Below are 56,338 nucleotides of genomic sequence, written 5' to 3'. Positions count from 1 at the left end.
CCTCGAGACCCACCGCGACACAACGCAGGAGAACATGCGCCTGCGAAGCCAAGCGTGCCCGCCCGATGCGGCCGGACGGTCGCGCGTCCTGCGTTGCGCCCGCGGCGCGAAGGTGCGATCCCGCGCTCGGTAGGCTGTCCGCGTGAGAATCCTGGTCCTCGGTTCGGGCGCGCGCGAGCACGCCATCATCCTCGCGCTGCGCTCCGAAGAGGAGTCGCACGCGATCTTCGCCGCCCCCGGCAACGCCGGAATCGCCCGCGAAGCGCACCTCGTCGACGTCGACCCGATGGACCCCACCGCCGTCCTGACCTTCGCGAAGAACGAGGCGATCGACCTCGTCGTCGTCGGCCCCGAAGCGCCCCTCGTCGCGGGCGTCGCCGACCCGCTGCGCGCGCACGGCATCCCCGTGTTCGGCCCGGGCAAGGCCGCGGCCCAGCTCGAGGGGTCGAAGACCTACGCGAAGCGGATCATGGATGCCGCGGGCGTCCCCACCGGCGGATCGGTCCGCGCGCACGACACCGCCGCCGTCGAGGCCGCCCTCGACCGGTTCGGCGCCCCGTACGTGGTCAAGGCCGATGGTCTGGCCGCGGGTAAGGGCGTCATCGTGACCTCCGACCGCGCGGCGGCCCTGGCTCACGCCGAGAGCTACCTGCCGAGCGGCGCCGTGCTGATCGAGGAGTTCCTCTCGGGCCCCGAGGTCTCGCTCTTCTTCCTGAGCGACGGCGACCACGTCGCCCCCCTCAGCCCCGCCCAGGACTTCAAGCGCCTGCGCGACGGCGACGAGGGCCCCAACACCGGCGGCATGGGGGCGTACTCGCCCCTCCCCTGGCTGACGGAGCGCTTCGGCGGCGAGGACGAGTTCGTGGCGCAGGTCACGCGCGACATCGCCGAGCCCGTGATCCGCCAGATGGATGCCGAGGGCACCCCGTTCATCGGACTCCTCTACGCGGGGCTCATCCTGACCGAGCAGGGCGTGAAGGTCATCGAGTTCAACGCCCGTTTCGGCGACCCCGAGACGCAGGTCGTCCTGCCGCGTCTGATCGACCCCCTGTCCCGCCTCCTGCTGGCGGCGGCTTCGGGCACGCTCGAGGATCAGCCGCGTCCCGCTTTCGCCGAGGCGACCGCGGTCACGGTCGTGCTCGCGAGCGAGGGGTACCCCGAGGCGCCCCTCACCGGTCGCGTGCTGACCGGGATCGACGAAGCCGAAGAGGTCGACGGCGTCCACGTCGCCCACGCCGCGACGGCGCTGCGCGACGGCGACCTCGTCGCGACGGGTGGGCGTGTGCTCAGCGTCGTCGCCACCGGCACGACCTTCGGCGAAGCGCGCGAGGCGGCCTACGCCGGGCTCGAGCGCATCGGGCTCGAGGGCGGGCAGTACCGCACCGACATCGCCGCGCGCGTGGCCCAGGGCTGACGGGCCCGACCCGTTCCGCCGACCCGCGGTCGCCCCCTCGGCGAACCGCTTCGTGCTCGAGCCGGGCCGCGCGCGCCGCTAGCGTGTGGGCCATGGTCGACAGGGATGCCACGGCACGGGGCCGTGAGATCTTCGACCCGATCGCCGAACGCCAGTGCGACCTGCCGGGCGTCGACATCGGGCGGATCTTCGGCACCGAGGGGCTGCGCATCCGCGAGAAGGTCTTCGCGTTCGTCGTCCACAGCGGCTCGCTCGTCGTGAAACTGCCCGAGGAGCGGGTCGGCGAGATCGTCGACGAGGGGATGGCCGGCCCCATGATCATGCGGGGGCGCCCGCTGCGCGAGTGGGCTGAGGTCCCGGTCGACGCGGGAGCTGCGCGCTGGAACCAGCTCATCGACGAAGCGCGAGCCTTCGTCGACGCGATCACGCCGTAGCCTCGACCGATGACTTCGACCGCGTACGACGCCCGGGCCGACGAGTACATCGACGCCCTCGGGACGATGGATGCCGTCCACCCGGTCGACCGGAGCATCGTCGAGGCCTGGGCCACCGCCGTCACCGGCCCCGCGCTCGACGCCGGCTGCGGCCCCGGTCACTGGACGGGGCACCTGGCCGGAGTCGGGCTCGACGTGCGGGGCGTCGATCTCGCGCCGCGGTTCGTCTCGCACGCGCGGGCGGCTCATTCCGGCATCCGGTTCGATCTCGGCTCGATCGACGAGCTCGAGGTGGAGGACGGTGGGCTCGGCGGCATCCTGTCGTGGTTCTCGACGATCCACCACGAGCCCGCTCGCATCGACGTCCCGCTGCGGGAGTTCGCCCGAACGCTCTGCCCGGGCGGGCGACTGCTGCTCGGCTTCTTCGTCGGAGAGAGCATCGAGGCGTTCGATCACGCTGTGACCCGCGCCTATCGCTGGCCCGCCGCTGAGCTGGGGCGGAGAGCGGATGCCGCGGGCTTCGACATCATCGAGACCCACACGCGCGCGACCCTCGGCGCCCGGCCGGTGGGGGCACTGCTCTGCGAGCGGCGGGCGTGATGCGGGCGCGGAGTGTTGTCGCGCTCGGGCTGAGCGCCGTGGTCCTGGGGCTCGCGGGGTGCTCCTCGGAGAGGGGGCGCCAGGACGTCGACGGGGTGCTCTGGCGGCAGGCGATGGCGCACGAGAAGGTGGGGGCGCTCCTCGATGTCTCGCAGCGCGAGACCGAGACCGTGCTCACGGGGCTCCGGGATGCCGCGTGGGATCGCACGGAACAGACACCACCCGATGTCCGCGAAGGCGCGATGGTCGTCTACGACCTGCACATCGCCGAGCCCACCGCTACCTTCTCCGTCTTCCTTTCGTCGGGTCCCCGGCCGGACCTCCCCCGCGATGGCGGCGGGCTCTCCAACGGTCCGAGTGAGGTCTACACCTGCTGGGACGTGACCGCGACGTTCGGCCGGACGCCCGCGACGACGACCCGCGAACTGCGCGCAGAATGCCCGCCGGCTCTCGTCGAGCAGTTGTCCGACGACGCCGCCTTCGTCGGTCGTGACGCGTTCGACGGCTGAGCGACTTCTGCCGCGCCGGCCACGGGTCGGCACCTCCCCGCTGACGAAGGGCGCCGACCGTGGCGGCAAATTCAAGGGGCCGCGAGAGGGCGCCGAACAACGCGGTGCTGAAGAATTCTCCGCTCGCGCCGTGACGAACCGCCCTGTCGACCCGTCTCCTCAGTGATCCGCCCTGCGGATCCTCAGACCGCCCGGCCGGCGCGCCCCCCAAATCCGCGTCGGCCGGGTGTCGTGGCGTTCGGCAGGACGGCGACGACCTGCGTGTCTCTGACCCACGGACGGCGGGTGTGCACGGCGATGCCCGGGCGACGACGCCCCGGCCGGCCGCGACCACGCCGATCCCCGGCATCCGTCCCACCACCTCCCCGCGCCTGAATTCCGCACATGACGGACACCGCGGCGCATACGGGTCGCTCAGTCCGGCGAAGGTCGCCAGGCCCGCACCTGATCGATCGCGGCGCGCCACCCCCAGACATTGAGGCGGGCACCGACGACGCCGCTGTCGGTGAAGTTGTTCGGCAGCGATGTCGGAACGACGGGAGTGTTCGCCACGATCTCGAGCAGACCGTCGGTGAACAGCTCCTTCCCCAGGAGGGCCTGAGCGACGACGGGAAGCCCCTCCACGTCGCTCCCCCGCGGCGGAGCCTCCCCGCGCCACGGCAGCACACCGGCGACGAACGCCGACCGACTCACCGGACCCGAGCGCCGGAGCGACACGACGTGCAGCGCGCCCCACGCGGAGTCGTCGAGCGGAACCGCGATGACATCGCCCTCGTGCATCGTCACGGTCGTGCGCGGACGGTGAGGAAGAACGCGCTGCCGGGCCATCCCCCCATCCTGCCGCGGAGACGACATTGAGGGTGCCCACGGTAGATGTCGCCCTCCTCCGCGTCGGCCCGGTGTCGCGGCGTAGGGTTCTCAGGGCGGCGCCCATGCACCGCGAACGTAGGAGGGACGATCGGATGCGGCGCCAGAACGCGCGTGAACGTCTCGCCGCGGCTCTCCTGCCCGGAGAGGTACCCCTCGTCACGGTCGACGCCGACACGTCGTCTGCCGCCCCCGGAGGACTGCTCGCGGTCACTCCCACCCGCGTCGTCTACACCGCGAAGAACGACAGCTGGGCGATGGAACTGCACCGGGTGACGAACGTCTTCTTCGAGCAGGAGTATTCGCGCGGTCTCATCCGCATCGAGTCGGCCGAGACGCGACTCTTCACCGCTGACGCGTCCGACGCGCAGCGGGTCGTCGCCGCGCTGCGCGCCGGGCGTCCATAGGGGCGCACCCTCACATCACGGGCAGAGGCTCCTCCCGGGCGCGGGACCGAGTCCGCGGCATCCCCGAAGCATCCCCCGATGAAACGCCGAACGCCGCCGCCCCGCAGAGGGACGACGGCGTTCGATCGCGCGGGTTACTCCCCCGCCGCGGCGGGAGCCGCCTGTGCCGCCTGGGCCGGAGCCGCGTCGCGCGGAGCGCCGTGCGGCCGGATCATCGACGGCCGACGCATGAACAGCACCGCGACGAGGCCCAGGGCGATCACGATGATCGGCAGGGTGAGCGACTCGCCCATGGCCTGCGAGAAGCCGGTGACGACCTGCGGGGGCAGTTCCCCGCCACCGAAGCTCGCGGATGCGTCCGCGGCCCCCGGCAGGTTCGCCTCGAGGCGCGCCTGCATGAAAGCGGCGATGGATGCCGAGCCGATGACCGATCCGACCGTGCGGGTCGTGTTGTAGATGCCGGCGCCCGCGCCCGCCTGACGCGGCGGCAGGTTGCGCGTCGCAGTGGTGGCGAGCGGCCCCCACATGCCGGCGTTTCCGATACCCATGAAGACGGAGGGGATTAGGAACATCCAGATCGGGGCGTCGTTCAGGATGAGCGCCACGTACAGCCCCAGCGAGCCGCCGACCAGCAGGAGTCCCGGCACGAGCAGGAAGCGCGGGTCGGTCCGGTCGAGCAGCTTGCCCGCGAAGGGGGCGAGCACGCCCGACAGGATCGCGAGCGGCACGAGCAGCAGAGCCGACTCGGTCGGGGTGAGACCGCGGGCGAGCTGCAGGTAGAACATCTGCGGCAGCGCCATGCTCGTCACGGTGAAGCCGACCGCGGCGATCGCGAGGTTGGCGATCGAGAAGTTGCGGTCGCGGAACAGCGCGAGCGGAACGAGCGGCTCGCCCTTGCTGCGCGCCTGCGTCCAGATGAACAGCGCCATGACGGCGACACCCGCGGCGACCATCGCCCAGATCCACGCGGCCCACGAGTAGTGCTCGCCCTCCTGCAGACCGAACACGATGAGGAAGAGTCCGACGGCGCTGAGGACGACGCCGAGGATGTCGAACTTGTGCGCGGTACGCGGCAACTGCGGCACGAGGATGACGGCGGCGATGAAGCCGATGATGCCGACGGGGATGTTGATGAAGAAGATCCACTCCCACCCGAGGCCGTCCACGAGCAGGCCGCCCGCCAGAGGGCCGACGAGGGTCGCGACACCGGCGGTGGCGCCCCACAGGCCCATGGCTGCTCCACGGTTCTGCGGCGGGAAGGTGCGGGTGATGACGGCCATGGTCTGCGGCGTCATCAGCGCGGCACCGAGACCCTGCACGGCGCGGGCGACGATCAGCACCTCGAGGGAGGGCGCCAGACCGCACGCGAGCGAGGCGAGGGTGAAGAGCGCGAGGCCCGTGAGGTAGATGTTCTTCGGGCCGAAGCGGTCGCCGAGACGGCCGGTGATCAGCAGCGGGACCGCGTACGTCAGCAGGTAGGCGCTGGTGACCCACACGACGTTGTCGAGGTTGTTGGTATCGGGGTCGAGGGCGGCCTTGATGGCGGGGTTCGCGACCGAGACGATCGTGGTGTCGACCAGGATCATGAAGAACCCGATGACCAGGGCCCAGAGGGCCGGCCAGGGGCTGCGTTCGTGGGTCTTGTGAGACCCGGTGGTGGATGCCGCGGAGGCGGCGCGGGAGTCGGTCATGGGGTGGTCTCCTTTGAGACGCGGTGCTTCTTCTTGATGTGTTCGGGGATTTCGGCGATGCCCCAGGCGAGGGAGCGATCGGCGAGGCGCGCACGCAGGGAGTCCTGCCACGCGAGTTCGGCGTGGAGCAGAGCGGATTGGCGCCGCAGCTCGATGAGGAATTGTTCGGGGGTTTCGCGCTCGGCCGCGGCGGTCAGTCCGTCGTGATGGTCCTCGACCGAGGCGACGAGCTGGGCGCGACGCTGGTCGAGCAGGTCGATGACTTCGGCGCGCTCGAGATTGTGGGCTTCGGAGAGGGCGACGCGGAACTCGCTCGGCCTGTCGATGCGGGGCAGTTCGGAGCGCACCCATTCTTCGAGGGCCCGATGGCCGGCATCCAGGATCGTAAAGGTGGTGCGTTCCGGTCGATTGCCGTCGCGATCGACGCCGGCTTCGGCGAGGAGTCCGTCGCGTTCGAGGCGGGCGACCGTGTGGTAGATCGTGCCCTTCTGTAGCGGGATGAGCCGGTCGTCGCGGCGTTCCTTCAGCAAGCGCACGAGCTCGTACGTGTGCATGTCGGCTTCGCGGAGCGTGGCCAGAATCATGACGGCGACGGGGGTGAGGCGGCCGGTCTGCAGCATCCATCCTCCTCATGGTCCGTGTCGACTAGTCCACGTGGACTATACGCGGTCTCGCCACGCCTCGCGAACCCGCACGGATGAACATCGGGTGTCCGACGCACCTCCGCCTCGCCGCGCGGGGTCGGTCACCCCACGGACGCCCGACGGCGGGGAGGGCGTGCGCCCGACGCAGAGCACGCCGCACCCGGTCAGGGCGCGGCGTGCTCGGGACAGGTTCCGGATGCCGGGACTCAGGCCGACGAGGAATCGTTCGCGACCTCAGCAGGCTCGTCCGCTTCGGTCCGGCTCTCTGCCGGCGCCGTCACCGCTCGACGCTGACGCCAGCGCACTGGGATGCCGAAGATTCCACGCTGGTTCGGCTCTTCGACCTCGAGACCGTAGTGCTCGCCGATCGAGTCGCGCAGCTGCGCCCGCTCGGCCTTGTCGTACGCCTTCATCTCGCGGCGGAACGCCACGACCGTGGCCCAGCAGATCGCGAGCAGCACGATGCTGAAGGGCAGGGCGATGCTGATCGCCGCGGTCTGCAGGGCGTTCAGACCACCCGCGATGAGAAGCGCGAACGCGATCACTGCGGTGGCGAGGGCGAAGAACACGCGCACCCAGTTCTTGGGCTCCTCTTCGCCGCCGGTGGCGATCATGCTCATCACCAGGGCACCGGAGTCGGCGGACGTCACGAAGAACACCGCGATGAGGATGAGGAAGCCGACGATCAAGATCCCGGATGCCGGGACGTTCTCGAGCATCTGGAAGAGGGCCGTCGACACATCGACCGACCCGTCGGGCCCGGTGTAGGTCGCTGTGCCCGTGAGCTCGCCGTAGATCGCGGTGCCACCGAGCACCGTGAACCACAGGATGCCGACGAGCGTCGGGACCAGGATCACTCCGACCACGAACTCGCGCACGGTACGACCCCGCGAGATGCGCGCGATGAAGATGCCGACGAAGGGCGCCCACGAGATCCACCAGCCCCAGTAGAACGCCGTCCACGCGCCCTGCCAGGCGACGCCGTCATCGCCCGCGTAGGCGCTGACGGTGAACGAGAGACCGACGAAGCTCTGGATGTAGTTGCCGATCGACTGCACCACGTCGCGCAGCAGGAACTCCGTCGGACCGGTGAACAGCAGGAACAGCATGAGGAGACCCGCGAGCACGAGGTTGATGTTCGAGAGCCACTTCATGCCCTTGCCGACGCCGGACAGGAGTGAGAAGAGGACGAACCCCGTGATGATGCCGATGATGATCGCCTGGCTGATGATGCTGGGCGGGACGACACCGAGGAAGTCGAGGCCCGCGCTGATCTGGATGACGCCCAGGCCGAGCGAGGTGGCGACACCGAACAGCGTGCCGACGAGGGCGGCGACATCGATCGCGTTGCCCCACCCGCCCTGGACCAGACGCGCACCCAGGATCGGCTCGAGGGCCCAGCGGATCGTGCGCGGCCGACGACGGCGGTGGAAGGCGTAGGCGAGCGCGAGACCGAGCACGACGTAGATCGACCACGCGTGCACGCCCCAGTGCAGGAAGGTCTGCGACATCGCCTGTTGTGCGAGCTCGGCGGGAGTGCCCTCGACACCGGGGCGGGGCGAGACGAAGTGGCTCAGCGGCTCGCTCACGCCGTAGAAGACGAGGCCGATGCCCATGCCGGCGGCGAACAAGAGAGAGAACCACGAGATCGTCGAGAACTCCGGCTCGTCGTCGTCCTGCCCGAGCTTGATGTTGCCGAAGCGGCTGAAGCCCATCGCGAGCGCGAAGGCGACGAAGAACGCCGCGATCAGCACGTAGTACCAATTGAAGGTCGACACGATGAAGGTCTGCACCGAGGCGAAGGTGGCTTCGGCGGCCGCGGGGAAGAACAACGCGAAGGCGATGAACGCGAGGGCGATGCCCGCGGCAGGCCAGAAGACCCAGCCGCGAATCGTCTTGTGACTGCTGCCCGCGTGGGGGTCGATGGCGACCGCGGGTCCGGAGATGTCATCGGTCATTCCTCCCAGGGTAGTCAGGCGGGTCGTCGCGGCCGGGGGGCAGGCGCTCGCGCGAGCTGTGTGACACAATCCGCGCCGATGCGGGGCGCGCGCACCCGCAATAATGAGCGGGTGACCTCCGCTCCCCCGCTCGAGCTCCCCCGCTGGCGCCACGTCTACTCCGGCAAGGTGCGCGACCTCTACGTCCCCGCCGACACCGCCGAAGACGCCGCGCCCGCGCACCTCCTCGTCGTCGCGAGCGATCGCGTCAGCGCCTTCGACCACGTGCTCTCCCCCGGCATCCCGGATAAGGGCGAACTGCTGACCACCCTCAGCCTGTGGTGGTTCGACCAGCTCGCCGGAGCCGACGGCGGCCGCTCCATCCCCCACCACCTGGCGGCCGACCACGCGCTGCGGGGCGACGATCCGGTGTCGTTGATCCCGGATGCCGTGCAGGGGCGCTCGATGCTCGTCCGGTCCCTCGACATGCAGCCGATCGAGTGCGTCGTGCGCGGCTACCTCACCGGCTCGGGCTGGGCCGAGTATCAGGCGGAGGGCACGGTCTGCGGCATCCCTCTGCCCGAAGGCCTGAACGACGGCGACCGCCTGCCGGAACCGCTCTACACCCCCGCCTTCAAGGCGCCGATGGGCGAGCACGACGAGAACATCACCTTCGAGCGCTCGGTCGAGCTCGTCGGGGCCGAGACGGCCACGGCCCTGCGCGACCTGTCGCTCGAGATCTACCGTCGTGCGTCCGCGACGGCGGAGGCCCGCGGGCTGATCCTCGCCGACACGAAGTTCGAGTTCGGCTACGACTCCGACGGCGTGCTGACGCTCGCCGACGAGGTGCTCACGTCGGACTCCTCGCGGTACTGGGATGCCGCGGCCTGGCGTACCGGCTCCACCCCCGCCGAGCGCATGGCGAGCTTCGACAAGCAGATCGTGCGCAACTGGCTCGCCGCGAACTGGGACAAGCAGGGCGAGCCGCCCGTCCTCCCCGACGAGATCGTCGAGCGCACGCGCGAGCGCTACGCGACGCTGCTGCGTCTGCTGACCGGCGTCTGACCCGCCCTCTCTCGAGACCGCACCCGTTCACCGAAACCGCACCGCATCCTCGACGAAACGGTGCGTTCTCGCCGAGCGCGTACGGTCTCGGCCATACCCCCACCTGAGGAGACACATGTTTCGCTGGAAGCTGCACGGCAACGGCCGCACGGTCGAGCCCGGGGCCGTCGTCGCCCCCGGCGAGCGCTTGAACTGGGGCGCGACGATCGCGATCGGCCTCCAGCACGTCATCGCGATGTTCGGCGCGACGTTCCTCGTGCCGGTGCTCACCGGCTTCCCGGTGTCGACGACGCTGCTGTTCTCGGGTGTGGGCACCCTGCTGTTCCTGCTCATCACGAAGAACCGCCTCCCCAGCTACCTCGGCTCGTCGTTCGCGTTCATCGCGCCGATCACCGCCGCCACGGCGACGGCCGGGACGGGCTCGGCCCTGGCGGGCATCGTCGCCGTCGGCGTGCTGCTGGCCGTCATCGGCTTCATCGTGCAGTTCGTCGGTCTCGGCTGGGTCGACAAGGTCATGCCACCGGTGGTCGCGGGGGCGATCGTCGCCCTCATCGGCTTCAACCTCGCCCCCGTCGCGTGGTCGAACTTCCAGCTGCAGCCCCTGCCGGGCACGATCACGCTCGTCGCGGTGATCCTGTTCAGCGTGCTGTTCCGCGGCTTCCTCGGCCGCATCTCGATCTTCCTCGGCGTGATCGTGGGCTACGTCGCGACCGTGATCATCCAGGCGGTCTCGGGCGAGACGCTCATCGACTTCGACGCCGTGGCGCAGGCCCCGTGGGTGGGCCTGCCGACCTTCGAAATCGCCGACTTCACGACGCCGGCGACCTGGTCGGTCATCGCGATGTTCCTCCCCGTCGTGCTGGTGCTCGTGGCCGAGAACGTCGGTCACGTGCGAGGTGTGGCGGCGATGACGGATGCCACGGCCAACCGCTCCACCGGTCGCGCCCTCATCGCCGACGGTGTCGCCACGACCCTCGCGGGAACTTTCGGCGGCTCGGGAACCACGACCTACGGCGAGAACATCGGCGTCATGGCCGCGACCCGCGTCTACTCGACCGCGGTGTACTGGGTCGCCGGCATCACCGCGATCGTGCTGAGCCTCTCCCCCAAGGTGGGCGCGGTGTTCAACACCATCCCCGCGGGTGTCCTCGGCGGCGTCACGACGGCGCTCTACGGCCTGATCGGCATCATCGGCATCAAGATCTGGGTCGACAACCGCGTCGACTTCTCGCGCCCGGTCAACCAGTACACCGGCGCGGTCGCGCTGGTGCTCGCGATCGCCGGGTTCACCATGCAGTGGGGCGACTTCCAGCTCGGTGCCATCGTGCTCGGCTCGGTCGCGGCCCTGCTGATCTACCACCTCGGCAACGCGATCGCCCGCGCCCGCAAGACCGGCGCCGACGACGGCGGCCCCATCCCCGCGGTGGGCCCCCTGGGCGGCGACCCGAGCTGAACCGCCGGGGTGCCGGCATCCCCTCCCCTCGTCGCCCGCCGCGGCGCCGAGCTCACACAGGTGCCGCGAGGCGACCCGCCATTGCGGGTGATCTCGACGATCGCCGGTGATCTCGGCGCGCGGCAAGCGACAGCGGCGGCACGGTAAACTGGATCTCGGTGCGTCGGGAAGTCTGGTCGACATTTCGTCGATCGACCCCTCAGGAGGCCTCATGAGCCACGACACCACCCGCGCGCCGAGCTGGCCCGGCTACGCCGAAGTCCACCGCGTCACGACGCTGCTCCGCCGCGAATCCGTCGGCGGCATGCTGCTCGTGGTCGCCGCGATCGTCGCGATCGTCTGGGCGAACTCGCCCGCCTCCGACGCCTACTTCGCGCTACGCGACTTCCGCTTCGGGTACGAGCCGTGGCACCTCGACCTGAGCCTCGGAACGTGGGCGGCCGACGGCCTGCTCGCGGTCTTCTTCTTCATGGTCGGCCTCGAGCTCAAGCGCGAGATCGTCAGCGGCAGCCTGCGTCGCTTCGGCACGGCGATCGTTCCGGTCACGGCGGCGTTCGCGGGCGTCGCCGTTCCGGCCCTGATCTACGTCGCCATCGTGCACACGCAGCCGAGCCTGCTGGCCGGATGGGCGATCCCCACCGCGACCGACATCGCGTTCGCCGTCGCCGTGCTCGCCCTCGTCGGCTCGCACCTGCCCGGGCCCCTGCGCATCTTCCTGCTGACCCTCGCGGTGGTCGACGACCTCATCGCCATCGCGATCATCGCGATCTTCTACACCATCGACATCTCGCTACTCCCCCTGGCCGTGTTCGCGGTGCTCGTGGCGATCTACGGCGTCATCGCGCACCGGGCGCGGGCGTGGTTCTCGCGCCACGCGTGGGGCGCGTGGGTCGTGCTGCTGCCGATCGGCTTCGCCGCGTGGGCCTTCCTGCACGCCTCGGGCGTGCACGCCACGATCGCCGGTGTCGCCCTCGCCTTCACCATTCCCGTCGCCGCCTCGCGCCGCCAGCCCGAGCACCACGGCATGGACCTCGCCGAGCAGTTCGAACACCGCTTCCGGCCGCTGTCGAGCGGCATCGCGGTGCCGATCTTCGCGTTCTTCGCCGCGGGGGTCGCCGTCGGCGGGGGCGAGGGCATCATGCGAGCGCTCACCGACCCCGTGACCATCGGCGTGGTGGCCGGTCTGGTTCTCGGTAAGCCGATCGGCATCCTGCTGGGCGTGCGCATCCTGACCCTCGTGACGAAGGTGCGCCTCGACCCGGCGCTGAAATGGATCGACCTCGCCGGGGTCGGCCTGCTCGCGGGTATCGGGTTCACCGTGTCGCTGCTGATCGCCGAGCTGAGCTTCCCCGAGGGCTCCCCGCACACCGACGACGCGAAGATCGCGATCATGGCGGCCTCGCTCCTGGCATCCGTCTTCGCCTCCGCCGTGCTACTGGTGCGCAACCGCCGTTACAAGCAGCTCGCGCAGGACGAAGCGGTGGATGCCGACGGCGACGACGTTCCCGACGTGTACCAGCGGCCGCGGCCGGACGCCCGCTGAGCGGAGCGCGCGCCGGACGACGTCACGAGACCAGGCTTCGCGACCGGGACAGGACGATTTCCGCAGGAACGGCCTGTTCTCGTGACCGGTGGCTCGACCCTCGAGCGTCCCTGCGAGGCCCTATCGGCGCTCTACCCGATCCCGCGGCAGACGAACGTGCACCTCGGGCGCCTGTACGTCACCGACGAGTGTTTCACCGCCGAGGACGCCCGCGTGCGTCCCGGCGGGGCCGCCTGGCTGCGCGACGCGACCGAGGCGAGCGACCGCGCTCTCGGCGTTGTTCCCGCCACCGCCGAGTGGGCGTGACCGTCGTCGACGGAGCCGGTCAGCCCAGGCCCATGCTCGCGAGGACGTTCGTGTGCGTCCGCGTGAACGCGTGCACCTCCGCATCGCCGTAGCTCTCGTCCGAGGTGGCAGAGAACTGGTCGCTACGCACTCGTTCGCCGAAGAGCGACTCGACAGCGGTCGAGAGCTCAGCGCTGACCAGGCCTCCGTACTCGTTCTTTTGATACCCGGAGACCACGGCAACGTCCACGCGCTGACTCTCCGCGACCGGAACCACGGCGATCAGCGTCTCGCGCAGCACCTCCTCGGACACCCATCGGTCGGGATCATCGACGTCGGCGGGCTCGACGCGCACCGCGACGTAGAGGTTGCACGGGCCCTCGCAGTTCTCGCTCGCGGACTCCGCCACCAGGTGCCAGCGGTCACCACCGGCACCGCTCTCGTCGAGCGCCGCCTGAATCGGGGGGATCGCCTTCTCGATGTCGCTCTCGCTCGATCCGAAGGGGTCGTCGAACGGGGGATCGCCCGTCGACGAGGGGGATCATGAAGCAGCCCGACAGCACGACGGCGATCGTCGCGGCGAGCACCACGGCGAGCGCCCCTCTGATCGGCGCGCGCCCTCTGGTCGGCATCGATGCTCTGTGCACGGCGAGTCCCCCCCCCCCCCTCTGAGAAGCGGCGGCACCCCCGCGCCGCCCGTTCAATCCGCCCTCAATGTATCCCCGCTCGCGCGTCGCCTCACGCCCCGGCGCGACCCCCACCGCGCGGCCTGTTCTCGTGGCATCCCCCTGTCCTCGTGACGAGACGGACAGGGTCACCGCGAGGCGGCCTCCCGCGGCCGACGCAGCTGCGCAGCGAGCGAGGCGGCGGAGCGGAGGGTGAGTCCCGGGATATAGCAGCGCACCAGCGCGATGGCGATGGCGGGGATCTGCGTGGCATCCGGATAGATCATCCACAGCGGCGCGAAGTCGGGCTGGAACTTCTTCTTGAAGTTCGCGAGCGAGCGGAACCCGTAGGCCGGCTCGAGAAGGCCGCTGATCACGTCCAACCCGCGGTCGAGAGGACCGAGCGCACCCTCGCCGTCGACCGAGTGTCGAGCGAGAGGCGAGCCCGACAGGCTCATCACGGTCATCCCGTCGTCGCGCAGCCGTTCGACGGCGTTGCCGATGAGGAACTCCATGACCCCGGGCATGGCGTCGTCGCGCCGGCGCATGACGTCGAGGGCGTATCCGGCGATCGCCCCGTCGCGGTGGATCGGGATCCAGCTCGTGAACGCCGTGATGCGCCCCGATCCGTCGCGCGCGATCAGCAGGCGCACCTCGGGGTCGTCGAGCTGGTCCGTCGAGCCGAGGGTGAAGCCCATCTCGGGGATCGTCTTGTCCGAGACCCATGCCTCGGAGATCGCGCGGATCTGCCCGCGGTCGAAGAACGACAGCTCGCTCCACCGCGCCCACCGCGCGGTCAGTCCCTCACGCGCGGCACGGTTGGTCGCGGTGCGCACGTCCTGACGTTTCTTGCCCGCGGGCGTCCACGTCTGCGGGTCGAGGAAGGCCTCCTCGGCCACCTGCAGCGCCGACCAGCCGAAGGGGGCGAGCCGCTCGCGCTCGGCGTCGTCGACGCTGTAGAAGACCGGCGTCCACCCGTGCTCCTCGCAGAAGGCGACGAACCCCGCTCCGACGGAGGGGTCGTCCCGATCCGGTCCGAAGGCTCCGCCGAGGGTCACGGCGAACCCTCCGCGTACCCGGTAGGCGATCGCCGCCTCGACCTCGGCCGCGAACCAGTACACGTTGCCCTGCCAGAGGGTCATGTGACCGAGGGTGTCACCTGAGCCCGCGGCGAGGAGCGAGCGCGCGCGCTCGCGATCCGGAGCGGCCTCGGCAGCCCCCGAGCGCACGATGAAGCGGGCGGTCGCGGCGACCACGCTCCCCCAGAACAGCAGCGGCGGCAGGTACCAGACGGCCTGCGCGAACCCGGTCATGGGCACGAACACGAGCGCCTCGGGCGGAAGGAGCGAGGGCGGAACGAGGCGCAGGGGCAGCGTCGCGAGGACCGTCGTCACGTTCGGCCACGGACGGAAATCGGCGGATGCCACGAGGATCCCGACCAGCGCCAGGGCCAGGGCCCCGAGGCCGGCGATCGCGACCGTCCGCACGAACGCCCGACGCACGGCGGGCGTCGAGCGCACCTGAACGGCCGAGCGGAACCGGATGAGCAGCGCGGCGACGAGGAGCGGGAGGGCGGCACCCACGACCATGCCGACGACCGTCTGCCAGACATCGGCGACGTCGTAGGCGGCGCGCACGGTCGCGAGCTGCTCGAGCGTGTCGGTCTCGCTCAGCAGGAGCAGGATGCTCATCGCGACGAAGGTGAGGGCGTTGACCACCACGGCCAGGTGGAGGGCACCCCGTCGCCCCCGCAGGATCCCCCAGGCCGCGATCAGCAGCACCAGCTGGGGAAGCGCGGCGATCCACCCCGAGGCGGGCTGGAGCTCGGTGTACGTCGCAACGAAGCTCGGGCACGGGGCGCCCGTCGAACCGATCGCGCAGACGAGCCCGTCGGCCACGTTCAGAGGGTCGTACGACAGCCAGCTGTAGACCGACAGCACGCCAGCCCCCGAACCCCAGAGGGTCGCGACGACCGGTCCGATCGCGGTGATGGCGGTGAGCGCGGCGAGCAGCACGCGCTTCTCGCGGAGAGAGCTGCGCGGGATGCCGACGGCCCGCGTCCCGCCGAGCACGAGGCCGGTCGCCATGCCTACGGGCAAGGCGATGAGCGTGTACAGGTCCGACGCCGACGCGGCGTAGAGGAACATCGTCACGGCGAGGACGACCCCGCCGATGCGGATGCGACGGCGCCACAGCGGCGAGGCGAAGCAGCTCGCGGCGATCGCGACGCACAGCAGCGCCGCGATGGGCGGCGCTCCGGTGTCGGGGGTGACGTTCAGCGACACCTCGGGGATGACAGTGTCTTCGAACCACCCGATGACCTCGCCGATCGCGCAGACGAGAAGGCCGCCGCCCACGAAGGCGGCGAGCAGTCGACGCGTGCCCATCAGCCCCTCGGCCAGACCGCAGACGACGAGGGTCAGCACGACGGTCGCGAGGAGCACGAGCGGATCGTCGACGCGCACCAGGGCGAGCAGCATGTCGCGCAGGTCGAACGGGCCCGCCTCGAACGTGCTCTGCGTGACGATGGTGATCACGCTGACGACCAGGATCGCCAGCGTCACCCCGAGCGTTCCGACACGACGGCGCAGGAGCCCGGGGATGTCCCACCGGGGCGCGCCGCGCTCCGGCCGCGGGGCCCGAGCCGTCTCTGGCGCCGTCTGCACCTTGTCCATCACCGCGACCATCGGTCCTCCCCGAGCGTGCGCACGCCGACCACCGGCATCCTCTCCATGCTCGCGAGACCCCCGCGTCCGGCACATCAGCCGGTCGGCCCCGGCAGCGGGCCGATCGGGTGATCCGGGCGGCCCCCGGAGTGCCTAGCCTGGTCGCATGGCATCCACCGCCTCTCCGGTCATCCGCGTCGCCGTCATCGACGACGAGGCGCTCATCCGCTCGGGCTTCTCGCACATCCTCAGCGCGGCCGGCGACATCGAGGTCGTGGCGACCGCCGACGGCGTCCACGCCATGGAGGTCCTCGCCGAGGCCCGCCCCGATGTGGTCCTGCTCGACATCCGGATGCCGGGACGAAACGGGCTCGACGTGCTCCGCGACATCCGCTCGGCCGGGTGGGACATGACGGTGGCGATCCTGACCACCTTCGACTCCGACGACCACATCGCCTCGGCCCTCGACGCGGGTGCCGCCGGGTTCCTGGTGAAGGACACCGATCCGCGTCAGCTCCCCCAGCTCGTGCGCACCCTCCACGGCGGCGGCGTGGTGTTCTCGCCCACCGTGAGTCGCGCGGTGGTGGCCGGGTATCTGCGCCCCGAGCCCGCCGCCGACACCCACCTGATCGACGCGCTGAGTCCGCGCGAGCGTCAGATCCTCGTGCAGCTGGGTCGGGGGCTGTCGAACATCCAGATCGGGGCGGCGATGTTCCTCAGCCCCGCCACCGTCAAGGCGCACATCAGCACGATCCTGGGCAAGCTCGACGTCGACGGTCGCGTGCAGGCGGCCCTCGTGGCGGAGCGCGCGGGGCTGCTCCGCGACGAGGAGGCGCGATGAAGCGCCGCGATGTGCTGATCGACCTGGGGCTCGTCGCCGTCGCCGCGCTCGACGGGGTGCTCGGGCTCTACACCACCGACATGCTCGAGCTGGTGCTGACGCTCGTGGGGGCCGCGGGCCTGCTGCTGCGCCGGCGGCTGCCGCTGCTCTCGCTCGCCCTGGCCCTGCCCGCCCTCTTCCTCACCGGAGGGCCGATCGCCTCGGTCATCGCCCTGTACACCGTCGCCAGCGCGGCGACGGGGATGATCTGGCTCGTCGCCGCGACCGCCATCACCTTCTTGGGCCTGGGTCTGTCGTGGGACACCTTCACCTCGGTCAACGACCATGTCCTCGCGATCGTCTACGCCACGATGACGTCGGGCGGCGCCGTGGCGCTCGGCCGACTGCGTCGGAACCAGAGTCGACTTTCCGCCAGCCTCGACGAACTCCGCCGCGCGCGGGCGGACGAGAACCGGCGCGTCGCCCGCGAGGCGGTCGCTGAGGAGCGCGCACACCTCGCGCGCGAGATGCACGACGTCGTCTCGCACCAGGTGAGCCTGATCACCGTGCAGGCGGGCGCTCTGATGGTGCGCGCCGACGATCCCGAGGTAGCCGAGACGGCCGACACGATCCGCACCCTCGCCTCCACGACCCTCGCGGAGTTGCGCCAGATGCTGCTCGTGCTCCGCGCCGACGGCCCCGAGGCCGCCCCGCTCGGGCCGCAGCCGACGCTGCGTCACCTCGACGAGATCCTGCATCCCGTCGACCTCGAGGTCGACGCCCGCATCGACCTGCGCGAGGGGCTGCCTCCGGCGACGCAGCGCGCGGTCTACCGCACGATCCAGGAGGGCCTCACGAACGTGCGAAAGCACGCCCCCGGGGCGCGCGTCGAGGTCACGGCCACCAGCACCGACACGGGCGCCGTGCACGTCGCCCTCCGCAACGCCGTCTCTCCCGAGCCCCACCCCGACCCGGCTCCGACGGCGCGGCTCGGACACCTGGGGCTCTCCGAGCGCGCGCACATGCTCGGCGGGTCCTTCCGCGCGGGCCCCCTCGCCGACGGCGGGTACGAGATCGACCTGCGCCTGCCCGCCGCGCACTGATCGCGTCCTCAGGCCGAGGCGCGCTCCACGACCTCGATCGGGAGGATCGTCGCGTGAGCCGCGGGACGCCCGGCGAGGATGTCGAGCAGAACGGATGCCATGTGCCGGCCCTGCGTCAGAGAGGGCTGCCGGACCGTGGTCAGCGCCGGGGTGACGGCGGTCGACACCGCGGAGTCGTCGAAACCGACGACGGCGACGTCGCGGCCGGGTTCGAGGCCGTTGTCGCGCAGGACGCCGTAGACGCCGCGTGCCATGAGGTCGCTCGCGACGAAGACCGCCTCGGGGACGACCCCGCTCGACAGGATCCGCGTCATCGCGAGGGCGCCTCCCATCTCGGTGAAATCGCCGTTCTCCACGGCCGCCGGTTCGATGCCCGCCTCCGCCATCGCGTTGCGGAATCCCTGCAGGCGGTCGATGCCCGCGGGCATGTCGGACGGGCCCGAGACCGTCGCCACGCGCCGATGACCGCGTGCGAGCAGGTACGCCGTGGCCACGCGCCCGCCTTCGACGTTGTCGACGTCGACGTAGTAGTCGTCGGCACGGATACGGGCGGGCCGACCGCCGTAGACGACGGGGACGACGTCGGCCACCCGGTCGAGGAAGGTGTCGCTCGTGTGGTGCGAAGCGACGATCGCCCCGTCGACGCTCCCGCCGCGAAGGTAGCCGAGCGCCTTGGCGCTGGCGTCGTCGCTCGCGATGAGCATGTTCATGATGTAGTCGGACTCCCCGATCACCTCGCCAATGCCCGCGACGATCGAGGCGAAGAACGGGTCGCCGAAGAAGCGATCGGTCTGCTCCGGAATCACCAGGGCGATGGCGCGGGTCTGCCTGCTGGCGAGAGAGCGTGCCGCACGGTTGGGCACGTACTGCAGCTCGTCGATCGCCCGGCGCACGGACTCGAGGGCGGAGGGCGAGACGGCGGTGGAGCCGTTGACGACACGCGACACCGTCGATCGCGAGACTCCGGCACGCGCCGCGACCTCTTCGATCGTGGCGGCGCCGCGCACGGATGCGAGATCCATCGCTTCCCTCCTTCGGGACGGCGGTGTTGCACCGCGCTTCGGGTGGCCAGGTGCGCTGCGCGCTGCTGCGAGCGTACTGCGGGCGCTGCGAGCGCACGAGTTCATCGTCGCCCGACCAGGTGCATCGGCGGGTGAATCCCAGGAGCCCACTGCGTCTTTCGATGGGGGCCAAGAGCGGCCGCGCACCCGTTCCCGCCCGGTGGCGGGGGGGGGGAAAGGGACGAGTCGGTCCCTCACGCGCGGAGCGGGGAGGGCTGCCGCTTTAGAAGGGTGGTGGGTCGGTGTTATAGGTGCCGCCGAGAGGAGATATCCAGGCGGTGTTGCCGTCCGGGTGATCGTCGATGTCCCAGCGACTCTCATGCCGGAGGCGGTGGTGATGGCGACACGTGGGGTCGAGATTGTCGTCGTCGGTGGTGCCGCCGTCGGCCCAGGCGGTGAGGTGGTCGATGTCGCAGTCTCGCGGCGCGAGCGCAGCCGGGGAAGACGCAGGTGGGTGAGGTGATGCCCAGCCACCGCCGCAGGGCGACGGGCACCCGATACGTTCTGCGGTCGAGCACGAGCGGTGCGCCGGTCACGGGGTGGGTGAGCAGCCGGATCCACGACCTCGCGGTGCCAGCCAGGAGTCGGGCGGTGTCGAGGTCGATCGGTCCGTAGCCCTCGAGGGTGGCGGGTTCGGCGTCGTGGCCGAGGAGGGTCAGCGCGGGAACCGTGACGATGACCGTCGCCGGCGGGGCGGAGCGGAACGTGCGTGGGGCGTCCGGGGCCAATCCGGTTGGTGCCGCGGATGGGGCGGCTGCGTTCTCGGCCGAGGCGTCAGCGGTCGGTCCCATGGGCGGGGCGTCCGCGGTCGCGTTCGAGGCGGAAGTGGTGGATGAGACAGCCGGGGCGTCCGTCATCGTGATGAGGTCGGCAAACGCGTCAGCGCGGAGTTGGGCGAGGGTGCGTTCTTCGTCGGGCGCGGCGCGCAGGTGCCGGGCGGCTTTGTCGAGACGCGACATGACGGCCCGAGCCCGGTCAGCGCGGAGCAGCGCGTGGAGGGAGGCCATGCCATCCAGCTCCGCTCTCATCCACACCCCCCCCCGATCCACCGCGGCGCGGCGATGGCGGGCCTCGATCGATTCAGCGTGCACGCGTTCGCGGATCGCGCGCGCCGCGACAGCGAACTTCGCCGGGGTCAGCACGAGCGCCGGCGGGCACGCCTCGTCGTCGAAACGCTCGAACGCGTCGGCGTCACCGGCGGGAAGCGTCGACGCCAACCGAGCTGCATCGACGGCGTGCTTTTCGGAGAGACGCCCTTCGCTGAACGCGGCCCACAGCTTCGGGCACCCCACCGCCAAGGTCTGCGCGTGCGCCGCGCGCGTGCGGACCGTCTGCTCGGACAGGTGAAGCCGCACCGCAATCTCCGCGACCGCGGCCCGCTCGGCGAGATCGACGCGGTCCCGGCGCACCGCACCCGGGGTGCGGCCCCGGGAATCAACCCAGGCACGGTCGAGCGTGGGGTCGGGCCCGACCCAGGGGGTGGGGTCGAACGCGGCGTCGTCGAGGATCGCCAGGATCAGGCGGTACTCCTCAGCAGTGGCCCGCTGCCGCTCGGCGACCACATTCTCCAGGTGCCCCACCCGCGCATCGACATCTGACATCGCCAGAACCGTGCTGTCGAGCGGGCGCACGAAGACGTCCCCCTCCCACGCATCGACGTCGCCGGGACCGTCGGGCGGCACATACCCGCGCGGCTCGCTCGGCACAGGAGAGGCCAATCCGTCGCCGGGCGCCGGGGTGCCGGCATCCGTCCCCCACTCGACATCGCCGCTCTCACGAAACGCCGCCCACTCCGCTTCGAACTCCAGCTCGTCATCGCTCGGCCACGGCGCTCCATCGCACTCCCGAAGCGCCGGCATCGGCCGGTGCGCGGAGGGTGCGGGGCGGGTCATGGCAGAACGATATCGCCGACCTCCGACATTGGATCGGGGCGATATCGAGGGCCAGCTGTTCGCCGACACCCCCGCATGGTCGAGCCGTTATCCCCGGCTCGGCAACGTCCGAGACGCCTGTTCGACCCCATCGCCTGTCCCGCCGTCGAACACAGCGCGGCACAGCCCCGCTCATGCTCCACCGTCCCGTTGCACCCGCCAGGGCGCGCGCAGCAGAACCCGCACGCCCGGCAAGGGGGCATGCGGCTTCTGGGGCGCGTTATGCGTCGCGTATGGACCGTTGCGTGACCGGCCCCGGAGAGATGACCGTCAGCCGACGGTCGCCGACTCCAGCGCGCGGTCCGCGATCACGCGCGCGTACGCGAGCCCCGAGTCCTTGATCGTCCGCTCCTGCGTGGCGTAGTCGACGTAGACGATGCCGAAGCGCTTCTCGTAGCCCCAGGCCCACTCGAAGTTGTCCATGAGCGACCAGTAGAAGTAGCCGCGCACGTCGACGCCCTTGTCCACGGCATCCAGAACCGCTCCGAGGTGCGCTTCGACGAACTCCACGCGTTCGACGTCGTGCACGCGGGGCTCGCCGCCGTCGGTGACCAGCTCGTCGTCGTACGACGCGCCGTTCTCGGTGACGTAGAGCGCCACGCCCGCGTCGGCCGAGTAATCCTCGCTCACCCGCTCGAGGAGGCGGGTCAACCCCTCGGGCTGCACCTCCCAGTGCATGTTGGTGCGGGCGAGGCCGCGGTCGTGCCAGTACAGGTTCTCGTGGGCCGGGAAGGGCTTGCCGACCGGGCGCGGGGTCGGCGCGTCGCCCGCGGGCGGGTCGACCTCGGGCGCCGTGCCGCCGACGAACTCGCCGTGGTAATAGTTCACGCCGAGCGAGTCGATGGGAGTCGAGATGACGTCGAGGTCGCCGGGCTGCACGGCCTCCTGCCAGCGCGCCACCGCCTCGGCATCCGTCGTGCGGAAGTCCTTGATGATGTCGGCCGGGTACTCCCCGCGGAACACCGGGTCGAGGAACCACCGGTTGAACTGCCCGTCGATGCGACGCGCGGCGTCGAGGTCGGCGGGATTCGCCGGGTCGACGGGATCCGCGACCGTGAGGTTCAGGGTGAGTCCGAGGTTGAGCGACGAGTCGCGCGCGCGCAGCTCGCGCACGGTCTGGCCGTGGCCGAGCAGCAGGTGGTGAGCGGCGAGCATGCCCTCGGCCTGCGAGTAGTGGCCCGGGGCGTGGATCCCCGCGGTGTAGCTGAGGAACGACGAGCACCACGGCTCGTTCAGGGTGGTCCACACGTCGACGCGGTCGCCGAGGGCGTCGTGCATGTCGAGCGCGTACTCCGTGAAGCGGTCGCTCGTCTCGCGGACGGTCCACCCGCCCTTGTCCTGCAGCGCCTGCGGAAGGTCCCAGTGATACAGGGTGAGCCAGGGCAGGATGCCGGCATCCAGCAGCTCGTCGACGAGGCGCTTGTAGAAGTCGACGCCCTTCGCGTTGAGCTCTCCCCCGTCGGGGCGCACGCGCGACCACGAGGTCGAGAAGCGGTACGTCTGCAGGCCGAGCTTCTTCATCAGCTGCACGTCACCGACGTAGCGGTGATAGTGATCGCACGCGACATCACCGTTGTCGGCGTTGATCACCGCATCGGGCACGCGGCTGAACGCGTCCCAGATCGAGGCCGTGCGGCCGTCTTCGAAGGCCGCCCCCTCGATCTGGTAGGCCGCGGTGGCGGCGCCGAAGAGGAAGCCTTCGGGGAACGAACGGGAGTGGGACATGGATCGGGTTCCTTCCGTGGGCGCGAGGGTCATCCCTTGACCGCCCCTTGCATGATGCCACTGACCAGTTGCTTGCCCGCGAAGACGAACAGCACCAGCAGCGGAATCGTCGACAACAGCACGCCCGCGAGGACCTTCGAGTAGTCGACGAAGTAGTTGGACTGCAGGAGCGACAGGGCCACCGGCAGCGTCGGATTCTGGCGATCGAGCACGATGAACGGCCAGAAGAAGTTGTTCCACGCGCTCACGAAGGTGAAGAGTCCGAGCATCGCGGCGGCCGGGCGCGCGGCGGGCACGCCCACCGTGAGGAACGTGCGGAACGAGGTCGCCCCGTCGACGCGCGCGGCCTCGATGAGCTCGTCGGGGACGGCCTGGCGCAAGTACTGGGTCATCCAGAACACCCCGAACGCGCTCGTGAGCGCCGGAACGATGATGGCACCGAGCTGACCGGTCCACCCGAGCTCGCTGAAGAGGATGTACAGCGGCACCACGCCCAGCTGCATGGGCACCGCCATCGTGCCGACCACGAACAGCAGCAGCCACGGGCCGCCGCGGAAGGTCAGCTTCGCGAAGGCCCACCCGGCCAGCGTCGAGAAGAAGACGACGGATGCCGCGATGATCCCGGAACTGATCACCGAGTTCATCAGCGCGGGCCAGAAGTTGACCGCCGGGTCGCCCATGACGGCCGCGGCGTTGGCGAGGAAGTTCCCACCCGGGATCCACGACATGTTCGGGTCGCGGACGGTGGAGGCGTCGCCCGAGCCGATCAGCAGCGACCAGTAGAACGGGAACACGCTGGCCAGCAGCACGGCGCCGAGGGCGGCGTAGACGAACCAGCCGGGGCGCGATCCGCGCACGGCACGCGGACGGCGGCGCCCACGGGCGGGCAGGTCGCGATCGATCACGGGCACAGGGGCCGGGGTCACGGCGGTCATCGACGCGCCTCCTTCGTGGGGGTGGACAGGCGGGCGGCGTCCGCCGCGAGACGTTGCTTTGCGGCGCGCGCCTGTGCGCGTCGCTCTCGACGGGACCGCTGGTCGCGGCCGCCTTCGTCGCGGACGAGCGAGCGGGTCACGAGCATGTTGATCGCGCCGATGATGAGGATGATCAGGAAGAGGATCCACGCGAGCGCAGCCGCCCGGCCGAAGTTCCACTCGCCCCACCCGATGTTGTAGAGCCACAGCGTCACGGTCAGCCACTGGTTGTCGGCTCCGCCCGTGCCGTACTGGTCGTACATGCGGGGCTCGTCGAAGATCTGCAGTCCGCCGATGGTGGAGGTGATGATGACGAAGATGAGCGTCGGCTTGAGGCTGGGCAGGGTGATCGAGAAGAACTGACGAACCTTGCCGGCACCGTCGACGGTGGCCGCCTCGTAGAACTCCCGGGGAATGGCCTGCATCGCCGCGAGGAGGATCAGGGTGTTGTACCCGGTCCAGCGGAAGTTGACCATCGTCGCGATCGCGACGTGACTCGCGAGGGCGTCGGAGTGCCAGGGCACCGCGGGAAGACCGAGGTTCTGCAGGGTGGTGTTCACGACGCCGTACTGGTCGCCGAACATGTTGCTGAAGATGAGGGCGACGGCGACAGGGGCCATCACGTAGGGGATGAGTACGCTCATGCGCCAGAACGTCTTGGCGCGGATGTTCTGGTCGAGCATCGCCGCGATGAAGATCGCGAGGATCAGCTGCGGAACGCTCGAGAGCAGGAAGATGCTGAAGGTATTGCGCAGAGCGACCCAGAACTTGGGCTGCGAGAGCACCCACGCGTACTGGTCGAAGCCGATGAAGTGGCCGGAATTGCGGACCAGGTCCCAGTCCATGAACGAGATCACGGCCGTGTAGGCGATGGGGAAGAGGCCCGTGATCGCGAACAGGATGAAGAACGGCGAGATGTAGAGGTACGGCGAGAACTTCAGGTCCCACGCGCTGCGGCGCTGGCCGAAGCCGATGCGTCGCGGCTGCCGCGCGCCGGCGGGCGCCGGCGCCGACCGAGTGGGCCGTTCGAGTGTGCTTGTCACGGTGGTGTCTCCTCCTCGAGACGAGGGGCGGATGCCGGGGGCCGGTGCTGCGACCCCCGGCATCCGCCCGCGTCGGTCACTTCAGGGCGTCGACCTCGGTCACCCACTGCTGCCACGAGGTGGCGGCATCCTGGGTTCCGTCTTCCACTCGTGTGAGCGCCTTCTGCATGGCGTCGTTGATCTGGAAGTAGAACGTGCCCTTGTACGGCGACACCTTCACGGCCTCGGCGCGATCGGTGAGGATCTGACCGACCGGGGCGTTGTTGAAGTAGGCGTTGGTGTTGCTCAGGAGCGTCTCGTTCTTGAGCGCGTCGGTCTGGCTGGGGAAGGTCCCCGCGTTCTCGAACGCCTTGATCTGGGTGTCGGGGCTGGTGAGCCAGTCCGCGAGCTCCTGCGCCGCGGCGACGTTCTTGCCGTTCGAGGGGACGGTCAGATACGAGCCGCCCCAGTTGCCGCCGCCGCCGGGGAAGGCGTTGGCGATGTCCCAGCCCTTGACCTCGGGCGCGTTGCCCTCGATGACGCCGAGCATCCAGCCCGGGCAGAGCATGGTCGCGAAGGCGCCGTTGGACAGTCCCGCCATCCAGTCGTCGGACCACTGGCCGAGGTGCGCCGACTGCGTGGCGCTGGCCTTGAGCACCTGGTCGTAGATCTTCTTGACCTCGGGGTTCTCGGTGGCGGTGATCTCGCCGGTGTCGGGGTTCTCGTAGGCGTCCTCGACCTGGTTGATGGCCCCCTGGTAGGTGCCTCCGGCCGAGTCGAAGAACGGCTTGCCGGTCGCGGCGACGTACTTGTCGCCCGCGGCGAAGTACGTCGCCCAGTCGCCCTGGAGCATCTTGGCGACCTCTTCGCGGTCGGTGGGAAGGCCCGCGGCGGCGAACAGGTCGGAGCGGTAGCAGACGCCCTCGGGGCCGATGTCGGTGCCGTAGCCGATGAGGTTGCCTTCGGAGCTCGTCGCGGCCTTGACCTTGTAGTCGAGCCAGCGGCTCTTCAGGTCGTCGGGGACGGGGGCGAGCAGGTCGGCGTACTCCATGACCTCGGGGAGCCAGTCGACCTCGATCGCCTCGATGTCGGCGAGGCCGGTCTTCCCGAGCTTCTGGAAGTAGTTGGCACGGGCGTCGTTGCTCGTCGCGGCCTTGTTGTGCACGATCTTCACGTTCGGGTGCGCGTCCATGTACTCCTTGAGGAGCGCATCGGTGTACCCGAAGTCGTTGAAGGTGGCGACGGTGAGCGTCACCGGTCCGTCGCCGCCCGAGGCGGAGCCCCCGCCGCCGGAGCAGCCGGCGAGCACGAGGGCGGAGGTGGAGGCGACGGCGGCGACGAGGGCCACACGACGCAGGGCGCGGTTTTTCACAGATCACTCCTTTGTGGTGGGTGCTGACCGGCGCTGCGGAGACTTCCACCAGCATTGCGTGGGAGCGCTCTCACCGATCGGGGTAGACGCTATGGGATCGCTCCCACGAGGTCAAGGAAAAGCACCCGGATCGTTACCTCACGTCACCCGGGGCATCGCTAGAGCGCCGAAAGCAGGGCGGAGACGAAGGCGGGCCTCCCGTAGACTGGCCTTCACCACGCCACCCGACTCCTGGAGCTGCAATGCCCACCATCGTCGTCGACGTCATGCCCAAGGCCGAGCTCCTCGACCCCCAGGGAAAGGCCGTGGCCGGCGCCCTCTCGCGCCTGGGTGAGCACCGCTTCTCCGACGTGCGCATCGGCAAGCGCTTCGAGCTCACCGTCGAGGGTGAGGTCGACGAGGCGACTCTCGCCCGCGCCCGCGAGCTCGCGGACGAGATGCTCTCGAACGCCGTCATCGAGGACGTCGTCAACATCGAGGTGGTCGAGTGACCGCTCGCATCGGGGTCATCACCTTCCCCGGTTCCCTCGACGACCGCGACGCCCAGCGCGCCATCCGCCTCGCCGGCGGCGAGCCCGTCGCCCTCTGGCACGGCGAGCACGATCTGAAGGGCGTCGACGCTCTGGTCCTGCCCGGCGGCTTCAGCTACGGGGATTACCTGCGCGCCGGCGCCATCGCGGCCTTCGCGCCGATCATGGCCGAGGTCAAGGACGCCGCGGGCAAGGGCATGCCGGTCCTCGGCATCTGCAACGGCTTCCAGATGCTCGTCGAGGCGCACCTGCTGCCCGGCGGCCTCATCCGCAACGCCCACCAGCAGTTCATCCGCCGCGACCAGCGCCTGCGCGTCGAGAACGCCTCGACCGCCTGGACGAGCGACTTCACCGAGGGCGACGAGATCGTCATCCCCCTGAAGAACGCCGACGGCGGATACATCGCGGATGCCGAGACCCTGGCGCGCGTGAACGGCGAGGGGCTCGTGACCTTCCGGTACGTCGGCGTGAACCCGAACGGTTCGCTCGACGACATCGCGGGACTGACCAACGAGCGAGGCAACGTCGTGGGCCTCATGCCGCACCCCGAGCACGCCGTCGAGCCCGGCTTCGGCCCGGGAACCCCCGCGGCCATGCGTTCGGGTGTCGACGGCCTGGGCTTCTTCACCTCGGCGATCGCCGCCGTGGTGGGCGCCGCGGCCTGACGTCACCCGCGACCTCGCCCCCCGCACGGGGGGGCCGGGGATCGTCGCCGGAGGACGGCGCCCCCTCGGACTCCCGCGACGCGCGGGGAGTGATGGACACGGGGTCGATCAGGGAGGATGAGTGCGTGCGCGTACCCGATCCCGACCCGATCATCGAGGGCATCCTGGCCCTGTGGAGCAGCGAGGGAGCGCCCCTCCCCTCCGAACCGCGTCTCGCCGAGATGCTCGGGGCGAGCCGCAACTCTGTGCGCGAGGCGCTGATCCGACTCGAGGAGCGGGGTTACGTCCACCGCACCCAGGGGGCGCGGACCACGTCGAACCGTCGACTCGCGGGCGTCGGCCGCCGCATCGACCAGCAGTTCGATCATTTGCTCTCGATCCGCTCCGCGGGGTACGAGGCGTCCCTTGACCTCGTCTCGTCCGAGCGCCTCGACCTCGCCCCGGGTGCGCACCGCTTCGACGATCTCCCCGACGGCACCCGCGTACTGCGGACGGTGAAGATGTGGCGCGCGGACGGCGCCCCCTACGCCCTGGCGGAAGATCTCGTCCCCGTGGCACGTGACGCCGCGCTCGACCCTCATCGCCCGGTCTTCGATCTCGCCGAGGCCGCGAACGGCGTCCGCGTGGCCTGGGAGACGCTGTGGATGGAGGCGGTCGGACTGGACGCCGAGAGGGCGGGGATCCTGTCGAGCGCACCCGGCACGCCGGTGATCGAGATGACCTACTGCGGGTACGGCGCCGACGATGCGATCGGGTACTGGTCGCGCGAGGTGCAGCTGGCCGCCCCGACGGGCCTGCGCAACGCGCTGATCCGCCGGGTGCGATCGTGAGCGTTTCCCCCGCGTAACAGCGTGGTGAACATGTCGGACAAGTACCATCACGGCTTGTTGGACAAGCGTACGGTCGAGGGACCCGACGAAAGCGAGCTCCCGTGTCCGACACCCTCACCGTCCACCGCCTCACCGCCGAAACCGTCACCCCCGCGACCTTCGACCCCTTCGGCGTCGTCCTGACCCCCATGGAGGACGGCACCCCGTTCACCGCCGAAGAGGCCGTACTCGACGTGTCGAACGGCATCCCCCGCTTCTACCTCATGCACCTCGACGACAAGGCTCCCGAGTTCGTGCGCGTGACGCGCCACCTCGAGACCACCCAGACCCTCATGGCGGTCGGCGACGTCGAGTGGACCATCGCCGTGGCCGCCCCGGGCATCGACGCCCCCGCTCTCGACGACCTGCGCGCGTTCCGCATCCCGCCGCGCACCGCCATCACGATGCGCAAGGGCACGTGGCACGCCGGTCCCTTCTTCGCCGAGCCGAGCATGGACTTCGTCAACCTCGAGCTCGACGACACCAACGTCACCGACCACCACAACCACCGCTTCGACGACACCCTCGGCGTCCGCGTCGTGGTCGACGGGGAATGACCGTGCTGACCCCGCTCCCCGACACGGCGGCCCGACTCGCCGGGCTCGAACGGGAGGCCGCACATCAGAGCGCCCTCAGCGCCGGCGACGGACGCTCGTGGGTCGGCCAGCGAGAGGGCATCCGTCCCGTGGTCATCGTCGGGGCCGGTCAGGCCGGACTCGTCCTGGCGCGCGGACTGCGTCGGCGAGGGATCGACGACGTCGTGGTGATCGACGCCGCGCCCGCCGATGCGACCGGCCCCTGGAGCACCTACGCGCGCATGCACACGCTGCGCACGCCCAAGGACATCGCCTGGCCGACCTGGGGAACGCCCGCGGTGAGCCCGCGCGCCTGGTTCGAGGCCGTCTACGGAACCGACGCGTGGGACGCGATCGAGTACTTCCCCACCGTCGCCTGGCAGGGCTTCCTGCGGTGGTACCGCGAGGTGTCCGCCCTCACGGTCGTCCCCTCCACGCGCGTGCGGTCGCTCACCCCGACCGGAGGGGACGGGCCGATCGAGGTGCACCTCGAGGGCTCGGACGGCGAATGGATGCTGCCCGCTCGGCACGTCGTCCTCGCCACCGGGATCGAGGGAGCCGGGGGGCGGCATGTCCCCGCCCTTCTGCGGGGGCTCCCCGCCGGCCGCGTGCACCACACGCACGACGACATCGACTTCTCCTCCCTCGCGGGTCTGCGCATCGGCGTGCTGGGCGCGGGGACGGGGGCGTTCGACAACGCCGCCACCGCGCTCGAGCACGGCGCCGCGAGCGTCGAGGTGCACATGCGGCGCCCCGCCATGCCGCAGGTCAGCCCCTACCGCTGGATGGAGTTCGCCGGTCTCATCGAGAACTACGGCGCCTTCAGCGACGCGCAGAAGTGGGCCTTCAACGTGCACCTGTCGGCGGTCGACCAGCCCGCCACGCAGAACGCCCTCTGGCGCGCCCACGCGTTCGACGCCTTCCGCTTCTTCACGTCGTCGCCGTGGCAGCACGTGCAGTGGACGGGCAGCGACATCGCGGTGACCACGCCGCACGGCATCCATCACTACGACGTCGTCCTGTCGGCGACCGGGATCGTGGCCGACCTGGAGCGGAGGCCGGAGCTGTCGGCCATCGCCGCGGATGCCGCGCTGTGGAGCGACCGCCTCGCCCCGGAGGCCGCGGCGCAGAACCCCGGGCTCGCCGCGTTCCCCTACCTCGACGACGACTTCGGCCTCGTCAGCCGGAGCGCTCCCGACGCCTCGGCGCTGTCGCGGATCCACATGTTCAACCACGGCGCGCGCCTCAGCCAGGGGATGCTGAGTCACCAGATCCCCGGGCTCGTCGGCGGAGCGACCAAGCTGGCCGCCGCCCTCTCTCGGCGACTGTTCGAGCGCGACTCCGACGAACTGATGCGGGAGTACCTCGCCTACGACGTGCCCGTCGGTGTGCACATCGGGCGCCGCCCGCAACCTCCGCAGCCCGCCGAGGCGACCGGAGTAGCGTCTCTCCGGTGACCACCCCGACCCCCCTCATCGTGTCCGTGCCCACCGACGAACTCCGTGACGACCTCGGCGATCTGCCCGAGGGCGTCGAGGTGGTCGTCTGGGATATGACGGGACCGGCCCCGCGCGACAGGTTCGACATGATCGTCCCGCCGTACATGTCGATGAACGACGTGATCGGGCGCCTCTCCGAGATCGAGGTCGGCCTCGTGCAGGGCCAGTCGATCGGCTACGACAACGTCGAGGGGCGCCTGCCCGAGGGGATCGTCTTCTCCAACGCCTCGAGCGTCCACGAGACCGCCACCTCGGAGCTCGCCGTGGCCCTCGCCCTCGCGGCGCAGCGGCACCTGCCGGACTTCGTCCGCGCGCAGGATCGCGGCGAGTGGACGAGCGGCATGACCCCCGGGCTCGCCGACGCTCGCGTGACCCTTCTCGGTTTCGGCGGCGTCGGCCGCGCGATCGCTGCCCGCCTCGCGCCGTTCGAGGTGACGCTGCGCGCCGTCGCCTCGCACGGGCGACTGCAGGACGACGTGGAGGTGTTCCCCCTCGGCAAGCTCGAGGAGGTGCTCGCCGACACCGACATCCTGATCGCGTCCCTTCCCGGCGGCGACGCGACCCGCCACCTCATCGACGACCGCGCGCTCTCGGCGCTCCCCGACGGCGCGCTCGTCGTGAACGTCGGCCGGGGACCGCTCATCGACACCGACGCCCTCGTCGATCACGTGCGCCGTGGCCGCATCCGCGCGGCCCTCGACGTGACCGACCCCGAGCCCCTCCCCGCGGACCACCCGCTGTGGGCTCTCGACGGGGTGCTCATCGCTCCGCACGTGGGAGGGGCGACGGATGCCATGCGCCCGCGCATCGCCCGACTCGTGCGGCGGCAGATCGAGCGCCTGCACCGCGGCGAGGAGCCGCTGAACGTGGTGCTGGGCGGCTGATCGCCCCCGCTTTCCGCCCGCGCGCCGCGACCCGACGTCAGCCGGCGAGGCGCGCGTAGGCGTTCGCGGTGGCGGCGACGTCATCGACATAGCTGTCGAGGTGGTTGTACGAGAAGACGGCCCGCCGCCACCCCGCGGGGCTCGTCATCTCGCCCGCGGCGCACAGGTAGCGACCGGCCGCGAGGGCCGCGTCGTCGATCTGGTTCGGATCGGCAATTCCGTCGCCGTTCGCGTCGGCACCCCATCGTTCCCACGTCGCCGGGATGAATTGCAGCGGTCCGACGGCCCGGTCCCAGGTCGCGTCGCCGTCGAAACGGCCGCCGTCGGTGTCGGGGATCACCGCGCTCTGCGATCCGTCGAGCGCGATCCCGCGGATCGGGGGATCCGGGTAGCCCTCCGCATCCAGAGTCCCGCCGGAATGCGTGCCGTGGCCCGACTCGATCGCCCCGAGCCCGGCGAGGGTGTTCCAGCCCAGACCGCACGAGGGCTGCTCCCGCTGGACGGTGAGCGCCGCCGACGCGTACGCCCGCAGAGCCCGTTCCGGGATGCCGATGCGCCCCGCGACCGTGATGCTCCACTGCGCGTCGACCGCGACCGCGGTCGGCGTCCGTCGCTCGGTTTGCGCGGGAACCGCCGGAACCGCGTCGGTCTCGCGCGACGAGAGGGACGCGGGAGCCGGCCACGGTGCGGCCACGCCGCCGCGCTCGGCGTCGCGCGCCATCGCCTGCGCCTGAGTGAACAGGACGCCGACGGCCACCAGCGCCACGAGCAGGGCGAGCACCCACGGCCAGAACGGCCGGCGCGGAGCCTGATCGAGGTCCACGGACACCTCCCGACGCCCGTCGGGTCGAGCGCACCCCGCGACGGTAGACGCGCGCGGCGACGGCGCGGTGAACGAGCGGGATACGACGCGGGGCGCCGCGTCAGCCGCGGAAGCCGGCGGGGTTCGCCAGCAGGTCGGCGAACGCGAGCTCGGCCGGGCCCACGAGCATGAGGCGCGAGCGCAGATGCGCCCTCTCGAGGCGGATCGTGCGCCCCTCGGCACCGAGCGGGTGCACGCGCACCGCGTCGGCGAGGCGCTCACGACTCACCGACAGCAGGGCTCCGAGATAGCCCGAGAGCACCACGGTCTCGGGCGCGAAGGCGTTGACGAAGTTCGTCAGGGCGAGCGAGAGCATCTCGACCTGGCGGGTCACCTCGGTCATGACCCGGGGGTTGCGGGCGACGCCGAGCTCGACGTCGAGTTCGTCCTCGTCGAGCTTGCGCCGACCCAGGAGCGGTTCGATCAGGTCGAGGCTGACCTCGGCCTCGAGACACCCGCGCCGCCCGCACACGCACGGCCGGCCGCGGGGATCGACGACGGTGTGGCCGAGCTCGCCGGCGTAGCCCGACGTCCCGCGCAGGAGCGTGCCGTCGATGATCAGTCCCCCGCCGATGCTGTGCATCGCGCCGCCGAGGTACAGCAGGTTGCCGACGCCGACCCCCACGCCGAACCGCGACTCCGCGAGAGCGCCGATGCTGGCGTCGTTGCCCGCGGCCACCGGCATCCCGAGCTCATCGCTCAAGCGCGCGGCGACGGGATCGCGCTTCCAGCCGAGGGTCGGCGAGACGAGGACGGAACCGTTGGCGTTGACGAGACCGGGGACCGCGAGGCCCGCCCCGACCACGCGGTAGTGCCGATCGATGTCGGCGCGCATCGCCTCGACGGACGAGGCGACGATCTGCACGAAACGCTTCGGCGACGGGGCGGTCGCGGTGTCGTGGCGGAGCCGCGCGTGGACCACCCCGCCGAGACCCACGAGAGCCACCGTGACCGCGTGCGGTTCGGCGCGGACGCTGAGCGCGGCCACGTGGTCTTCGGGCTCGAGGTCGAGGGTGGGGCGACCGACCTTGCCCGTGCGCTCCCCGCTCGGCGCTTCGCGGACGAGGCCGAGCTCGGTCAGCTCCATCACGAGACCCGTGACGGTGGAGCGGTTCAGTCCCGTCGTCGCGCCCAATTGCGCGCGCGAGAGGGCACCCCGGGAGTGGAGGAGCGACAGGACGGACGAGAGGTTCTGCTGACGGATCAGATCGTTCGTCGTACGGCCAGCCGGCGGCGCGAGCGGGGTTGCGGGCTCGAACACGGCAGGGGTCATGAGAGGCGCACCTCCCCCATCATCGCATCACGACGCGGTGGGGCCGAAAGCGGGGATCGCGGGTGAAACAGCAGAGCGGATGGGGAGCGGGCCCCGGGGCCGCGCTCCCCATCCGATCACGCACCGCCGTTGCGGCGCTTGTTGAAGATGTCGAACGCGACCGCCAGGAGCAGCACGATGCCCTTGATGGCCATCTGCCAGGCGGCATCGACACTGAGGATCGACAGACCCATGTTCAGCACGCCCATGACCAGACCACCGACGACCGCGCCGACGACGGTTCCGATGCCACCCTGGACCGCCGCACCGCCGATGAACACCGCCGCGATGGCATCCAGCTCGTAGTTCTGACCGGCCGAGGCCACCGCGCCACCGGCGCGGGCCGTGCTGACCACGGCGGCGAGACCGGCGAGAGCACCCATGTTGACGAAGATGAAGAAGTTGACCCACTTCGTCTTCACGCCGCTCATCACGGCCGCGAAGAGGTTGCCGCCCATGGCGTAGATGTGACGACCGAACGTCGTGCGGTTCAGCACGAACGTGTAGGCCAGCACGAGCACCGCGAGGATGATCAGCACGATCGGCGTGCCGTTGTACGCGGCGATCGTGAACGCGGTGGCCATGATCGCGATGACCGCGACGAGGTTCTTGGCCCAGAACGACCAGGCGACCTCGCGCGGCAGCTCGAGGCGGCGCAGCGTTGCGCGGGTGCGCAGCTGCTGCACGACCAGCAGCACGCTGGCGACGGCACCGAGCGCGAGCGTCAGGGCGTCCCAGTTGCCGAGGTAGCCGAGGAACGGCGGCAGCCAGCCCGCGCCGATCGCGGTGAAGCCGTCGGGCAGACCGCTGATGGTGCCGCCGGTGAGCAGAACGAGGGTGAGACCGCGGAACAGCAGCATGCCCGCCAGCGTCACGATGAACGCGGGTATGCCGACGAAGGCGACCCAGAAGCCCTGCCAGGCACCGACCACGGCGCCGACGACGAGCGACAGCAGGACCGCCACGTACCAGGGCAGACCCCACTGGTTCATGGCGATCGCCGCGATCGCGCCCACCATCGCCACCACCGAACCGACCGACAGGTCGATGTGTCCGGCGATGATGACCATGACCATGCCGATCGCGAGGATCAGCACGTACGCGTTCTGCTGGATGAGGTTGTTGACGTTTCCGGGCATCAACAGGCGACCGCCGGTGAGCACCTGGAACAGCACGATGATGATGACGAGGGCGGCGAGGATGCCGAACTGCCGGAAGTTGATGCGCGACAGGATGCCGCGACGTCGCGGCCCCGGCTGGGTCGGCGCCTCGACCGTCTGGGTGGATGCGGTGGCCATTGCTGTCAATTCCTTCCGGCGGTCATGTGCCGCATGAGGTTCTCCTGCGTGGCGTCGTCACGGCTGACCTCGGCCGTGATGCGTCCCTCGGAGATCGTGTAGATGCGGTCGGAGAGGCCGATGACCTCGGGCAGCTCCGACGAGATGACGATGACGGCCTTACCCTGGGCCGCGAGTTCGTTGATGATGCCGTAGATCTCGTACTTCGCCCCCACGTCGATGCCGCGGGTCGGCTCGTCGAGGATCAGTACGTCGGGTCCGGTGAACATCCACTTCGACAGGACGACCTTCTGCTGGTTGCCCCCGGACAGTCGCCCGGTGATCGCGGCGACGCTGGGCGCCTTGATGTTCATCTTGTAGCGGTACGAGTCGGCGACCTTGTACTCGCGGTAGCGGTCGACCACGCCCAGCCGCGCGAGACGGGCGAGGGCGGACGCCGAGACGTTGACCTGGATGTCGCCGATGAGGTTCAGACCGTACTTCTTGCGGTCCTCGGTCGCGTACGCGATGCCGTGCTTGATGGCGGCGTCGACGGTGCGGACGTCGATCTGCTGCCCGTTCTTGTAGACCTCGCCCGAGATGCCGGTGCCGTACATGCGGCCGAAGATGCTCATCGCGAGCTCGGTACGACCGGCGCCCATGAGGCCGGCGAAGCCGACGATCTCGCCGGCGCGCACCATGAACGAGGCGTCGTCGATGACCACGCGCTCGGTGTCGACGGGGTGATGCACGGTCCAGTTCTCGACGCGGAAGAGCTCGTCGCCGATGTCGGGTTCGCGCGGCGGGAAGAGGCTGTTCAGATCGCGACCGACCATGGCGCGGATGATGCGCCCTTCGTCGGTGTCGGCGTCGGAGCGGTGCATCGTCTCGATCGTGCGACCGTCGCGGATGATCGTGATGCGGTCCGAGATGCGCAGCACCTCTTTGAGCTTGTGGCTGATGATGATGCAGGTGATGCCCTGGGTGCGCAGCTGGTCGATGAGGTCGAGCAGGTGGGCGGAGTCGTCGTCGTTCAGCGCGGCGGTGGGCTCGTCGAGGATGAGGAGCTTGACCTCTTTCGCGAGGGCCTTGGCGATCTCGACGAGCTGCTGCTTGCCGACACCGAGCTCGAAGATCTTCGTCGCGGGGTTCTCACGCAGGCCCACCCGCTTGAGCAGCTCGGCTGCCGCGGTGTTGGTGGCGTTCCAGTCGATGACGCCGCGACGCGACTTCTCGTTGCCCAGGAAGATGTTCTCGGCGATCGAGAGGTACGGGCTCAGCGCCAACTCCTGGTGGATGATGACGATGCCGGCGGCCTCGCTGTCGTTGATCGAGCGGAACGCCATCTGCTCGCCCTCGAGGGTGATGCTGCCCTCGAAGCTCCCGGCGGGATAGACGCCGCTGAGGACCTTCATCAAGGTCGACTTGCCGGCGCCGTTCTCGCCGCAGATCGCGTGGACCTCGCCGCGGTAGACGTCGATCGACACGTCGGCCAGAGCGGGAACCCCGTTGAACGACTTCGAGATCCCCGACATGCGCAGGATCGGTTCGGTCATGTGTGCTTGTCCCTCCGCCGCCCGCCGGGCGGCATTGTGGCTCCGCCGCCCGCCGGGCGGCACTTCGGCTCAGCCGCCCGGGGCGGCACGTGGAGCGGCGGGGCGGGCGAACCCGCCCCGCCGCAGGGTGAATCAGAGTCCGACGTCGGACGCCTTCAGGAAGCCCGAGTCGATGAGCTTCGACTGCACGTCGTCCTTGGTGACCACCTCGGGGGTCAGCAGGTACGAGGGGACGACCTTCTTGCCGTTGTCGTAGGTCTTCGTGTCGTTGACCTCGACGTCCTTGCCGTCCTTGATCTCCTGGATCATCGTGAAGACGCGGTCGCCGAGGGCACGGGTGTCCTTCCAGACCGTCATCGCCTGGGCGCCGTCGAGGATCGCCTTGACGTTGGCCTTGTCGGCATCCTGACCCGTGATGATCGGGTAGTCGGCGCCGGGGGTGTAGCCGGCCGACTTCAGCGACGCCTCGATACCGATGGCGAGGCTGTCGTTGGGCGAGAGCACCACGTTGACCTTCTTACCGTCGCCGTAGAACGACGAGAGGCGGTTGTCCATCTCGGACTGCGCCTTGTCGGACGCCCAGCCCTGGATGCCGATCGACGCCCATGCGTCGTCGTTGGCGGGCGACTTGCCGCTGGGGACGACCAGCTTGCCGCTGTCGACGTAGGGCTTGAGCACGTCCCAGGCGCCGGCGAAGAAGAACTTCGCGTTGTTGTCGTCGGGGCTGCCGGCGAAGGGCTCGAGGTTGAAGGGGCCCTTGCCGTCCTTCAGGCCGAGCTGCGACTCGATGTACTGACCCTGCAGCGTGCCGACCTTGTAGTTGTCGAACGTGGCGTAGTAGTCGACGTTCTCACTGCCGTTGATGAGGCGGTCGTAGGCGATGACCTTGGCGTTCTGTGCCTTGGCCTCCTGCAGCACCGGGCCGAGCGTCGAGCCGTCGATCGCGGCGATGACGAGGATCTTCGCGCCACCCGAGATCTGGTTCTGGATCTGGCTGATCTGCTGGTCGGTCTTGTTGTCGGCGTACTGCAGGTCGACGGTGCACCCGGCATCCTGGAGCTTCTTCTGCAGCTGCTCGCCGTCGTTGATCCAGCGCTCGAGGCTGCGGGTGGGCATCGCGATGCCGACGTTGCACTCGGTCGAGCCACCGCCCGCGGCGTCTCCACCGCCGTCTGCCGGACGCGTGGAGCTGCACGCCCCGAGACCGACGGCGAGTGCGGCGATGGCCGCACCGGTCAGGATTTTCTTCAGCATGTGATCTGCGTTCCTCTCTGAACAGCAGGGATCCTCGGATCCGTACCCGCGCCCTCCCCGGCGTCGGATCGGGTACGTCTTCGTTCCCGGCACTCTGGTCCGTCGAATTATGACGGCTCCGAAAAAATATCCACCCGAGGGGGTTTTGTCTATAGCCGCGTCAAAATTGCGCACACCGTGACCGGAGCGTGATTTTCCGCCCCCGGACGCACGAGAACGGGCGGGCCGCCGAAGCGCCCCGCCCGTCACCGATCCCGGCGATCAGACCCCGACGGTCTCTTTCTGCGTCGTGTTCGCCCGGCGACGCGCCACCACGCGATTGCGCCCGGCCGCGACCAGCACCACGAGCAGCACCGCGTAGATGGCGATGACGATCGGCCCCTGGAAGAGCGTCGTCAGGTCGCCGTTGGCACTCATCGCGGCATCGCGCAGGCTGGTCTCGGCCAGCGGCCCGAGCACCATGCCGATGATGAGCGGCGCCAGCGGGTAGTCGTGCGCCCGCATCACGAAGCCGAGCAGACCGACCGCGAGCAGCAGCACGAGATCGAACGTCGCACCCGAGGTGGCGTAGATGCCGAGCCCGCAGAACACCGCGATCGCGGCGTACAGGTACGGGCGCGGGATGACCAGGAGCTTGGCCCACAGCATCGCGAACGGCAGGTTGAGGATCAGCAGCACGACCATCGCGATGAAGAAGCTCGCGATGAGCGCCCAGACCAGATCGGGTGCCCGCTCGAACAGCAGGGGTCCGGGCTGCAGACCGTACTGGCGGAAGGCGGCGAGCATGATGGCCGCCGTCGCCGACACCGGGAGCCCCAGCGCCAGGAGCGACCCCATCGCCATGCCCGTGGTCGAGTTGCCCGCGGCCTCGGGGGCGGCGAGGCCCCGGATGGCGCCGGTGCCGAAGCGCGGCTTCTTGCGCCGCCCGTCGAGGCGCTTCTCGATGCCGTAGGCGAGGAACGTGGGGATCTCGGAGCCGCCGGCGGGGATCACGCCGAACGGCAGACCGATCGCCGTTCCGCGGAGCCACGCCGGGGTGGCCTCGGCGAACTCGCGGCGGGTCAGCCACGGTCGGCCGGTCGGCCGGATCATCTGCTTGTTGCTGATGTGCCGCTCCAGGCACGCGACGTAGATGACCTCGCCGAGGGCCAGGATGCCGACGGTCACGGTGATCAACGAGATGCCGTCGAACAGGTTGGGCGAGTCCATCGTGAAGCGCGGGGCGCCGGTGACGCCGTCGATGCCGATCACCGCGATGCCGAGCCCCAGCAGCAGGGACGCGAGGCCCTTGCCGGCGTTGTCGGTCACGACCGACGAGGTCGCCGCGAACGCGAAGATCGCGAGCGCGAAGAACTCCGCCGGTCCGAAGCTGCTCGACAGCCCCGCGAGCACGGGCGCGAAGAACACCAGCAAGATGGCGGCGATGATGCCGCCGATGAAGGCGCCGATCGCCGCGGTGGCGAGCGCCTGCGCGGCGCGTCCGTTGAGCGCCATCTTGTGGCCCTCGAAGGTCGACGCGATCGCCGAGGCCTGGCCGGGCGTATTCAGCAGGATGCCGGTGATCGAGTCGCCGAACAGCCCGCCGAAGTAGACGCCCGAGAACATGATAAACGCGGCGGTCGGGTCGAGCGAGAAGGTCACCGGCAGAAGCAGTGCGACCGCCATCGAGGAGCCGAGGCCGGGCATGACGCCGACCGCGGTTCCGAGCACGCAGCCCACGAGCACCCAGATGAGGTTCTGGGGGGTCAGGGCACCGGCGAATCCGTCGCCGAGGAGAACGAGAACGTCCATGTCAGAAGGCCCATCCGAGGATTCCGGAGGGCAGGGACAGACCCAACCCCATGTCGAAGGCGATGTAGCTGAGCGAGCTGATGGTCAGCCCGACCAGGAGGGCGAACAGCACCTTGCGCTGGCCGAACCCGCGGGCGATGCCCGTGAACAGCAGGGCGGCGGCGATGATCCAGCCCAGGATGCCGAGCAGGAACGCGAACGCGAGGAACGAGCCCGCGACCCAGGCGAACGAGCGCCAGTCGACGCCGACCGCGCGCTCGCCGGCCTCCTCCTCTTCGACCGAGGGGGTGACCAGCGCCGCGCGCACCGCCTGGATGCCGAGGATGATGGCGAACGCGGAGAGCCCTACCGCGATGATGCCGGGGAAGAACTGCGGGCCCGGGAAGGCCGCGCTCGGCGGCACCTTCATCACGACGATGCCGTACACGAGGTACGTCGCGAAGGCGGCGAGGATCGCGGGCATGATGAGCGCCTTCGCGATGCCGCGGGGGCCGCTCCCCCGCTGGAACCGCAGGCGGTTGCCGACGGTCGCCGAGACGGAGGTGGGGTTGTTGCTCGACGGCATCACAGGCCCATCTCCTCGTACAGGCGCTCGATGCGCTCGCGCTCGTCGGCGAGGAACACGTCGAGCTCGTCGCCGGTGATGACGCGCTCGGTCCAGTGGTAACGGGCGCGGGCGTCGGCCCACTCGGGCGTCGCGATCGAGTCGAGGACGAGCTCGGTCAGCCCGTCGACCTGCTCGTCGTCGAGCCCGCTCGGGGCGGCCAGCATGCGCCAGTTGGTCAGGCCCACCTGGTAGCCCTGGTCGACCGCCGTGGGGATGTCGATGCCCTCGATGGGGTCGGACGCGACCAGGGCGAGGGCGCGCAGGCGCCCCGACTCGATCTGGTCGATGTTGTCGGGGTAGCCGCCCGCCGCCGCCCGGGCGGTGCCGTTGAGCAGGGCCTGGATGGCCTCGCCGCCACCGTCGGACGAGATGTAGGTCATGTCGACCGGCGCGATGCCCGCGGCGAGCGCGAGCTCGGCCACGACGAGCTGGTCGAACGAGCCGCCGCCGGTCCACGGCAGGGCGCGGGGGTCCTGCTTCCAGTCCTGCACGAGGTCGTCGAGGCTCTGGTAGGGCGAGTCGGCCGGGACGACGATGACGTCGTACTCCTCGACCATGACGGCCAGCGGAGTGACGTCGTCGAGGGTCGCGGCCGAGTTGAACTGCACGGTCGCGGCGAGGAGCCCCGTGCCGCCGACCAGGAGGTTTCCGGCCTGCCCGTTGAGCACCGAGACGTTGCCGAGGGCGATGGTGCCGCCGGCGCCGGGCATGTTGACCACCTGCACGTTGTTGACCAGGCCGTTGGCCTTCTGCGCCTGCTGCAGCTCGCGGGCGACGCCGTCCCAGCCGCCGCCGGCGGCGGCGGGCGCGATGATCGTCATCGACGCGTGGATGTCGTCGCCGGCGGATGCCGAGGTGATCGACCCGTACGAGGCGACGGCGATCGCGGTTACGGCGACCGCTCCCCCCGCGAGGCGGCCGATCCAACGGCGCCGCGGCCGGTCGACCGGTGCGCTGTCGGTCCGGGCACTGCCGGCCGGCGGATGGTCGGGGACAGATGAAGGCGTAGGCTCCGTCATCACAGCTCCTCCTCGCGGACGTCGTCGTTCCGCGGAATGTGAAGACGCTCCCAGGAGGGGTGGCACGGCGCAGCCCCCGCGCGCTTTGTGCTCATATTGCGTGCGACAGGAAGCCCACCATGCGCGAGTACTCCCCGGCGCTCACCCCGCGAGCGGTGAGGCGCGTGCTCGTGGTACTGCCGAGCGTCATCGTTCTGTTCGCCGTGGGGCTGACCACCGTGATCGCCGCCTCGGTGCAGGAGCGCCGCATCCGCGACGACACCGTCGAGCGCGTGTACGACGTGGCCTCCGGGCTCGCCGAGCTCGACGACGTGCGCCTGGCCGCGGCATCCGTGTCCCGCGCCGGAACGGCGGATGATCTCGCGGATGCCGGAGACCTCTCGCCCGCGACGGCGGTGCTGCAACCGCTGGCCGATCTCGTCGAGCGCACGACCGGGGTGTTCTACGTCGTCATCACCGACGACGAGGGCGTGCGCATCACCCACCCCGAGGTCACGCAACGCGGCGTGCTCGTCGAGACCGCCAACGCGAGCGTGCTGGCGGGGACGCCGTTCGTCGGCATCGAGACGGGACCCTCGGGCAGCACGGTGCGCGCGAAGGTCCCCATCAGCTCCGACGGCACGATCGTCGGCATGGTCGCGGTGGGGGTGCTCGAATCGCGCATGCTGGCGGACCGCGACGAGGCCCTCGGTGCCCTGCTGCCCTGGGCGCTGGGGGCGCTCGTGGTCGGCACCCTGTCGTCGTCGCTGCTGGCCGCCGCGATCGAACGGCGCTTCCGGCAGGCCGACGCGCTCGCGGCGGAGCAGGAGCAGAGCACCCGGACGATGGCGGCCCTGCGCGAGCAGGCGCACGAGTTCGGCACGCGGCTGCACGTGCTGCACGGTCTGGTCTCGCACGGAGACACGCGCGACGCACTGGCCTACATCGCCGACGCCGCCCCGACGCTCACCGCCCGCCCGGCCTCGGACACCCGGCTCGGCCCGTCGGTGGTGGGAGCGAGTCTCGAGGCGCTGCGCGCGGAGGTCGCCGCCCTCGGGGCGCACCTCGAGGTGCAGGTCGACCGCGACCTGCCCGTCGATGAGACGGTGCTGGTCGTCCTCGCCAACCTGTGTCGCAACGCCGCCGAGGCGGGTGCCTCGCGCGTGCGCTGCACGCTCTCACAGATCGGCGACCGGCTGCACGGAGCGGTCGACGACGACGGTCCGGGGCTCGATGCGAACGACGTCGAGCGCGCGTTCTCGGTGGGCCACTCCTCGAAGCCCGACGTCACCGGCACCGGGCGCGGACTCGGACTCGGGCTCGTCCGTCGCGCCGTCGCCGAGCGCGGGGGCGAGGTCACCGTCAGCCGATCGGCGTGGGGCGGCGCGAGCTTCTCGTTCGAGATGGCGGTGCCGCGATGACCGACGATCCGGTGCGGGTGCTCGTCGTCGACGACGACGGCGCGGCGCGCGCGCTGCACGGCCGCTTCGTCGACGAGACACCGGGCTTCCGGGTGATCGGCTCGGCGGCGACCGGGATCGCGGCCGTCGAACGCGCGCGACAGGACGTCGACCTGGTGCTGCTCGACATGCGGCTGCCCGACATCAGCGGGGTCGAGGTGCTGCACCGCCTGCGGACGCTGGGGGCCGAGGGGCTCGACGTGCTCGTCATCAGCTCGTCGCAGGACCAGGTGACCGTGCGGCAGGCGCTCGCTGCACACGTCGTGGGCTACCTCGTGAAGCCGTTCACGCAGGAGATGCTGCAGCGTCGCCTCGACACGTACCGCCGCGAGCGGCAGGCGCGCGCCGAGGCCGACCGCGATCGCGCTCTGACGCAGGGCGACATCGATCGCCTGCTCGGCACGGGCACGGTGCGCGTGCCCGAACGCTCGTCTCCGGCGCCGCTGCCGAAGGGCCTCGCCCAGGTCACCCTCGACCGGGTCCGGGCGAGTCTCGACCCGGTCGCCTTCGTCTCGGCATCCGACGTCGCCTCCGCCTGCGGCCTGTCGCGGGCCACGGCTCAGCGCTACCTCGAGCACCTGGTGTCGACAGGGGTCATCGACCTCGCGCACCGGTACGGCGCCCGCGGGCGCCCGCGCATCCTCTACCGACTGGCCCCGTCGCCGCCCGGCTGAGCCCGCGTCAGCGCGTGTCGCGGTCGGTTCCCGACCAGAGGTCGCCGCACTCCACGAGGTCGGCCTCCTGCGCGATGAGGTACGGGCGGGCCCCGATGTCACCCGTCACCGCCGCTGAGATCCCCGCCCAGTGCGCGCGACCGAGCAGCACCGGGTGACCGGGCGCGCCGTCGTAGGTGGCCTGCGCGAGGGCGCCGGGTTCCGATCGGCGCGCGAGGCGGGCGACGGCTGTCGCCGGGACGTCGGGGGTGTCGACGGGCAGCACCACGACGGCGTCGGAGGACCCGGATGCCACGACCTCGAGCCCTGCGCGCAGCGATGCGGCCACGCCGGTGGCCCACTCGTCGACGCGCACGATCGCCGTACCCGCCGGGACGAGACCCGCGGCCTCGTCGAAGCCGGCGCCGAGCGCGACCGCGACGTCGCGGCATCCCCCCTCCCGCAGGGCCCGAACGGCGAGGGCGAGCCACGGGGTGCCGGCGGAGGTGCGCGCGAGGGCCTTGGGCCCCCCGAACCGACGCCCCGCGCCCGCGGCCAGCACGAGTCCCGACACGGTTCCGGGAAGTGCGGCGGGCATGGTCACGACAGCGTAGCGTGCGCGAAACACGCCCCGATTACGGTCGCATCCATGCTCGAACTGGCCGCCGACCTGGTGCCGCTGATCGACGCGGGCGTACCCGTGGCGGCCGTCACCGTCACGGCCGTCGTGCGCAGCGCCCCCCGCGGCGTGGGAGCGACGCTCGCCGTCACGCGGGACGCGCGGGTGATCGGATCGATCTCGGGTGGCTGCGTCGAGAGCGACGCGGTCATGCTCGGTCTCGACGCGCTGCGCACCGGGACCGTGCGCCGAGCGCGCTTCGGCTTCGGCGACGACGACGCGATCGCGCCGATCGCCGCCGGGCTCGCGTGCGGCGGAGCCGTCGACGTCGTCGCCTACCGGGTCGACGCCGCGCACCGCGACGCGCTGATCGCGGCGCGAGACGGTCGCGAGGCGTCGCTGCGCCTCGAGCTCGACGGCGAGCCGCTGGTGCTCCACCGCCCCGCTCCCCCGCGGCTGATCATCCTCGGCGCCGGCGAGCACGCCGCGGCCCTGTGCCGAGTGGGCGCGGCGGCCGGCTTCGCGGTGACCGTATGCGACGACTGGGCGCTGCTCGTGACACGGGACCGCTTCCCCGACGCCACCGACCTTGTCGTCGGAGCACCCCACGAGGTCCTCGCCGCTCTCCCCGCCCCCGACGAACGGACGGCGGTGTGCGTCCTCACCCACGACGAACGCCTCGACGTCCCCGCGATCCGCGTGGCGCTGCGCCTGCCGGTGGGCTTCGTCGGTGCCATGGGAGCCCGAGCCACCGTCTCGCGCCGCGCCGCCCTGCTCCGCGCCGCCGGAGTGACGGATGCCGAGCTCTCCCGCCTCCACTCCCCCCTGGGGCTCGACCTGGGTGGACGCTCCCCCGAAGAGACGGCCCTGTCGGTGATCGCCGAGATCGTGGCATCCCGGAACGCGGCCGACGCCCGCCCGCTCCGCGACGCCGGCGAACGCCGCCTGCACGCGATCGCGGGCGGCAGCGCGTCCTGCGCGGTGAGGAGCGCGTGAGCGTCGTCGTCGTCCGCGGAGCGGTCGCCGTCGTGGAGGGACCCGGTCGCGTGCGCACGGGCGACGTCGTCCTCGTCGACGGGATGGTCGTCGAGGCAGCGGACACGACGGATGCCGAGATCATCGACGCCACCGGCTGCGTCGTCACACCGGGTCTGGTCAACGCCCACCATCACCTCCTGCAGACGGCGTTCCGGACGTTGCCGGGAACCCGCGGCATCCCGATGCGCGACTGGCTCCCGGCCATGGCCGGGGCCTACGCCGAGGCGCGAGTCGATCCCGAACTGACCGGGCTCGCCGCCCGCGCCGGCCTCGCCGAAGCGCTGCTGAGCGGGGTGACCACCGTCGCCGACCACCACCTGACCTGGCCCGCCGAGGCCGACGGCGTCGGGATGGCCCGAGCGGCGGCTCGCGCTGCGACCGACCTCGGCGCCCGCCTGGTGTTCGTGCGAGGAGCGGCGCGCGACGACCCGCAGACCGCGGCCGCGTCGGCGGAGGCGATCGTCTCGGCCCTCGTCCCCGGCCGCCCCGGCGGGATCTCGGCCGACGGCATGCTCCAGGTCGCCGTGGGCCCGGCCGGTGTGCACAGCGACCCCCGCGAGACCTTCACCCTGCTCGGCGAGGTCGCTCAGCGCCACGGGCTCCGTCGGCGCACGCAGGCCAACGAGGTCGTCGACGTCGAGATCGCCCTCGAGCGCTACGGCAGGCGTCCCCTCGATCTGCTCGACGAGTGGGGCTGGCTCGCCCCGGACGTCACCCTCGCCCACCTGTGCGACATCTCGGACGACGAGGTCGCCCGGGTCGCGGCATCCGGAGCCTCCGCCACCCATGCGCCCGGCTGCGACGTGCCCATGGGGTGGGGGGTCGCGCCGGTACGGCGTCTCCTCGACGACGGCGTCGCCGTCGGACTCGGGACGAGCGGAGGGGGCAGCAACGATGCGGGGCACCTGCTCGCCGACGCGCGCCTGGCGATGCAGGTGTCGGCCCTCGTCGGTCCGCAGCTCGCGGCATCCGACGTCCTGACCATGGCCAGCGCGGGCTCGGCCAACGGGCTCGGGCGACCCGAGCTCGGCCGCCTCGTCGCGGGCTCGGCCGCAGACCTCTGCGTGTGGGACGTGTCGGGTGTCGCCGACGCCGGCGTAGCCGATCCGGTCGCGGGGCTGCTCTGGGCGGCACCCGGTCGTCGCCCCCGCACGGTCGTCGTCGGTGGACGCACGGTCGTCGACGACGGGCGACTCGTGCGCGCCGACGAGCGCGAGATCGTCGGCTCACTGTTCGAGAGGGTGGGACGATGACGACCATGGCTCCCGTGATGGACACCCCGAGCAGCGACGAACGCCTGGGCGCGCACCTGCGCGGTCTGCGCAAGGCGCGCGGACTCACCCTCACCCAGCTCGCCGAGGCGGCGACCCTGTCGCACCCCTTCCTCAGCCAGTTGGAGCGGGGCCTGGCCCGGCCCAGCATGGCCAGCCTGGAACGGCTCGCCCGGGCGCTCGGGACCAGCCGCGTCGAGCTGCTCGCGGGATCGGAGCCGCCGCGCGCCGACCACGACGCCGAACCCTCGTTCGTCGCCGCCGACGAGGGCGTCATCGGACCGTACGCCGAGGGCACCGCCCGGCTCCTCGCCGAGGGCCCGCGCCGTTTCGAACCCCTCGAGTTCACCGGATCGAACGCCGCGGCCGGCGACCACTACGTGCACGACGAAGACGAGTTCCTCACGGTCCTCGAGGGGTCGATCGTCATCTCGTTCGGCGGGCTCGGCGAGCGCACTCTGCGCGTCGGCGACTCGGTCTACTGCCGCTCGGGCACCCCGCACCGCTGGCACTCGCCCGACGGTTCGACGTACCGACTGCTCATCGTGAAAGAGCTCGTGCACGGCGGGGCCGACGACCTGATCGAACAGGAGAACACGTGAGCGCAGGCGTCACCTTCGAAGCCGTCGTGCGCCGGCGGCGCGATGCCGCGGAGGGTGTCGTCGTCCTCGATCTCGAGCGGTCGACCGGCGCCCTGCCGCACTGGTCGCCCGGGGCGCACGTCGACGTCGTCCTGCCCGGCGGGATCGAACGGCAGTACTCGTTGTGCGGCTCGCCGACCGAGCGCGGCACCTGGCGGATCGGCGTCCTGCGGGAGCGCGAGGGATCGGTCTGGCTGCACGAGAACGCCCACGTCGGGTCGGCCCTGCGCGTGCGCGGGCCCGCCAACCACTTCCTGTTCGCCCCCACCGCGGGGCGCTCGTACGTCTTCGTCGCGGGAGGCATCGGCATCACCCCGATCGTGCCGATGATCGAGGCCGCCGAGGCCGCGGGCGCCGAGTGGACCCTGCTCTACGTCGGGCGGTCGCGTTCCACCATGGCCTTCGTCGACGAGCTCGAGGCGCAGTACGGCCCGCGGGTCGAGGTGTACGCCGCGGACGAGGGCCGCCGCCTCGACCTCGCCGCCCGTTTCAAGACGCCCGTGACACGAACCGTCGTGTACGCGTGCGGACCCGCGCGCCTTCTCGAGGGACTGGATGCCGCGATGTCGGGCTGGCCCCGCGGGAGTCTCCACGTCGAGCGGTTCGAGGCGAAGGTGCTCGGCCCTCCCGTGTGGCAGCAACCGTTCGAGGTCGACCTCATGATGTCGGGACTGACGGTGACGGTGCCGCCCGAGCGGTCGGTGCTCGACGTCATCGAGGAGCAGGGCATCGTCGTCCCCTCGAGCTGCCGCGTGGGCACCTGCGGCACGTGCGAGGTCGCCGTGATCGACGGCGACATCGAGCACCGCGATTCGGTGCTCTCCCCCGAGGAGCAGGATGCCAACCGCTCGATGATGCCGTGCGTCTCGCGCGCCGCCTGCCCGCGGATCACGCTCGAGCTGTAGGCGCTCGCGAGTGAGTACATTCTGTACAATTTGCACATTCGAGACTATGCTGTCGTCATGAGTCGGATCGCCGTGACAGACGCCCGCGCCCGCCTGTCGGCGATCATCGACGACGCCCGTGACGAGCCGGTCTACCTCACTCGTCACAACCGTCCCGTCGCCGCGATCGTCGACGCGGCTCAGTTGGAGCAACTGCTCGAGGACGCCGAAGAACTGGCCGACATCCGGGCCGTGGACGCCGCGTGGGACGAGACGGACCGGCTCGCCGAGACTCCCGTTCCCTGGGATGAGGTCAAACGCGACCTCGGCCTTCTCCCGTGACGTATCGGATCGACGTCCTCCCCGCCGCTGTCCGCGCAATCCGGAAACTGCCACCCGAGGCGAAGCGGCGCATCCAGGCCGTCATCGACGTCTTGGCCGAAGAGCCCCGGCCGCCCGCGGCGAAGAAGTTGACCGCGCGGCCGGAATGGCGAGTGCGAACAGGTGACTATCGGGTGCTGTACCGGATCGAAGACGAGGTGCTGACGATCGTGGTCGTCCACGCCGGTCATCGCCGAGACGTTTACGAGAAGTAGCCACCCTCAGCATCCACCCGCCTCGTTCTCGTCGCCTGACGCCCGCCCCGCGGAGGCCGCGACCGGAGGGGCCCAGACGGCGGCGACCACGAGCGGAACGGCGAGCAGCAGCCAGGCCGCGGCCGGAACCGCGGTCCAGCCGAGCAGCGCGCCGACCGCGACGTTGCCGATGAGCACGGCCACGCCGCCGCACGTCGAGAGCAGACCGAAGAACGATCCGGTCGGCAGCATCGCGGCGAACCGCGGGACGAGTCCCTGCGCCGTGGGGTTGGTCGTCAGATGGCCGACGACGACGAGCCCCGCGGCGACGAACACGGCCATCACGCGCCCCGAGGCGTCGAGCGGAACGACGACACTCGCGGCGACCACGACGAATCCCGCGGACGAGAGCCCGTACCCCGCCCGCAGAGCACGGGCCGCGCCCACGCGGTGGCACCAGCGCGACACCGGCAACTGCAGCACGAGCGTGAGCGCCGAGACCCACGCGAACATCGCCGCGACCACGCCCGGGCCCGCGTCGGCACGCGCGAGCTGGAGGGGAAGCGCGAGGTAGAGCTGATTGAAGGCCAGCAGGTCCGCCGCGTGCAGGGCCGAAAAGGCCACGAACCGTCGGTCGCGGAGCGACCACCACCGTCCGTGGATCCCCCGCTCCGTCGCCGCGGGCGTCCGACGCGGCAGAGCGAGGGCGAGGACCACGGCGATCAGCACGAAGAGGGCGGCCCCGGCCAGAGCCACCACCACGAACCCCCACCCGAGCAGAGCGGCTCCCAGCAGCGGGCCGAGCACGGCCCCGAACTCACCCGCGACGCTCAGCCACGCGAACAGCGAGGCGCGGGACCTCGCACCCGCGGGGGCGCGGCGCTGCTCGGCATCCGCCACGAGGATGTTGACCCCCGGCGAGAAGAGAGCGCCGCCGAGACCCGTGAGTACGGTCCCCCCGATGAAGAGGGCGAGCTGCGGGGCCGGCGCGAGCAGTGACAGGGCGAGCGTGGCGAAGCCGAGCACGCGCACGGCACACCCGGCGAGGATCGTCCGCCGCGCACCGAAGCGGTCGGCGAGCACCCCGCCGACCAGGAACATGCCCTGCTGCGCGAAGGTGCGCACCCCCAGGATCAGCCCGATCGCGGCGGCGGTCAGCCCGAAGTCATCGGTGAGCACGAGCGCGAGGAACGGGACGACGGCGAAGAAGCCCACGTTGAACAGCAGCTGGGTTCCCAGCAGCACCGGCGTGCGGGCGGCACGGGGCGGGGCGGGAATGACGGGCACGGCGATCTCCGGGGGTGGGGGCGGTGACCGCCCGGACGATCCTGCCATCCCGTCCCTCCCGCTCGCGAACGCGGGACGGCGGCGGTGGTCGCGGTGCGGGCGACGGCGGCGGCGACGAGAACAGGCTGATCGAGCGAAAACAGCCTGTCGTCGTGGCATCCCCTGTTCTCGTCGCACCCGACACGACGGATGCCGCAGCCTGTCCGACAACTTTGTCGAGAGGGTCACGCGGGGGAAATACAGCGGAAACGCGCGGTTCCTAGCATCGGAACATCGCCGGATGTTGGTCACACCAACACTGACGCCGCCGCCTCGAGCGGCTCGCCCCGCTGCTGTGGCTCCCGTCTCGACGCCTGTCTTCTCGACTCCTCCGGAGGCCCTCGTGTCTGCCGCTCCACCCGTCTCGATCGCCGCACTGCGCGGCGTGCGCCTGGCCTCGGGCGCCCTCGTCGACATCGCGATCGACGGCGACGAGGTGCTCGCCGTGGTGCCGGCCGGCAGCCCCCTCCCCGAGACCGACGGAGACATCCTCGACCTCGACGGGTACGTCGTCACGGCCGCGGGAGCGGAACCGCACGCGCACCTCGACAAATCCCAGTCCTGGGATGCCATCGACCCCCCGTTCGGCGACCTCGAGCGCGCCATCGAGAGCTGGCACGCCTTCGCCCTGACCCTCGACGAGGACGACACCCTCGAGCGGGCGCGCGCCACGGCATCGCGGATGCTGGCATCGGGCATCACCGCGATTCGGACGCACGTCGATCTGCTGCGCGGAGAAGACGCGCTGACCGGCGTGCGCGCCCTCGTCCGCTTGCGCGCCGAGCTCGACGGGATCATGGACCTCGAACTCGTCGCCCTCGGCGGACCGACCGTAGCCGACGAGGTCTTCGACGCCGCGCTGGACGCGGGAGTCGACCTGGTGGGCGGAGCTCCGCACCTCGCCGAGGACCCGATCGCCGACCTCGAACGACTCATCGCCCTGGCTCGCCGCCGCGACGTCGGGCTCGACCTGCACACCGACGAGAGCCTCGCCGGAGCCGACACCCTCGCCGCCTACGCGAGCGCGGTCACCGGGTGGCATCGCCCTCGCACCGCGGGGCACTGCGTGCGCCTGAGCATGATGCCCGCGACCGACCTCGAACCCCTCGCGGCCGCCGTCAGAGCCGCCGACATCGGCATCATCGCCCTCCCCATCACGAACCTCTACCTCCAGGGCTGGGGCGCCGACCACGCCACCCCTCGCGGTATCGCTCCGATCCGCCGCCTCAAAGACGCGGGAGTGCGCGTCGCGGCCGGCGCCGACAACGTGCGCGACCCGTTCAACCCCGTCGGACGGTGCGACCACCTCGAGACCGCCTCCCTGCTGGTCAGCGCCGGTCACCTCGCCCCCGCGGACGCCCTCGACGCCGTGACCGTCGGCGCCCGAGACGTGATGAACCTCCCCTTCGCCGGACCCGTCGCCGGCGCCCGTGCCGACCTCGTCGCGGTGAAGGCCGACTCGCTCGGCGACACCGTGGCCTTCGCCAGCGCCGACCGCGTGGTGCTGCACCGGGGTCGGCTCGTGAGCCGCACCACCGTATCGACCCGAACCGCCGTCCCCACCCCGACCGCCGCGCCCGCGACGGCCTCCTGACCACCCGAACGGAAAGCGAGCGCCCCCGTGACCTTGGCCTCTCCCGCTCCCGCAGACGTCGCGGCATCCACCGCCCCGCTGCTGGACTTCCGCAACGTCGCCATGACGTTCCCCAACGGCACCACCGCCCTCTCCGGCGTCGACCTCACCGTCCAGCGCGGCGAGTTCGTCAGCGTCGTCGGCCCCTCCGGCTGCGGCAAGTCGACCCTGCTGCGCATCGCCTCCGGCCTCGAGACGGCGAGCGAAGGCACCGCCACCGTCGCCACCGACCGCATCGGCTACGTCTTCCAGGACGCGACCCTGCTGCCGTGGCGCGATGTGCGCTCCAACGTCGAGCTGCTCGCCGAGCTCAACTGGCAGCCCAAGCGCGTCCGCGCGCCGAAAGCGCAGTGGGCGATCGACCTCGTCGGCCTCAACGGCTTCGAGAAGCACCTGCCCAAGCAGATGTCGGGCGGCATGAAGATGCGCACCTCGCTCGCCCGCTCCCTGACGCTCGACCCCGAACTGTTCCTCTTCGACGAGCCGTTCGGCGCGCTCGACGAGATCACCCGCGAACGCCTGAACGACGAACTGCTGAAGATCTTCGTCGCGCAGAAGTTCGGGGGGCTGTTCATCACCCACTCGGTCTCCGAGGCCGTCTACCTCTCCACCAAGGTCGTCGTGATGTCGGGCCGCCCCGGTCACCTCGTCGACACCTTCGAGGTCCCCTTCGACATGCCCCGCGATCCCGAGATCCGCTACACCGGCGAATTCGCGAAGCTCGTCGGCGAGGTCTCCCACGCCCTCCGGGAAGGACACTCATGAGCACCACCTCCGCAGAGCCCGTCGTCTCCGACACGGCCGAGTACTCGGCATCCGTTCCCCCCGTCGAGCCGCCCCGCCCCCGCGTGGCGAAGACCCGACGCGGGTTCGGGGCCCGGGCAGCGCTCCTGGGCCCGCCCCTCGGCGTCCTCGTCGTGCTGCTGGGCATCTGGTACGCGATCTCGCTCACCCTGAGCGCCTCGGGCAAGGGCTTCCTCATGCCCATGCCGCACGAGATGTTCACCTCGGGCTTCTTCGACCCGCAGGTGAGCAGCGACATCTGGGTCGCCCTGTTCCGCACCACGGGTGTCGCCCTCGCCGGCCTCGGCATCGCGATGATCATCGGCATCGGATGGGCCATCGCGATGTCGCTCGCCCGGTGGGTCGAGCGCTCCACGTACGCCTACGCGGTGGTGCTCCAGTGCATCCCGATCCTCGCGCTCGTGCCCCTGGTGGGCTTCTGGTTCGGCTATGAATTCCTCGCCCGCGTGATCGTCTGCGTCCTGATCGCCCTGTTCCCGATGGTCTCGAACACGCTCTTCGGTCTGCAGTCGGTCGACAAGTCGCAGCGCGAACTCTTCCGCCTGCAGAAGGCCGACAAGTGGACGGTGCTCACCAAGCTCACCCTCCCGGCCGCGCTCCCCTCGATCTTCGTCGGCATGCGCACCTCCGCGGGACTGTCGGTCATCGGCGCGATCGTCGGCGACTACTTCTTCCGCCGCGGCGAGCCGGGCATCGGCTCGCTCATCGCCAACTACCAGTCGCGCCTGCAGAGCGCCGAACTGTTCGCGGCGATCCTGGCCGCCTGCCTGCTGGGAGTTGCGATCTTCGCCTTCTTCGGCTGGTTGTCGAAGGTGGCCGTCGGTCGCTGGTACGACAGCACCCTCTGACCAGACCCTCCCACCTCCGGATGCCACGCCCTCCGCTCGCGCCACAGCGCGGGTGGCGGCATCCGGCGTACCCGAAACACCCCGCACCCGAGAGCTCCACCCGTCACAGAAAGCGAACCAGCATGCAGCGCTCCACCCTTCTTCGCGGCACCGCCGTCACCGGCGCCGTCGCGATCGCCCTCACGCTCAGCTCCTGCGCCGGCAGCGCCGCGGAGACCGCTCCCTCGACCGACCTGAAGATCGGCTCCGTCGACCTCTCGGCCGACTGCCCCTCGACGGTCGTCATCCAGACCGACTGGAACCCCGAGGCCGAACACGGTCACCTCTACGAGATGATCAAGGACGACTACACGATCGACGCCAACACCAAGGCGGTCACCGGGCCGCTGATGTCGGACGGCGAGTACACGGGCGTGAACCTCGAGATCCGCGCGGGCGGCCCCGCGATCGGCTTCCAGACGGTCTCGGCGCAGATGTACCAGGACGACAAGATCACCCTCGGCTACGTCAGCACCGACGAGGCGATCCAGCTCTCGGGAACCACGCCCACCAAGGCCGTCTTCGCCCCGCTGGACATCAGCCCGACCATGGTCATGTGGGACCCGGCGACCTACCCCGACGTCAAGACCATCCAGGACGTCAAGCCCGCCCTCGAGAAGAACAAGGGCGTGTGGCGCTACTTCGACGGCTCGGCCTACATCGAGTACCTCAAGAGCTCCGGCCTCGCGTCGTCGGACGTGCTCGACGGTTCGTACGACGGCACCCCGTCGAACTTCGTCGCCGCCGGCGGCAAGGACATGCAGCAGGGCTTCGCCTCGGCCGAGCCGTACGTCTACCAGAACGAGGTCTCGGCCTGGGGCAAGCCGGTGAAGTTCGCCCTCATCCACGACTCCGGATGGCAGACCTACCAGTCGTCGGTGTCGGTCAAGGCGGACAAGTTCGACGAGCTCTCGCCGTGCCTGTCGAAGCTGGTCCCCGTGCTGCAGAGGGCCGGCGTCGCGTACTACAAGGACCCGAAGGCCGCGAACGACCTGATCCTCAAGCTCGTCGACGAGTACGCCACCGGCTGGACCTACACGCAGGGCGTGGCGGACTACTCCGACAAGACGCAGGTCGACCTGGGCCTGGTCGGCAACGGCCCCGACTCGACCTACGGCAACTTCGACGACAGCCGCTTCTCGGACTTCTTCACCAAGGCGAGCAAGGTCTACACCGACCTGGGCACCCCGCCCGCGTCGGGCTACACCCCGGCCGACCTCTACACGAACGAGTTCATCGACAAGAGCATCTCGTTCTGACCGACCGGCCCGGTCCGCCTCGTGCGGGCCGGGCCGCTGGGGGCGGTCCGGCCGCACCCGCGCCCCGAAACCCGGTCACCGCTCCGTCGCGTACACAACGCAGGAGATCCGCTGCCCCGCGCCGACTGACACGCGAAATCGGGCCATCCGGTCGGAGCACTCCTGCGTTGTGCACCGCTGCTCGGCGCCCCCAGCGGCACCCACCCCCGCCCGTTCCACCCGGAGACACACCCCATGAGCGACACCGCCACCCGCGTCCTCTCCCTCGAGGACGAACTGCTCGACCTGCTCGGCCCCGCCGCTGTCAGCACCGAACCGCGCGTGCGCGAACGCGCCAGCGTCGACGGCTCGCCGATGTCGCCGATCATCGCCGCGAAGCTCCCGCTGGGCCTGGCCGACCTCGTCGTCTTCGCCGCGGATGCCGAGCAGATCGCCACGGCCGTCGCAGCGGCATCCCGTCACGGTGTTCCGATCACGGTGCGCGGCAAGGGCACCGGCAACTACGGACAGGGCATTCCGATGCAGGGCGGCCTCGTCGTCGACACCACGCGGGCCAAGGCGATCGTCGAGGTCGGCGACGGCTTCATCACCGCCGAGGCCGGCACCCCGATGGTCATGCTCGAGCAGGCCGCGTGGGCGAGCGGCCAGGCGCTGTGGATGTATCCCTCGACCGCGCAGTCGACGATCGGCGGCTTCCTCTCCGGCGGATCCGGGGGCACCGGATCGATCGAGCACGGCTCGAACGACCGCGGTTTCGTCGCCGCCCTCGACGTCGTGCACGCCGACGGCAGCGCCGAGATCCTCCACGTCGAGGGCGACGAGGCCCAGAAGTACGTGCACAATTACGGCACCGCGGGCGTCATCGTCCGCGCCACGGTCCGCCTCGAGCCGCTGCGCGAGTGGCGCGGCCTCTGGGCGAGCTTCCCCGACTTCGCCGGGACCCTCTCCGTCGTGCAGACGATCGGCAACCTCACCCCCACCCCGCGCCTGGTTTCGGGCGACGGCGTCGAGATCTCGGCGGCCCTTCCCGCCGACGAGGCGATCCCCGAGGAGCGCTCGAGCCTGCGCGCGATCATCGACGCCTCGCTCATCGACGAGGTCACCGCCATCATCGAGGGTGCCGGAGGTCGCGTCGAAGCGGTGCGCGAGGGCCCGCAGGCGAGCATCCGCCTGTCGATGCTCAGCTACAACCACCCGATCGAGTGGTACCAGAAGAGCCAGGCGCACGAGGTGTTCCACCTCGAGGTCGCGGGCGCCCCGCTGGCCGACGACATCGAAGCCGTCGAGTCGGTGTTCGCGGGCGGCAAGCTCCACATCGAGTCGACGGAGGCCTTCCCGATCGGCATGCTCGCCGCGCCGTACGTGAGCGAAGAGGACGTGTACCGCGGCATCGCCGAGCTCAACGCGATCGGTGTCGGCGTGCACAACCCGCACCAGTGGAACGTCGACTTCAACGTCGAGCAGACCGCCGAGACCGCCGCCGTCACCGACCCGAACGGTCTGTTGAACCCCGGAAAGCTCAACCCCGACTACACCGGAGCGCGCAAGGGAGCGATCATCTCATGACCCGTCTGCTGGCCGAACTGAGCGGCCCCGCGGCCGCCGAGGCCCTCACCGAGACCTCCATCGTCGTGCTGCCCACCGGCGCGATCGAGCACCATGGACCCCACCTCCCCTTGGCGACGGATGCCATCGTCGCCGAGGCCTCCGCAACGGCCGCCGTCGCGCGCGCCGCCGCGCAGGGCCTCGACGTGTGGCAGCTGCCGACCCTGTCGATCACGAAGTCCGACGAGCACTCGTGGGCGCCGGGAACCCTGTGGCTGACCCCCGAGACGATGATGCAGACGATCGTCGACATCGGCCGGTCGCTCTTGACCACCCGGGCCCGCACCCTCGTGTTCCTCAACGGCCACGGCGGAAACGTCGCGCTGCTCAACGTCGCCAACCGCGAGCTGCGGCGCCGCTTCGGGCTGCGCACGTTCTTCATGCCCGCGGCCCGCGTGCCCTCGTTCGACGGCACCGACGGCGGACCCGATGAGCACGGCACCGGCATCCACGCCGGCCACGGTGAGACAAGCATGATCATGCACCTGCGCCCCGAGCTGGTGGACCCGACGAAGTTCGAGGCCACGGTGCCGGCGCACATCGGCGACTTCCGCCACATCGGCTTCAACGGCAAACCCGTGACCTTCGGGTGGCTCTCGAACGACTTCGGCCCCACCGGCGTGCTCGGCGACCCGACCGGAGCGAACGCCGCGCACGGCGCGCAGCTGTTCGAGGACAGCGTGTCGTTCGTCGTCGAAGCGCTCGAGGAGATCAGCCGATTCGACTACACCGCGTGAGTCGCTCGGGGCGGGCACAACTCCTGCATACCTGGCGGTTTCGCGAGCCGTACGGCTCGATCGGCCCGTTCTGCAGGAG

At 70.6% G+C, this 56,338-nt stretch carries 53 protein-coding genes and 1 pseudogene; 31 read left to right on the top strand and 23 right to left on the bottom strand.

Annotated features, from left to right (window positions below; all coding sequences use genetic code 11):
* Window positions 1-142 precede the first annotated feature (142 nt).
* From purD to AB6V31_RS16090, 4 genes are all read left to right on the top strand, one after another.
* Window positions 143-1,414 carry a phosphoribosylamine--glycine ligase gene (gene purD, locus AB6V31_RS16105; RefSeq protein ID WP_369366866.1) on the top strand — a complete coding sequence of 424 codons (1,272 nt, stop codon included), beginning with the start codon at window positions 143-145 and terminating at the stop codon, window positions 1,412-1,414.
* A gap of 92 nt (window positions 1,415-1,506) precedes the next feature.
* Window positions 1,507-1,848: a hypothetical protein gene (locus AB6V31_RS16100; RefSeq protein WP_369366864.1), complete on the top strand. Its 342-nt coding sequence runs from the start codon at window positions 1,507-1,509 to the stop codon at window positions 1,846-1,848.
* A 9-nt stretch (window positions 1,849-1,857) separates the two neighbouring features.
* Window positions 1,858-2,448, top strand: a complete 591-nt coding sequence (locus AB6V31_RS16095) for a class I SAM-dependent methyltransferase (protein WP_369366862.1) — start codon at window positions 1,858-1,860, stop codon at window positions 2,446-2,448.
* Complete coding sequence (locus AB6V31_RS16090; RefSeq protein ID WP_369366861.1) at window positions 2,448-2,957, top strand: hypothetical protein; 510 nt, start codon at window positions 2,448-2,450, stop codon at window positions 2,955-2,957. The genes AB6V31_RS16095 and AB6V31_RS16090 overlap by 1 nt, the downstream gene beginning before the upstream one ends.
* Window positions 2,958-3,371: 414 nt before the next feature.
* Here the strand turns inward: AB6V31_RS16090 and AB6V31_RS16085 are convergent, their stop codons facing one another.
* Window positions 3,372-3,785: a hypothetical protein gene (locus AB6V31_RS16085; RefSeq protein WP_369366859.1), complete on the bottom strand. Its 414-nt coding sequence runs from the start codon at window positions 3,783-3,785 to the stop codon at window positions 3,372-3,374.
* Window positions 3,786-3,919: 134 nt separating this feature from the next.
* Here AB6V31_RS16085 and AB6V31_RS16080 point away from each other — a divergent pair, with 134 nt between their 5' ends.
* Window positions 3,920-4,231, top strand: coding sequence for a hypothetical protein (locus AB6V31_RS16080; RefSeq protein WP_369366857.1), 312 nt, complete (start codon window positions 3,920-3,922; stop codon window positions 4,229-4,231).
* 134 nt (window positions 4,232-4,365) lie between these two features.
* Here the strand turns inward: AB6V31_RS16080 and AB6V31_RS16075 are convergent, their stop codons facing one another.
* From AB6V31_RS16075 to AB6V31_RS16065, 3 genes are all read right to left on the bottom strand, one after another.
* Window positions 4,366-5,922 (bottom strand): DHA2 family efflux MFS transporter permease subunit, encoded by a 1,557-nt coding sequence (locus AB6V31_RS16075; protein ID WP_369366855.1) that lies wholly within the window; start codon window positions 5,920-5,922, stop codon window positions 4,366-4,368.
* Complete coding sequence (locus AB6V31_RS16070) at window positions 5,919-6,542, bottom strand: PadR family transcriptional regulator (protein ID WP_369366853.1); 624 nt, start codon at window positions 6,540-6,542, stop codon at window positions 5,919-5,921. The genes AB6V31_RS16075 and AB6V31_RS16070 overlap by 4 nt, the downstream gene beginning before the upstream one ends.
* A gap of 230 nt (window positions 6,543-6,772) precedes the next feature.
* Window positions 6,773-8,524, bottom strand: coding sequence for a BCCT family transporter (locus AB6V31_RS16065; protein WP_369366852.1), 1,752 nt, complete (start codon window positions 8,522-8,524; stop codon window positions 6,773-6,775).
* Between the two features lie 78 nt (window positions 8,525-8,602).
* Here AB6V31_RS16065 and AB6V31_RS16060 point away from each other — a divergent pair, with 78 nt between their 5' ends.
* The 4 genes from AB6V31_RS16060 to AB6V31_RS16045 all read left to right on the top strand — a co-directional run bounded on the left by AB6V31_RS16060 (window position 8,603) and on the right by AB6V31_RS16045 (window position 12,870).
* Entirely contained in the window at window positions 8,603-9,568 is a 966-nt protein-coding gene (locus AB6V31_RS16060) for a phosphoribosylaminoimidazolesuccinocarboxamide synthase (protein WP_369366851.1), read from the top strand.
* A gap of 115 nt (window positions 9,569-9,683) precedes the next feature.
* On the top strand, window positions 9,684-11,021 hold the full coding sequence (locus AB6V31_RS16055; protein ID WP_074696106.1) for a uracil-xanthine permease family protein: 1,338 nt from the start codon (window positions 9,684-9,686) through the stop codon (window positions 11,019-11,021).
* 211 nt (window positions 11,022-11,232) lie between these two features.
* A complete protein-coding gene (gene nhaA / locus AB6V31_RS16050) occupies window positions 11,233-12,564 on the top strand; it encodes a Na+/H+ antiporter NhaA (protein WP_369366849.1) in 1,332 nt (443 codons plus the stop codon).
* Window positions 12,565-12,645: 81 nt separating this feature from the next.
* Window positions 12,646-12,870, top strand: a complete 225-nt coding sequence (locus AB6V31_RS16045; RefSeq protein WP_369366848.1) for a TipAS antibiotic-recognition domain-containing protein — start codon at window positions 12,646-12,648, stop codon at window positions 12,868-12,870.
* A 19-nt stretch (window positions 12,871-12,889) separates the two neighbouring features.
* Here AB6V31_RS16045 and AB6V31_RS16040 read toward each other — a convergent pair whose 3' ends face one another.
* Window positions 12,890-13,258, bottom strand: coding sequence for a hypothetical protein (locus tag AB6V31_RS16040; RefSeq protein ID WP_369366846.1), 369 nt, complete (start codon window positions 13,256-13,258; stop codon window positions 12,890-12,892).
* 405 nt (window positions 13,259-13,663) lie between these two features.
* Complete coding sequence (locus AB6V31_RS16035) at window positions 13,664-16,189, bottom strand: bifunctional lysylphosphatidylglycerol flippase/synthetase MprF (protein WP_369366845.1); 2,526 nt, start codon at window positions 16,187-16,189, stop codon at window positions 13,664-13,666.
* A 157-nt stretch (window positions 16,190-16,346) separates the two neighbouring features.
* On the opposite strand from AB6V31_RS16035, the gene AB6V31_RS16030 reads away from it, so the two are divergent.
* Both AB6V31_RS16030 and AB6V31_RS16025 read left to right on the top strand, forming a co-directional pair.
* Window positions 16,347-17,021 carry a response regulator transcription factor gene (locus AB6V31_RS16030; protein WP_074696114.1) on the top strand — a complete coding sequence of 225 codons (675 nt, stop codon included), beginning with the start codon at window positions 16,347-16,349 and terminating at the stop codon, window positions 17,019-17,021.
* Window positions 17,018-18,103, top strand: coding sequence for a sensor histidine kinase (locus AB6V31_RS16025; protein ID WP_369366843.1), 1,086 nt, complete (start codon window positions 17,018-17,020; stop codon window positions 18,101-18,103). Before AB6V31_RS16030 ends, AB6V31_RS16025 begins: the two co-directional genes overlap by 4 nt.
* A gap of 8 nt (window positions 18,104-18,111) precedes the next feature.
* Here AB6V31_RS16025 and AB6V31_RS16020 read toward each other — a convergent pair whose 3' ends face one another.
* The 7 genes and pseudogenes from AB6V31_RS16020 to AB6V31_RS15990 form a co-directional block, all read right to left on the bottom strand.
* Window positions 18,112-19,125 (bottom strand): LacI family DNA-binding transcriptional regulator, encoded by a 1,014-nt coding sequence (locus AB6V31_RS16020; RefSeq protein WP_074696118.1) that lies wholly within the window; start codon window positions 19,123-19,125, stop codon window positions 18,112-18,114.
* A 262-nt stretch (window positions 19,126-19,387) separates the two neighbouring features.
* Complete coding sequence (locus tag AB6V31_RS16015) at window positions 19,388-19,573, bottom strand: HNH endonuclease signature motif containing protein (protein ID WP_369366908.1); 186 nt, start codon at window positions 19,571-19,573, stop codon at window positions 19,388-19,390.
* A gap of 118 nt (window positions 19,574-19,691) precedes the next feature.
* Window positions 19,692-20,765, bottom strand: a pseudogene (locus AB6V31_RS16010) (DUF222 domain-containing protein); the annotation flags it as partial.
* A 600-nt stretch (window positions 20,766-21,365) separates the two neighbouring features.
* Window positions 21,366-22,820 carry a GH1 family beta-glucosidase gene (locus AB6V31_RS16005; RefSeq protein ID WP_369366840.1) on the bottom strand — a complete coding sequence of 485 codons (1,455 nt, stop codon included), beginning with the start codon at window positions 22,818-22,820 and terminating at the stop codon, window positions 21,366-21,368.
* 29 nt (window positions 22,821-22,849) lie between these two features.
* Window positions 22,850-23,755 (bottom strand): carbohydrate ABC transporter permease, encoded by a 906-nt coding sequence (locus AB6V31_RS16000; protein WP_268103039.1) that lies wholly within the window; start codon window positions 23,753-23,755, stop codon window positions 22,850-22,852.
* Window positions 23,752-24,837 (bottom strand): carbohydrate ABC transporter permease, encoded by a 1,086-nt coding sequence (locus AB6V31_RS15995; protein WP_369366838.1) that lies wholly within the window; start codon window positions 24,835-24,837, stop codon window positions 23,752-23,754. The genes AB6V31_RS16000 and AB6V31_RS15995 overlap by 4 nt, the downstream gene beginning before the upstream one ends.
* A gap of 76 nt (window positions 24,838-24,913) precedes the next feature.
* The gene (locus AB6V31_RS15990; RefSeq protein ID WP_369366836.1) at window positions 24,914-26,188 is read right to left on the bottom strand and encodes an ABC transporter substrate-binding protein; all 1,275 of its coding nucleotides are present in this window, start codon (window positions 26,186-26,188) and stop codon (window positions 24,914-24,916) included.
* A 242-nt stretch (window positions 26,189-26,430) separates the two neighbouring features.
* Here AB6V31_RS15990 and purS point away from each other — a divergent pair, with 242 nt between their 5' ends.
* From purS to AB6V31_RS15960, 6 genes are all read left to right on the top strand, one after another.
* Window positions 26,431-26,679: a phosphoribosylformylglycinamidine synthase subunit PurS gene (gene purS, locus AB6V31_RS15985; RefSeq protein ID WP_056225673.1), complete on the top strand. Its 249-nt coding sequence runs from the start codon at window positions 26,431-26,433 to the stop codon at window positions 26,677-26,679.
* Window positions 26,676-27,383: a phosphoribosylformylglycinamidine synthase subunit PurQ gene (purQ, locus tag AB6V31_RS15980; RefSeq protein WP_056225670.1), complete on the top strand. Its 708-nt coding sequence runs from the start codon at window positions 26,676-26,678 to the stop codon at window positions 27,381-27,383. The genes purS and purQ overlap by 4 nt, the downstream gene beginning before the upstream one ends.
* A gap of 125 nt (window positions 27,384-27,508) precedes the next feature.
* Window positions 27,509-28,213, top strand: coding sequence for a GntR family transcriptional regulator (locus tag AB6V31_RS15975; protein WP_369366834.1), 705 nt, complete (start codon window positions 27,509-27,511; stop codon window positions 28,211-28,213).
* A 101-nt stretch (window positions 28,214-28,314) separates the two neighbouring features.
* Window positions 28,315-28,809, top strand: coding sequence for an ureidoglycolate lyase (locus AB6V31_RS15970; protein ID WP_074696132.1), 495 nt, complete (start codon window positions 28,315-28,317; stop codon window positions 28,807-28,809).
* Window positions 28,806-30,284 (top strand): FAD-dependent oxidoreductase, encoded by a 1,479-nt coding sequence (locus AB6V31_RS15965; protein WP_369366832.1) that lies wholly within the window; start codon window positions 28,806-28,808, stop codon window positions 30,282-30,284. The genes AB6V31_RS15970 and AB6V31_RS15965 overlap by 4 nt, the downstream gene beginning before the upstream one ends.
* Entirely contained in the window at window positions 30,281-31,210 is a 930-nt protein-coding gene (locus tag AB6V31_RS15960) for a 2-hydroxyacid dehydrogenase (RefSeq protein WP_369366831.1), read from the top strand. Before AB6V31_RS15965 ends, AB6V31_RS15960 begins: the two co-directional genes overlap by 4 nt.
* Window positions 31,211-31,247: 37 nt before the next feature.
* On the opposite strand, the gene AB6V31_RS15955 is transcribed toward AB6V31_RS15960, so the two are convergent.
* From AB6V31_RS15955 to AB6V31_RS15920, 8 genes are all read right to left on the bottom strand, one after another.
* The gene (locus tag AB6V31_RS15955; RefSeq protein WP_369366829.1) at window positions 31,248-32,033 is read right to left on the bottom strand and encodes a lytic transglycosylase domain-containing protein; all 786 of its coding nucleotides are present in this window, start codon (window positions 32,031-32,033) and stop codon (window positions 31,248-31,250) included.
* Window positions 32,034-32,133: 100 nt separating this feature from the next.
* Window positions 32,134-33,345: an ROK family protein gene (locus AB6V31_RS15950; RefSeq protein ID WP_056225652.1), complete on the bottom strand. Its 1,212-nt coding sequence runs from the start codon at window positions 33,343-33,345 to the stop codon at window positions 32,134-32,136.
* Between the two features lie 116 nt (window positions 33,346-33,461).
* Window positions 33,462-34,682, bottom strand: coding sequence for a multiple monosaccharide ABC transporter permease (gene mmsB / locus AB6V31_RS15945; RefSeq protein ID WP_369366828.1), 1,221 nt, complete (start codon window positions 34,680-34,682; stop codon window positions 33,462-33,464).
* Window positions 34,683-34,687: 5 nt separating this feature from the next.
* Complete coding sequence (mmsA, locus tag AB6V31_RS15940; RefSeq protein WP_056225647.1) at window positions 34,688-36,217, bottom strand: multiple monosaccharide ABC transporter ATP-binding protein; 1,530 nt, start codon at window positions 36,215-36,217, stop codon at window positions 34,688-34,690.
* 132 nt (window positions 36,218-36,349) lie between these two features.
* Window positions 36,350-37,471, bottom strand: a complete 1,122-nt coding sequence (gene chvE / locus AB6V31_RS15935; protein WP_056225645.1) for a multiple monosaccharide ABC transporter substrate-binding protein — start codon at window positions 37,469-37,471, stop codon at window positions 36,350-36,352.
* Window positions 37,472-37,732: 261 nt separating this feature from the next.
* On the bottom strand, window positions 37,733-39,262 hold the full coding sequence (locus AB6V31_RS15930) for a tripartite tricarboxylate transporter permease (RefSeq protein WP_369366826.1): 1,530 nt from the start codon (window positions 39,260-39,262) through the stop codon (window positions 37,733-37,735).
* A gap of 1 nt (window position 39,263) precedes the next feature.
* A complete protein-coding gene (locus tag AB6V31_RS15925; protein ID WP_369366825.1) occupies window positions 39,264-39,827 on the bottom strand; it encodes a tripartite tricarboxylate transporter TctB family protein in 564 nt (187 codons plus the stop codon).
* Window positions 39,827-40,888 (bottom strand): tripartite tricarboxylate transporter substrate binding protein, encoded by a 1,062-nt coding sequence (locus AB6V31_RS15920; protein WP_369366823.1) that lies wholly within the window; start codon window positions 40,886-40,888, stop codon window positions 39,827-39,829. Before AB6V31_RS15920 ends, AB6V31_RS15925 begins: the two co-directional genes overlap by 1 nt.
* A gap of 119 nt (window positions 40,889-41,007) precedes the next feature.
* Here AB6V31_RS15920 and AB6V31_RS15915 point away from each other — a divergent pair, with 119 nt between their 5' ends.
* Together AB6V31_RS15915 and AB6V31_RS15910 are read left to right on the top strand one after the other, a co-directional pair.
* Window positions 41,008-42,288, top strand: coding sequence for an ATP-binding protein (locus AB6V31_RS15915; protein WP_369366822.1), 1,281 nt, complete (start codon window positions 41,008-41,010; stop codon window positions 42,286-42,288).
* Window positions 42,285-43,001, top strand: coding sequence for a response regulator (locus tag AB6V31_RS15910; protein WP_056225635.1), 717 nt, complete (start codon window positions 42,285-42,287; stop codon window positions 42,999-43,001). The genes AB6V31_RS15915 and AB6V31_RS15910 overlap by 4 nt, the downstream gene beginning before the upstream one ends.
* A 7-nt stretch (window positions 43,002-43,008) precedes the next feature.
* Here AB6V31_RS15910 and AB6V31_RS15905 read toward each other — a convergent pair whose 3' ends face one another.
* Entirely contained in the window at window positions 43,009-43,578 is a 570-nt protein-coding gene (locus AB6V31_RS15905) for an NTP transferase domain-containing protein (RefSeq protein ID WP_369366819.1), read from the bottom strand.
* A 51-nt stretch (window positions 43,579-43,629) separates the two neighbouring features.
* Between AB6V31_RS15905 and AB6V31_RS15900 the strand changes: the two genes are divergently transcribed.
* Genes AB6V31_RS15900 through AB6V31_RS15875 form a run of 6 tightly spaced genes read left to right on the top strand, consistent with a single transcriptional unit; the run spans window position 43,630 to window position 48,029 of the window.
* The gene (locus AB6V31_RS15900) at window positions 43,630-44,595 is read left to right on the top strand and encodes an XdhC family protein (RefSeq protein ID WP_056225632.1); all 966 of its coding nucleotides are present in this window, start codon (window positions 43,630-43,632) and stop codon (window positions 44,593-44,595) included.
* A complete protein-coding gene (locus tag AB6V31_RS15895) occupies window positions 44,592-45,890 on the top strand; it encodes an amidohydrolase family protein (RefSeq protein ID WP_369366817.1) in 1,299 nt (432 codons plus the stop codon). The genes AB6V31_RS15900 and AB6V31_RS15895 overlap by 4 nt, the downstream gene beginning before the upstream one ends.
* On the top strand, window positions 45,887-46,510 hold the full coding sequence (locus AB6V31_RS15890; protein WP_369366815.1) for a helix-turn-helix domain-containing protein: 624 nt from the start codon (window positions 45,887-45,889) through the stop codon (window positions 46,508-46,510). The genes AB6V31_RS15895 and AB6V31_RS15890 overlap by 4 nt, the downstream gene beginning before the upstream one ends.
* Entirely contained in the window at window positions 46,507-47,454 is a 948-nt protein-coding gene (locus AB6V31_RS15885; RefSeq protein ID WP_369366812.1) for a 2Fe-2S iron-sulfur cluster-binding protein, read from the top strand. Before AB6V31_RS15890 ends, AB6V31_RS15885 begins: the two co-directional genes overlap by 4 nt.
* 57 nt (window positions 47,455-47,511) lie before the next feature.
* Window positions 47,512-47,775 (top strand): type II toxin-antitoxin system Phd/YefM family antitoxin, encoded by a 264-nt coding sequence (locus AB6V31_RS15880; RefSeq protein WP_369366811.1) that lies wholly within the window; start codon window positions 47,512-47,514, stop codon window positions 47,773-47,775.
* The gene (locus AB6V31_RS15875; RefSeq protein WP_056225615.1) at window positions 47,772-48,029 is read left to right on the top strand and encodes a type II toxin-antitoxin system RelE/ParE family toxin; all 258 of its coding nucleotides are present in this window, start codon (window positions 47,772-47,774) and stop codon (window positions 48,027-48,029) included. The genes AB6V31_RS15880 and AB6V31_RS15875 overlap by 4 nt, the downstream gene beginning before the upstream one ends.
* A gap of 6 nt (window positions 48,030-48,035) precedes the next feature.
* Here the strand turns inward: AB6V31_RS15875 and AB6V31_RS15870 are convergent, their stop codons facing one another.
* Window positions 48,036-49,295: an MFS transporter gene (locus AB6V31_RS15870; RefSeq protein ID WP_369366808.1), complete on the bottom strand. Its 1,260-nt coding sequence runs from the start codon at window positions 49,293-49,295 to the stop codon at window positions 48,036-48,038.
* Window positions 49,296-49,677: 382 nt separating this feature from the next.
* Here AB6V31_RS15870 and AB6V31_RS15865 point away from each other — a divergent pair, with 382 nt between their 5' ends.
* From AB6V31_RS15865 to AB6V31_RS15840, 6 genes are all read left to right on the top strand, one after another.
* Window positions 49,678-50,928 (top strand): amidohydrolase family protein, encoded by a 1,251-nt coding sequence (locus tag AB6V31_RS15865; RefSeq protein ID WP_056228177.1) that lies wholly within the window; start codon window positions 49,678-49,680, stop codon window positions 50,926-50,928.
* A gap of 27 nt (window positions 50,929-50,955) precedes the next feature.
* On the top strand, window positions 50,956-51,732 hold the full coding sequence (locus AB6V31_RS15860; RefSeq protein ID WP_200914124.1) for an ABC transporter ATP-binding protein: 777 nt from the start codon (window positions 50,956-50,958) through the stop codon (window positions 51,730-51,732).
* Complete coding sequence (locus tag AB6V31_RS15855; protein WP_369366807.1) at window positions 51,729-52,619, top strand: ABC transporter permease; 891 nt, start codon at window positions 51,729-51,731, stop codon at window positions 52,617-52,619. Before AB6V31_RS15860 ends, AB6V31_RS15855 begins: the two co-directional genes overlap by 4 nt.
* 122 nt (window positions 52,620-52,741) lie before the next feature.
* Complete coding sequence (locus AB6V31_RS15850; protein WP_369366806.1) at window positions 52,742-53,917, top strand: ABC transporter substrate-binding protein; 1,176 nt, start codon at window positions 52,742-52,744, stop codon at window positions 53,915-53,917.
* A 234-nt stretch (window positions 53,918-54,151) separates the two neighbouring features.
* Window positions 54,152-55,483, top strand: a complete 1,332-nt coding sequence (locus tag AB6V31_RS15845) for an FAD-binding oxidoreductase (RefSeq protein WP_369366804.1) — start codon at window positions 54,152-54,154, stop codon at window positions 55,481-55,483.
* Window positions 55,480-56,259 (top strand): creatininase family protein, encoded by a 780-nt coding sequence (locus tag AB6V31_RS15840; protein ID WP_369366802.1) that lies wholly within the window; start codon window positions 55,480-55,482, stop codon window positions 56,257-56,259. The genes AB6V31_RS15845 and AB6V31_RS15840 overlap by 4 nt, the downstream gene beginning before the upstream one ends.
* Window positions 56,260-56,338: the final 79 nt, after the last annotated feature.

The organism is Microbacterium sp. 16-032, from assembly GCF_041079455.1.
In the GTDB taxonomy this organism is placed as follows: Bacteria; Actinomycetota; Actinomycetes; order Actinomycetales; family Microbacteriaceae; genus Microbacterium; species Microbacterium testaceum_A.
The sequence above is the reverse complement of the archived record's forward strand: the minus strand, read 5'-3'. Positions and strand labels throughout refer to the sequence as shown.

Bases quoted from the DNA above. Each gene is read 5' to 3' on its own strand.
- AB6V31_RS16100 (WP_369366864.1), top strand. From the start codon at position 1,507: ATGGTCGACAGGGATGCCACGGCACGGGGCCGTGAGATCTTCGACCCG.
- AB6V31_RS16095 (WP_369366862.1), top strand. From the start codon at position 1,858: ATGACTTCGACCGCGTACGACGCCCGGGCCGACGAGTACATCGACGCC.
- AB6V31_RS16090 (WP_369366861.1), top strand. From the start codon at position 2,448: ATGCGGGCGCGGAGTGTTGTCGCGCTCGGGCTGAGCGCCGTGGTCCTG.
- AB6V31_RS16085 (WP_369366859.1), bottom strand. From the start codon at position 3,785: ATGGCCCGGCAGCGCGTTCTTCCTCACCGTCCGCGCACGACCGTGACG.
- AB6V31_RS16080 (WP_369366857.1), top strand. From the start codon at position 3,920: ATGCGGCGCCAGAACGCGCGTGAACGTCTCGCCGCGGCTCTCCTGCCC.
- AB6V31_RS16075 (WP_369366855.1), bottom strand. From the start codon at position 5,922: ATGACCGACTCCCGCGCCGCCTCCGCGGCATCCACCACCGGGTCTCAC.
- AB6V31_RS16070 (WP_369366853.1), bottom strand. From the start codon at position 6,542: ATGCTGCAGACCGGCCGCCTCACCCCCGTCGCCGTCATGATTCTGGCC.
- AB6V31_RS16065 (WP_369366852.1), bottom strand. From the start codon at position 8,524: ATGACCGATGACATCTCCGGACCCGCGGTCGCCATCGACCCCCACGCG.
- AB6V31_RS16060 (WP_369366851.1), top strand. From the start codon at position 8,603: ATGCGGGGCGCGCGCACCCGCAATAATGAGCGGGTGACCTCCGCTCCC.
- AB6V31_RS16055 (WP_074696106.1), top strand. From the start codon at position 9,684: ATGTTTCGCTGGAAGCTGCACGGCAACGGCCGCACGGTCGAGCCCGGG.
- nhaA (WP_369366849.1), top strand. From the start codon at position 11,233: ATGAGCCACGACACCACCCGCGCGCCGAGCTGGCCCGGCTACGCCGAA.
- AB6V31_RS16035 (WP_369366845.1), bottom strand. From the start codon at position 16,189: ATGGACAAGGTGCAGACGGCGCCAGAGACGGCTCGGGCCCCGCGGCCG.
- AB6V31_RS16030 (WP_074696114.1), top strand. From the start codon at position 16,347: ATGGCATCCACCGCCTCTCCGGTCATCCGCGTCGCCGTCATCGACGAC.
- AB6V31_RS16025 (WP_369366843.1), top strand. From the start codon at position 17,018: ATGAAGCGCCGCGATGTGCTGATCGACCTGGGGCTCGTCGCCGTCGCC.
- AB6V31_RS16020 (WP_074696118.1), bottom strand. From the start codon at position 19,125: ATGGATCTCGCATCCGTGCGCGGCGCCGCCACGATCGAAGAGGTCGCG.
- AB6V31_RS16005 (WP_369366840.1), bottom strand. From the start codon at position 22,820: ATGTCCCACTCCCGTTCGTTCCCCGAAGGCTTCCTCTTCGGCGCCGCC.
- AB6V31_RS16000 (WP_268103039.1), bottom strand. From the start codon at position 23,755: ATGACCGCCGTGACCCCGGCCCCTGTGCCCGTGATCGATCGCGACCTG.
- purS (WP_056225673.1), top strand. From the start codon at position 26,431: ATGCCCACCATCGTCGTCGACGTCATGCCCAAGGCCGAGCTCCTCGAC.
- AB6V31_RS15965 (WP_369366832.1), top strand. From the start codon at position 28,806: ATGACCGTGCTGACCCCGCTCCCCGACACGGCGGCCCGACTCGCCGGG.
- AB6V31_RS15950 (WP_056225652.1), bottom strand. From the start codon at position 33,345: ATGACCCCTGCCGTGTTCGAGCCCGCAACCCCGCTCGCGCCGCCGGCT.
- mmsB (WP_369366828.1), bottom strand. From the start codon at position 34,682: ATGGCCACCGCATCCACCCAGACGGTCGAGGCGCCGACCCAGCCGGGG.
- mmsA (WP_056225647.1), bottom strand. From the start codon at position 36,217: ATGACCGAACCGATCCTGCGCATGTCGGGGATCTCGAAGTCGTTCAAC.
- chvE (WP_056225645.1), bottom strand. From the start codon at position 37,471: ATGCTGAAGAAAATCCTGACCGGTGCGGCCATCGCCGCACTCGCCGTC.
- AB6V31_RS15930 (WP_369366826.1), bottom strand. From the start codon at position 39,262: ATGGACGTTCTCGTTCTCCTCGGCGACGGATTCGCCGGTGCCCTGACC.
- AB6V31_RS15925 (WP_369366825.1), bottom strand. From the start codon at position 39,827: ATGCCGTCGAGCAACAACCCCACCTCCGTCTCGGCGACCGTCGGCAAC.
- AB6V31_RS15920 (WP_369366823.1), bottom strand. From the start codon at position 40,888: ATGACGGAGCCTACGCCTTCATCTGTCCCCGACCATCCGCCGGCCGGC.
- AB6V31_RS15915 (WP_369366822.1), top strand. From the start codon at position 41,008: ATGCGCGAGTACTCCCCGGCGCTCACCCCGCGAGCGGTGAGGCGCGTG.
- AB6V31_RS15910 (WP_056225635.1), top strand. From the start codon at position 42,285: ATGACCGACGATCCGGTGCGGGTGCTCGTCGTCGACGACGACGGCGCG.
- AB6V31_RS15905 (WP_369366819.1), bottom strand. From the start codon at position 43,578: ATGCCCGCCGCACTTCCCGGAACCGTGTCGGGACTCGTGCTGGCCGCG.
- AB6V31_RS15900 (WP_056225632.1), top strand. From the start codon at position 43,630: ATGCTCGAACTGGCCGCCGACCTGGTGCCGCTGATCGACGCGGGCGTA.
- AB6V31_RS15890 (WP_369366815.1), top strand. From the start codon at position 45,887: ATGACGACCATGGCTCCCGTGATGGACACCCCGAGCAGCGACGAACGC.
- AB6V31_RS15880 (WP_369366811.1), top strand. From the start codon at position 47,512: ATGAGTCGGATCGCCGTGACAGACGCCCGCGCCCGCCTGTCGGCGATC.
- AB6V31_RS15855 (WP_369366807.1), top strand. From the start codon at position 51,729: ATGAGCACCACCTCCGCAGAGCCCGTCGTCTCCGACACGGCCGAGTAC.
- AB6V31_RS15850 (WP_369366806.1), top strand. From the start codon at position 52,742: ATGCAGCGCTCCACCCTTCTTCGCGGCACCGCCGTCACCGGCGCCGTC.
- AB6V31_RS15845 (WP_369366804.1), top strand. From the start codon at position 54,152: ATGAGCGACACCGCCACCCGCGTCCTCTCCCTCGAGGACGAACTGCTC.
- AB6V31_RS15840 (WP_369366802.1), top strand. From the start codon at position 55,480: ATGACCCGTCTGCTGGCCGAACTGAGCGGCCCCGCGGCCGCCGAGGCC.